This is a genomic window from Pseudomonas sp. S30, assembly GCF_016518545.1.
Classification (GTDB): domain Bacteria; phylum Pseudomonadota; class Gammaproteobacteria; order Pseudomonadales; family Pseudomonadaceae; genus Aquipseudomonas.
On sequence record NZ_JACVTO010000009.1, the window covers coordinates 112,195 to 169,865 of the forward strand.

The following is a 57,671-nucleotide window of genomic DNA, read 5'->3' on the forward strand; positions in this document are numbered from 1 at the left end:
AACAGCTCGCGCAGCTTCGCCAGGCAGGTGCTGACGCTGGTGGACGATGCCGATGCCACGCTCAATCCGGTGAAGGCCACCCTGCTGCGCCGTCATGTGGCCTATGTGAACTGCCTGGCGGCGCACCTGAAGGGCGAGCCTTGCCCTGCGGAATTGATGGCGTTCATTCCGCACCATGAATTCGAGCGGCGCAACGGCTCGAACAATTTCGCCAACGACATTCTCGCCGGCTCCGCCGCGCTGCTGGCGCGTGAATACAAGGCCGGGCGCCTGGACAGCATTCGTCTGGCGCGGCTGGAGTCGACCCTGGTGGACCTGTCCAATGCGCAAGGCGGCATGGAGCGGATCGCCAATACGCCGCTGCCCTACCCCTATGTGTACTTTCCACGGCTGTTCATCACCCTGTTCTGCGTGATCGTGCCGATCGGCCTGGTCGAGTCGCTGGAATGGTTCACCCCGCTGGCGTCCACCGTGGTGGGCTTCATGCTGCTGGCGATCGAGCGCATCGGCACCGACCTGCAGAGCCCGTTCCGCCGCAGCGAGCACCAGATTCAGATGGACACCATCTGCGAGACCATCGAGCGCAACCTGGAGTCGATGCAGCGCGAAGCGCAATGCGTGGACTGGACCGAGCAGGCCGATCAGGCGCGCACGTAACGCTGGCGCAGCAGGTCGCTGAACGCGTCCACCAGCAGCACCAGCGCCAGCATGGCGATGATCACGGTGCTGGCCTGCGCCTCCTGGAACAGGCTGAGGGTGGTGTAGAGCATCTGCCCCAGGCCGCCCGCGCCGACGAAACCGAGCACGCTGGCCATGCGGATGTTGTTCTCCCAGCGGTAGAGGCTGTAGGCCAGCAGTTGCGGCCAGAGGTTGGGCAAGGTGCCGAAGCAGAAGGCGGCGAGCTGACCACCGCCTTGCAGGCGAATCGCCGCGGCCGGCTCGGGCGGCGCATTTTCCAGCGCCTCGGCGAACAACCGGCCCAGCACCCCTGCGGTGTGCAACGCCAGGGCCAGGGTGCCGGCATTCGGCCCGAGGCCTGCGGCCAGCACCGTGAGGGCGGCCCAGACCAGTTCGGGAATCGCCCGCAGGGCATTGAGCAGCAGCCGCGACAGCGCGTGCAGCGGCCAACCGAAGCGCCCGGCCGCGGGCAGCGCCAGCAGCAGGCCGACGAGCATCGCCAGCAACGTGCCCAGCCCGGACATCGCCAGGGTTTCCAGCGCGCCGCGGCCGACGGCACGCAGGTGCTCGGCGGACAGGTCGGGGCTGAGGAAGCGTGCAGCGTACTCGCCCATCTGTCCCAGCCCGCCGTTGCCGAGCACCGAGGCGAGGTCCAGTTGCAGGTAACTGAAGGACGCCACCACGGCCGCGACCAGCCCCAGTAGCACCAGTGCATTGACCAGGCGGTTCATGCAAGCCTGCCGCGCAGCAGGCGGCTAAGGCCGTCGGCCAGCATCACCAGCAGCAGGAACGCCAGCAGCATGCTCGCCACCTCGGCGCCGGCGAACATGCGCATGGACAGGTCGATCTGCTGGCCCAGCCCGCCCGCGCCGACGAAGCCCATCACCACCGAGGCGCGTACGGCGCACTCCCAGCGGTAGACGGTGTAGGACACGCCCTCGGCCGCCGCCAGCGGCAGGATGCCGTAGGCGAAGGCACTCAGGCGACCGGCGCCGCCCTGCATCAGCGCGTGGGCCGGGCGCTGGTCGACCGACTCGAAGATCTCGGCGTAGACCTTGCCGAGCATGCCGCTGTAGGTGATGGCGATGGCCAGCACGCCTGCGGTCGGCCCGAGCCCGACCGCGCGCACGAACAGCAGCGCCCAGACGATTTCCGGCACGCTGCGCAGGAACACCAGCAGGCCGCGCAGCGGCAGGCGCGCCAGCCGCGACCACGGGCCGGGCCGGCCGCCGCGCGAAGCCGCGCGCAACGACAGCGCACGGCTGGCCAGCAGGCTGGCCGGGATCGCCACCAGCAGCGCCAGGGCCATGCCCGCCGTGGCCACGGCCAGGGTCTGCAAGGTGGCGTCGAGCAGCACGGCGAGGAAGTCGTGATCGTGCGCCGGTGGCCAGAAGCCGCCGAGGAAGCTGGCCATTTGCTGACGGTTCTCGGCCTGGAGCAGCACCGCCGGGTTCACCTCGCTCAGGTGCACACCCGGCCACAGCACCGCCAGGCACAGCAGCGTCAGCAGCAGGCGCGGCAGCGCAGCCGGGTCGCGGGCGACAGCGTTCAGCATCGTGGAATCTGCACCGTCAGGTTCGACTGTACGGGCACCGCCGCCGTCAGTTGCTCGTTGGCGTAGAGGGTATCGAGCAAGGCGTCGCTGACGGCAGCGGCTTCACGGTCGAACAGCACTGCACCGTCGCGGATACCGATGATCCGGGGAAAATTCGCCAGGGCCAGGTCCACCGCGTGCAGGCTGGCGACCAGGGTCACCCCGCGCTCGCGCGCATGGCGGTCGAGCAGGCCCAGGCTGTGGTTGGCCAGCACCGGGTCCATGGCCGAGACCGGCTCGTCGGCCAACAGCACTTCAGGCCGCTGGTACAGTGCACGGGCGATGCCGACGCGCTGCAACTGGCCACCGGACAACTGACCGCACTGCACGAACAGCTTGTCGGCCAGGCCTAGTTCGGCCAGGGCCTGACGCGCACCGGGAATATCGCTGGGATGCAGCAGGTTGAGCAGGCCGCGCAGGGTGCCCCACTGGCCCAGGCGCCCGGCCAGCACGGCGGTGACCACCCGCTGGCGCGGTGGCAGGGGCGGCGCCTGGTGCACCAGCGCCACCCGTGCGCGCAGGCGCTGGCGAGCGCCCGTGGACAGCGCCCAGGGCTGCTCGCCGAGCAACTGCAGGCGTCCGCTGCTGGGCGGCACGGCGCTGGCCAGCACCTGCAGCAGGCTGGACTTGCCGGCGCCGGAAGGACCGATCACCGCGACCCGTTCACCACGCTCGATGCGCAGGCTCACGGCGTCCAGCGCGCGCACCGGGCCATGGCGAAGCGAGATGCCTTCGAGTGCGATGCTCACTTGAGCAGGCCGGCCTCGCGGGCAGCCTGTTCGGTGCCGACGTAGTTCTGCGGCGTGGTCTCGATGAAGCGGCTGGCGGCCTGCAGGTCGAGGATCGCCTTCTGCTCGGGCTTGGCCGGGTCGAGGGCGAGGAAAGCCTGCTTGATCCTCTCCTTGAGCGCCGGGTCCATGTTGCCGCGCACGGTCCAGTTGTAGTCGTAGTAGGTAGGCGTGGTGGCGAAGACGCGCACCTTGCTGGTGTCGACCTTGCCGGCATCGACCAGCTTCTGCCACACGCTGGCGTTGAGCACGCCGGCATCGACCTTGCCCGACTGCACCCAGGCGGCGGTGGCGTCGTGGGCGCCGGAATAGGCGACGCGGCTGAAGTAGCTTTCCGGCTTGATGTTGTCCTGCTTGAGCATGAAGTAGCGTGGCATCAGGCTGCCCGAGGTGGACGAGATCGAGCCGAAGGCGAAGGTCTTGCCCTTGAGGTCGGCCAGGCTGTTGACCGCAGGGTTGGCGGTGATGAACTTGCTGGTGAACTGGGCGTCCTGTTCACGCTGCACCAGCGGCGTGGCGGTCGGGTCCTTCTGGCGCACCTGGACGAAGGTGAAGCCGCCCAGCCAGGCCAGGTCGAGGCGATCGCTGGCCAGGGACTCGACCACTGCGGGGTAATCGGCGACCGGCACGAACTGCACCTTCATGCCCAGTCGCTGTTCGAGGTACTCGCCCAGGGGCTTGAACTTGCGCAGCAGTTCGGTGGGCGCTTCATCGGGGATGGCGCTGACACGCAAGGTATCGGCCGCCTGCGCCACCACGGCGCAGCACGAAAGCACAAGACCGGCGGCGAGTGCCAGAGGACGTTTCAGCATGGGTGGCTCCTGGGGGCATCTGCAGGTGGCTGCACGTTAAAGCGGAAGGGTTGGACCGCTATTCTAGCGGCAAGCGCGCCGAGCGCCACGCATGCATCGCGCAAAGTCGCACGACGCCAGCAGGCCGCGCCTGCCCAGGCGCGCGCGGAGCGTGCCAGTGCCCCGGCGCCATCGGCCCGTTCAGCACCTGGCCGCGTCGTGCAGCTTGCAGCTGCCCACTGCCCAGTGCGGGCCGCCCCTTTGCTACACTCGCCCCTCTACACGATGCCGAGGTGCCCATGAGCGAGCCGATTCGCCTGACCCAGTACAGCCACGGCGCTGGCTGTGGCTGCAAGATTTCCCCCAAGGTGCTGGACGTGATCCTCGCCGAAAGCGGCACCCAGGCGCTGGACCCCAGGCTCTGGGTGGGCAATGCCTCGCGCGACGACGCCGCCGTGTATGCCCTGGATGACGAACGCGGCGTGGTCTCGACCACCGACTTCTTCATGCCCATCGTCGACGATCCCTACGATTTCGGCCGCATCGCTGCTACCAACGCCATCAGTGACATCTACGCCATGGGCGGCGACCCGCTGATGGCCATCGCCATTCTCGGCTGGCCGGTGAACGTGCTGCCGCCCGAGGTCGCCCGCGAGGTGATTCGCGGGGGCCGCGCGGTGTGCGCCGAAGCGGGTATTCCGCTGGCGGGCGGGCACTCCATCGACGCCCCCGAGCCGATCTTCGGCCTGGCCGTGACCGGTGTGGTCGGCAAGCGCCAGCTCAAGCGCAACGATACCGCTACCGTGGGCTGCACGCTGTACCTGACCAAGCCGCTGGGCATCGGCATTCTCACCACGGCCGAGAAGAAGGCCAGGCTGCGCCCCGAGGACCAGGGGCTGGCGCGGGACTGGATGTGCACGCTCAATACCCCTGGCAGCCGCTTCGGCAAGCTCGACGGCGTCCGGGCCATGACCGACGTGACCGGTTTCGGCCTGCTCGGGCACCTGCTCGAAATGGCCGAGGGCAGCGGCCTCACTGCCCGCCTGGACTTCGCCGCCGTGCCGCGCCTGCCGGGCGTGGAGCACTACCTGGCCGAGGGCTGCATTCCTGGCGGCACCCTGCGCAACTACGAGAGCTATGGTCACAAGGTCGGCGCCCTGAGCGATGAACAGAAGCACCTGTTGTGCGACCCGCAGACCAGCGGCGGCCTGCTGGTGGCGGTGAGCGCGCAGGGCCAGGGCGAGTTTCTCGCCGTCGCCGCCGAGCTGGGCCTGGCGCTGGCGCCGATCGGTACGCTGGTCGAGCGACAGACCTGCGCAGTCGAGGTGATCTGATGCGCCCCGACTGCACCGACTTCCACTCGCTGTTCCTCGACGATGTGCCGATGATGGACATGCGCGCGCCCGTCGAATTCGCCAAAGGCGCCTTTCCAGGCGTGGTCAACCTGCCGCTGATGAACGACCTGGAGCGGCAGAAGGTGGGCACCTGCTACAAGCAGAAGGGCCAGGGCGCGGCCATCGCGCTGGGTCATCAACTGGTCCACGGCGCGCTCAAGGCGCAGCGCCTGGAGGCCTGGGCGGCATTCGCCAAGGCCCATCCCCACGGCTACCTGTACTGCTTTCGCGGCGGCCTGCGCTCGCAGATCGTGCAGGGCTGGCTGAAAGAAGCAGGCATCGACTATCCGCGCATCCACGGCGGCTACAAGGCGTTGCGCAGCTACCTCCTGGACAACCTCGACCGCGCCGTGACCGAATGCGACTTCGTGCTGATCGGCGGCCTCACCGGCACCGGCAAGACCGACGTGTTGCAGCGCCTGGACAATGTGCTGGACCTCGAAGGCCATGCCAACCATCGTGGCTCCAGCTTCGGCAAGCGGGCCACCGCGCAGCCCTCGCCCATCGACTTCGAGAACCGCCTGGCCATCGATGTGCTGAAAAAGCGCGCACGCGGCGTAGAGCAGTTCGTGCTGGAAGACGAAGGACGGCTGATCGGCAGTTGCTCGGTGCCACTGCCTCTCTACCAGGGCATGCAGCAGTACCCGCTGGTATGGCTGGAAGACCGCTTCGACCAGCGCGTGGAGCGTATCCTGCGCGATTACGTGATCGACCTGTGCGCCGAATTCGTTGCCGTGCACGGCGAGGAACAGGGCCGCCAGCTGTTCGCCGAGCGCCTGCGTCAGAGCCTGGTCAACATCCACAAGCGCCTGGGTGGCGAGCGCTTCCAGCGCTTGCACGGGCTGCTGGAGCAGGCGCTGGACGAACAGTTGCGCAGTGGCGAGGTAGGGCTGCACCGGGGCTGGATCGAGGGCTTGCTCAAGGAGTACTACGACCCGATGTACGCCCACCAGCGCGAGGCCAAGGCCAGCCGGATCGGGTTCTGTGGTGACGCGCTGCAAGTGCGCGAGTACCTTCGGGCGCGGGTATCACGCGCGCGGTGACCGGGGCGGCCTGATCAGTCCAGGCGCAGGATGCCTGGGCTGCAGGTGCCTCATTGCTCGGCCTTGAGCATCCGCTCCAGCTCTGCCGCCCGTTCCTGGGTCATGTCCATCACGCAAATGCCCTGCTCGACAGGCGCCATACTGCCGCCGCTGATCTGCGCGTGGAAGCGGCAGTTCTTGTCGCGAAAGGCGATCCAGTCGCGCTGCACTTCGCGCAGGCGCTTGGCCTGCGCGGTTTCCAGCTTGGCGATGAGCTGCTTGTAGGCGGCGTTCAGGCGCAGGTCCTGCACCTGGGTTTCATCGCCTACGCAGACATTCATCGCCAGCGTGCTCGACGCCTTGTCCATGCACTGCACGTAGCGGGGTGAATCGTCGTCGGCGTGCGCCAGGGTGGCGAACGCCAGGCCGGTCAACAGGGCAGCGAAGCAGTGACGGGTCATCGAAGCGGGTCCTCAAGGCACGGAAAGCTACAGCCTAGCAGCAAGCGCCGAGTAGGCGCGCTGACGGTCAGAAACTCTGCTCAGGCTCGGGCGGCAGCATCACCTGGTCCACATCGAAGCGCAGCGACGGCAACTGCGTGGCGACGTAGAGCGTCAGCGCCAGGGCGGCGATGAGGCTCACGTCCAGCCAGTGCCAGCCTGGCATGTCGTCGCTGCGGCGCACCTTGAAGCACCACCAGGCCTGGCCTGCGCAGAACGTCAGGATCGCCGCCAGCCACAGGTAGAAACCCACGCCGAAGCCGGTGACGTCGTGGAAGGCATAGCTGCGGTTGTCCGGCAGCCGTTCGATGCCCAGGCTGCCCAGGGCCAGGTACAGTGCGGCGGCGCCTGCCAGCAGCGCGAGCCAGCGCAGGCGGCGGTGAGCGAGGATGGCCAGCGCCAGCAAAGGATTTGCGAACCAGGCGTACAGCCCGAACGCCACGCCCCAGGGGCCGTAGAGCAACATCTGCAGGGCAGGCATGTGACGCGAGGCGCCCATCAGCGCGCCGTCGAAGAACAATGCGAGCAGGTAGAGCAGCAGGCTCAGGGCAAGGTAGAAGGTCGGCAACCAGGCACTCCAGGGGATCATGGGTGAGAACGCCCAGACCTTAACGTATTTGCGGGTCGATCGAGCAAACCAGCTGCGTTTTGCCAGGTGGCGAGGCGCGGCGCGCGGCAAGCGGGCGAAGACGCCGCGGACGCGGGCTTCAGGCCACGGGCGGCTCCAGGAGCAGGCCGTAGAGGCCGGAATCGGACAGTTCGCCAGCCACGCACCAGCGGGCGCGCAGCGTGCCCTCCAGGACGAAGCCCTGACGTTCCAGCGTGCGCGCCGAGCCCTGGTTGCGCGGGTCGATTTCCGCTTCCAGGCGACGCATGTGCAGGGTGTGCGCGAGGTAGTCGATGAAGCAGGTCAGCGCCTCGTCCATGTAGCCGCGGCCTTGTACGGCACGGGCCAGGCAATAGCCGACCTCGCCGCGACGCGAGTCGTGGTCGATGTTGAACAGCTGCACCATGCCGATCAGCTCGCCATTGTCGCGCCGATACATGCCCAGCTTGAGCAGCGTGCCGGCGGCGTACGCTTGGCGGTCGGCGGCCAGGGCGCTTTCGGCCTCGGCGAGCTCGGTCCAGGGCGCGTGATACCAGTAACGCATCACCTCCGGATCGGCCATGATCGTCAGCCAGCGCGTGGCATCGGCATGGCGCATGGGGCGCAGTTGAAGGCGCGGGCTGTCCAGGCACAGGTCGCTGGGGAAACTGCGGAGGTGGATCACGCCGAACTCCTGTCCGAGGCTGGGGAAATGACAGTCTAGCGTCAGTGGCGTGATGAAAGTAAGTCGCATTGACGATCAGGCACCAAGGCGGGTCCGGTGCGGCGACTGGCGACGAGGGGCCGTCAGGTGCCCCTCGCTGCCGTTACGTGTGCGGGCGCGCAGCCACTCAGAAGCCCATGCTGAAGCTCACCACCACGCCGTGGTCGCGACTCTGCCTGGACACCTGGCCCGAATAACCCACCCCCAGCTTGCCGCTTTCACCCACCGCCACATCCAGCCCGGCCTCGAGCACTGCCGCGTTGCGCGCGATGGGCACGCCTTCGCTGCTGAACGCGGCGCCGCCATCGATGAAGCGCGACTTGGCTTCGGGCTGGGTGTCGCCGAAGGCATGCCGCCAGCCGACCGACAGCCGTGGGGTGATCTCGCTGCCGTTGTCCAGCTTGAGGCGCTTGCCGACCCGCACTCCGACGGTGGAGAAGGTCACGTCGTGATCGACCTTGGCCTTGAGCCGACCCACGCCGCCCTTCTCCCGCGCGCTGTCGCTGTCGTGGTTGACGTAGGCCAGGCCGGCGAACGGCTCCACGGCGATGCCAGCGGCGTCCATGGCGTAGCCTACTTCGCCGAACACTTGAGCCGTGCGCGCCTTGTACTTGGCCTTCAGGCGGTCGTCGTAGGCACCGACCTGGACATCACGCTTGCTGTCGATGTCGTGCCAGGTGTAGCTGGCGCCCAGGCGCGCGGCGAAGGCGTCCATCTGGTAACCCAGGTAGGTCGCCAGGTGGTAGCTGTCGACACTGGCATCCGAGCGACGGCGATGGGCATCGATGCTGCTGCGGGTGTAGCCGGCAGCGATGCCGACCTTCCACTGATCGTCCAGGGCACGGTCCACGCCGAGCATGAAGCCGGACAGCTCGCGATCGACGCTGGCATGGCTGGCGCTGCTCTCGTAGTCACCCCAGGCGCCGATGGCGCGGATCCAGCCTACCGGCTGACCTTGGCAACCTTCGCTGGTCAACTGCTGGTTGGCGGTGGGCGCCAGGGTCCGGCGTGGGTCGTCGGCGCGGCTGCAGTCGGCCTGACGCAGGCGATCGTTGAGCGCATCGCGCACATGGCGGGTGTCCTCGATCAGCACCGTGGCGGTGCTGGCGTGGATCTCGCCGGACAGGCTGTCGAACGCGGCCTGGGCGGCCTGGCGGTCCAGTGGCAGGATCTGGTCACGCAGGCTGCCGGGTACGCCGTCGCTCTCCAGCGCCGACGCCACGCCGCGCTGATTGCCGGTGACGGCGACCTCGGCCAGCGAGGTGTCGTTACGGCTGACCGAGAGGGTGACCTCGTTGCTGCCATAGTCGAGGGAGCTGTTCAGGAACGCCGAGTTGACCAGGTTGTTGCTGGCGAACACGCCATTGACGCCGCCATCGGCATACAGCAGCCGGTAGCGACCGTTGCCTCCGGAGAGGTTGGCCACGGTGAGGCTGCCGCCCAGATTGGCCGTGCCGCCGACATTGAGGTAGTTCACCGGCGCAGTGCCCAGGTCGATGACCAGGTTGCCGTCGCTGGCATTGGTGAAGTCGCCAGTGACGTTCAGGTTGCCTGCGGGACCGGGGAGTACCGTGCCGTGGTTGATCAGCCCGCCCACCGTGCCATTGCCGGTCAGGCCGGCGCCGTTGGCGACATTGACCTGGGCGGCGAGCAGGCTGCCGGGATTGGCGGCATTGCCCACCTGCAGGGTGCCCTGGTTGACGTTGAACAGCCCGCTGAACGGATGACTGCCGACGAACAGCAGCCGCCCCAGCCCGCGCTTGGTGGTGGTGCCGGTGCCGCTCAGGGTGCCGTTGAAGGTGCCGTCGGTGGGTTGCGCGAACACCAGGTCGGCGTTGTTGGCGATGGGCCCTTGCAGGCTGCTGGTGTTGCCGACCAAGGTGCCGCCACTGACGGTGGTGCCGCCGCTGTAGGTGTTGGCACCCGTGAGCACCAGGGTGCCGGCGTCGAGCTTCTCGATGCCGCCGTTGCCTATCAGCGCAACGCTGATTTCGGCACTGGCGCCGCTGTCGACCCGCACGGGAGCCAGGCTGCCGTCCGCGCCGTTCACCGGCGTCAGACTGCCGCCCTCGCCCGGCACCAACTGATAGCCATCGGTGAGGAATTGCAGGCCGGTGAAGCCGGGATTGCCGACCACGGTGACGGTGCCTGGCTGGCCGCCGAACACCGCGTAAGCGTCGCTCCAGGGTTGACCGGAGGTGCCGTTGCCGTTGGTCCAGTTGGTGTCCGGCCCCCAGGTGCCGCTGCCGCCGCCGATGCTGCCATCGGGGTTGGTCTGGTTGCCGTTCCAGAACTGCACCAGCTCCCCTGCCCGCTGCACCACCAGGTTGATCTGATGGGCGATGGCGGTTTGCAGGCTGAGGTCGCTCAGCGCCACGCTGCCCGGCACGGCCCCGAACGCCAGGCCGTTGTCGGTCAGCGTGCCGCCATAGTCGAACAGCTGATACACGCCGGTCGAGAAGCCGCCGGCATCGCTGAGGTCGAGGGTTCCGTCGAGCACCAGATCGCCGGTCACCCTCACCACCGTGCTGGCCGCATCGGCGGCGCCCAGGGCGAAGTCCAGCGCACTGCCGGAGGCTAGCGCCAGGCTGCCGAGGGTCAGGGGCGTGCTGCTCTGTCCGCCGACCAGGGTGGCGCCATCGGCCAGTTGCACCTGCCCGGCATAGACGCCGTTGCCGCCCAGGCGCGCGCCGCTGGCGACCTGCACAGTTGCGCTGTCCAGACGACCGTCGACGCGCAGGCTGCCGGCGTTCACCGAGGTGGCGCCGGTCAGGCCGTTGCTGCCGATGAGCAACAACTCGCCGGTGCCGTTCTTGGCCAGCGTACCGCTGCCGGTGAGGTTGCCCGTGTAGACCCCGTCGACGCCCTGCTCGAAGGTCAGCGCCGCGTTGTTGAGGATCGCGCCTTGCAGGCTCCCCGTGTTGCCGATCAGGCTGCCCGCATTGACTTGAGTGCCTCCGGTGTAGCTGTTGGTGCCAGCGAGGGTGAGCGCCGCAGTGCCGTTCTTGATCAGCCCGCCCTCCCCGCTCACCGCACCGCTCAAGGTCAGGGCATGGCTGCCAGCGAGGGTGAGGCTGCCGTTGAGCACGGTAGCATTGGCCAGGGTCACGGCGCTGTTGCTGTCCAGCGTGGTGCCGGCGGCTGCGGTGAGCAGGCCGGTGCCCAGTGCGGCGTCATTGCCGACCACCAGCGTGCCGCGGTTCAGTGCCGTGCCGCCGCTGTAGCCATTGGCGCTGTCGAGCACCAGGGTGCCGCCATCCTGCTTGGCCAGAAGACCGGTGCCGTTGATGGGCACCGCGAGGGTGGCGGTGACGCCATCGCCGACCCGCACATTGGTGGTGGCGCTGGTGAGCAGTTCGCCCGCTGCGCCGGCTTGCAACCGATAGCCATCGGTCATGAATTGCAGACCGGTGAGGCCAAGGCTGCCGTCGAGGCTGACCGTGCCGGGTTGGCCCTGGAAGACGGCGAAGGTGCCGTTCCAGGTCGTGTTGGCTGCGCCATTGGCATCGGTCCAGTTGCGCTGGGCGACATCCCAGGTGCCGCTGCCGCCGTCGATCAGACCATTGCCCAGGACATCGCCGCCATCCCAGAACAGCACGTTGCTCGGCCCACCCACCACCAGATTGACCTGATTGGGCAGCGTGGTCTGCAACGCGACCTGGGCCACGGGCACCGGCGTGTCGCCGACGCTGATGCCGTTGTCGGTCAGCGTGCCGCCGTACTGGAACAGACGGTGCACGCCCGCACCGAAGCCACCGATGTCGACGACGTTCACCGTGCCGTGCAGGGTCAGGTCATTATCCACCTGGATCAGTGGCTGACCGTCGGGGTCGGGGGTGCCCAACTGGGCCGTGACCACCGACTGCGGGCTCAGGGTCAGGCTGCCGACCTGCAGGGTCGAGCCGGTGACGGTGGCCAGGCTGGCGCCGTCGCTCAGGGTGACCGCGCCGCCCAGGCTGCCGCTGCCCGACAGGGTGGCGCCGCTGGCGACGGTCACGGTGCCGCTGTCCAGCGAGCCATCGACGCGCAGCTCGCCCGCCTGCACGTTGGTGTCGCCGACATGGCTGTTGCTGCGGGTGAGCGCCAGGCGGCGCACGCCGAGCTTGTTGAGGGTGCCAGTACCGCTGATCTGCCCGTCGAACACGCCACCCTGCACGTTGAGGCTGTTGCCCTGGGCGATCTGGATGGCGCCGGTACCGCCGATGTCGCCCAGGGTGGTGCTGCCGTCCAGGTTCAGGCGAGCATCGGTGCTGACGTTCAGCGCGCTCTGGGTGCCCAGGGCGGTGGTGCCCTGGGTGCTCAGGCTGCCCGAGAGGATGTTGAGCACGCCGCTGAAGGTGTTGTTGCCCGAGAGCATCAGGTCGGCCTCGCCGGCCTTGTTCAGCACGCCGTCGCCGCTGAGTACACCGGCCAATTGCAGGTCGTTGCTGCCCAGCACATCGAGGGTACCGGTGACGTTGACCGAGTTGGCCAGGTTCACCGTGCGGGTGCTGTCGAGGCCGGCCGCACCGGTGACATCCAGCGCACCGCTGCCCAGCGCCGCGTCGTCGCCGACCACCAGCACGCCACTGCTCAGCTCGGTGCCGCCGCTGAAGCGGTTGGCGCCCAGCAGGCTGAAGCGGGCGAAGCCGGCCTTGAACAGCCGCCCTGTTCCGCTGACCGTGCCGCTGAGCGCCAGGTCATCGCTGCCGCCGATGGTCAGGTTGCCTGCCACATCCACGGCGTTGGCCAGCGTGACCGCCTGGCTGCTGTCCAGGGCGGTGCCGTCGGCGGTGGCCAGGGGACCTGCGCCCAGTGCGGAGTCCGACCCCAGCACCAGGGTGCCGCCTTGCAGCGAGGTGCCGCCCAGGTAGCTGTTGTCGCCGGAGAGTGACAGCGTGGCATCGCCGGTCTTGATCAAGCGACCGGCGCCTGCGACGGCACCGTTGAAGGTCATGTCGTTGCTGCCGGCCAGGCTGAGCGGGCCGGCGAGGTTGAGGGCATTGCCCAGGCTCACCCCCTGGTTGGCGTCCAGCGTGGTGCCGGCAGCCGTGTCCAGCGCTCCACTGCCCAGCGCTGTATCGCTGCCCACTACCAAGGTGCCGCCTGCAAGTCGGGTACCGCCGCTGTAGCTGTTGTCGCCACCGAGCACCAGCGTGCCGGCATCGAGTTTGCTCAGCCGACCGCTGCCGCCGAGATCGACGTCGAGCGTCGCCGTCACGCCAGGGTCGACGCGTACGGGCGTAGTACCCAGTGCACCGTCGACCAGCTCGAGCTGTGCGCCTGCCTCGCCCAGCAGACGGTAGCCATCGCTGACGAACTGCATGCCGGTGACGCGCTGGCTGCCCTGCACGCCGACGTCGCCCGCCGCCCCCTGGAACACGGCGAAGGTGTCGCCCCAGGTAGTGTTGACGGTGCCATTGAGGTCGGTCCAGTTGCTGTTGCCGGCGGCCCAGGTACCGGCGCCGCCATCGATCTGGCCGTTGGCCACGGTCTGGCTGCCGTCCCAGAACAGGATGGTCAGGCCGCTGCCGCTGACCAGCAGGTTGACCTGGTTGGCCAGGGCGGTCTGCAGCGCGACGTTGCCCAGGGCAACGCCCTGGGGCAAGGTGCCGAAGGCCAGGCCATTGTCGGTGAGCGCGCCGGCGTAGTCGAACAGGCGATAGAGGCCATCGCCGAAGCCGCCGGTGTCGCTGACGTTGAGGGTACCGCCCAGGGTCAGGTCGCCGCCGACGTCGAACAGCGCGGTGGGCCGGGTGCTTGGCGGTGCCAGGCCGATGTCGACGCTCGCACCGCTGTCGAGTACCAACGCGCCCAGGCCCAGCGTGCTGCCACTGGTGCCCAGCAGATGACCACCGGCGGCCACTTGGACGGGCGCTGCGACCGTGCCGCTGCCACCCAGGCTGGCGCCATTGGCCACGCCGAGGGCGGCGCTGGCGAGGCTGCCATCGACCAGGAGAGTGCCACCTGCGACCTGGGTCGCACCGCCCAGGGCACTGGCGCCGCTGAGGGTCAACACGCCGCCACCCACCTTGGCCAGGCCTCCCTGGCCAGTGAGTGCGCCAGCGAACAGGCTGTCGAGGCCGCTGCCACCCAGGTTCAGGGTAGCGCCACTGCCGAGGCTGGCCACGCCACTGCCGGTCAGACCGCCCAGGTTGGTATCACCGTCGAGGTTGAGCTGGGCGGCCGGGCCGAGGTCGAGGTTGCCGACGTTGGCCAGCACGTTGGCGCCTTGCAGGGTGAGCGAGCCGGCCTGGACGGCGACGTTGCCGGTGAAGGTCTTGGCGCCGATGAGGGTCACATCGCTGGTACCGCTTTTGATCAGGTTGCCGGTGCCGCTCATGTCGCCATTGAGCACCAGCGCGTTACTGGCATCGAGGGTGAGGTTGGCGCCGTTGCCCAAGGTGACGAGGTTGTTCAGGGTCAGCGCTGCGGTCGTGCCCAGGACGGCATCGGCGGTCACCGTCAGCGCGCCGCTGCCCAGCGCGGCGCCATCGCCCAGGGTCAGGCGCCCGGCGTCGAGCTGGGTGCCGCCCTGGTAGGCATTGGCAGCGTTGAGCACGAGGTTGCCGTCGCCTTGCTTGATCAGCGCGCCAGTGCCGTTCACGGCGCCCTCGAGGACCAGGTCGTTGCCGCCGACGATGCTGAGGTCGGCATCGAGCGAGACCCCGTTGCCGAGCGTGGTGAGGGGGGTGCCGCTGCTCAGGCTGGAGGCCCCGGCCACCGTCAGTGCGCCCTGGCCAAGGGCAGCGTCGTTGCCGACCACCAGCTGTCCGGCGCCGAGCGTGGTGCCCCCTTGGTAGGTGTTGGCACCGTTCAGGGTGAGAGTGGTGGTGCCGAGCTTGTTCAGCCCGCCCGCCCCGTCCACCACGCCCGTCAGGGCCAGGTCGGAGGCGCCCGGCAGCGTCAGGGTGCCGGCCAGGGTCACTGCGTTGCCGAGGGTCACGGCACTGCTGGCATCCAGCGCGGTGTCGTCGGCCGCGATCAGGGCGCCGCTGCCCAGTGCGGCGTCGTTGCCCAAAATCAGCGTACCGGCGTTGAGTTGTGTGCCGCCGCCATAGGTATTGGCGCCGGCCAGGGTGAGGCTGGAACCGCCATTCTTGATCAGCGCGCCGCTGCCGGACACGGCACCGCCAAGCACCAGGTCCTGGGCGCCGGCGAGGGTCAGGGTGCCGCTGGCCAGGTCGAGCGCATTGCCCAGGGTCAGCGCCTGGGCGGTATCCAGTTGCGCGTTGCCGGTCACGGTCAGCGCACCGCTGCCCAGCGCAGCGGCATTGCCCAGCAGCAGGCTGCCGGCCTGCAGCTGGGTGCCACCAGTGAAGTCGTTGAGGCCGTCGAGCTGCAACTGCCCGCTGCCCAGTTTGTTCAGCCCCCCATCACCACCCACGACGCCGCTCAGGATCAGGCCCTGGGGGGTGTCGAGGGCGAGGACGGCGCCGCTGCCGAGGTCGACGGCGTTGGCCAGTTGCAGCGCCGTGGGGCTGCTCAAGGTGGCGTTGCCGATGACCGAAAGGGCGCCGCCGCCCAGTGCAGCGGCATTGCCCACGGTCAGCGTACCGGCTGCGAGGGTGACGCCGCCGGAGAAGGTGTTGCCGGTCCCCAGGGTCAGAGTGCCAGCGCCGTTCTTGGTCAGGCTGCCCAGGCCGTCGACCGGCCCTGACAGGGTCAGGTCGTTGCTGCCGACCAGCGCCAGGTTGCCCGCCAGGTTCACGCGGTTGCCGATGGTCACCGCGACGCCGCTGTCCAGCCGAGTGCCGTCGGCGGCATCGAGTGCGCCGAGACCGAGCGCGGCATCGGTGGTCAGGACCAGGGTGCCCGCGGTCAGTACGGTGTCACCTTGATAGGTGTTCACGCCGCCCAGCGTGAGCGTGCCCGTCCCGACCTTGTTCAGCCCCCCTGCCCCTCCCACGCTGCCAGTGAGCGCCAGATCGCGAGCGCCATCCAGGGTCAGGTCACCGAGCAGGTCGAGGGTATTGCCCAGCGTCACGTCGGCGCCGGCGGTCAGCGCGGTACCGCCCGCGGCGGTGAGCGCGCCCGTGCCCAGCGCGGTGTCGCTGCCTACGACCAGGGTGCCGGCGTTCAGGCGCGTACCGCCCTGATGACGGTTGTCGCCGGTCAATGTCAGCACGCCGCTGCCTGTCTTGATGAGACCACCGGTGCCGCTGATTGCCCCCTCCAGGCGGATGTCGCCGGTGCCTGGAAGGGACAGGTCGGCATTCAGTGCCACATCGTTGGCCAGGGCGACACCGCCCGGTGCGATGAGGCTCGAGACCCCTGCAACGGTCAGGCCACCGGTGCCCAAGGCCAGGTCGCTGCCCAGCGTCACGCTGCCGCCGTTCAGGAGAGTACCGCCGCTGTAGCTGTTGGCGTTGCCCAGGGTCAGCGTGCTCGCGCCATTCTTGATCAGGCTGCCGGCGCCGGAAACCACGCCCACAAGCCCCAGATCCGTGCTGCCTTCAAGGGTCAGCGCGCCGCCCAGGGCGAAGTCGTTGCCCAGCGTAACCGCCACGCGGCTGTCGAGCGACGTGCCGTCGGACGTGCTCACGGCACCGGTGCCCAGGGCGCTGTCACTGCCCAGCACCAGTCGGCCACCCTGCAACAGCGTGCCGCCGGTGTAGGTGTTCGCCCCTCCGAGCACCAGCGTGCCGCTGTCGAGCTTGGTCAGTCGGCCGTTGCCGGAAAGGCCGATATCGAGCGTCGCCGTCACCACAGGATCGACGCGCACGGCGAAGGCGCCATTGCTGGCGTTGTTCAGCACCAGCCCGCCGGTGCCGATCAGGCGATAGCCATCGGTGACGAACTGCAAACCCGTAGCCGCTTGAGCGCCGGTCACGGTTACATCGCCGGCCACGCCCTGGAATATCCCGAACTCACCGCCCCAGGCGCTGTTGAGGGTACCGGCCAGGTTGGTCCAGTTGGCCGCCGCGTTGTCCCAGGTGCCAGTGCCGCCCTCGATCACGCCATTGGCCAGGGCCTCGACGCCATCCCAGAACTGCACCCCACCCGCCGCACCGCCAACCAGCAGATTGACCTGGGTGCCGACGGAAGTCTGCACCTGCAAGTCGCTGGGCAGGACGTTGCCCGGCAAGACGCCCAGCGCCAGGCCGTTGTCCACCAGCGCGCCGGTGTAGTCGAACAGGCGGTAGAGGCCGGTGCCGAAACCACCGATGTCGCTGACATTGAGCGTGCCGTCCAGGGTCAGGTTGCCATTGACGCTGACCAGCGCGCCGCCAGCCACGGGCGCACCCAGGCCGAAGTCGAGGACCGAGCCGCCATGCAACGTCAGCGCGCCGGTGCTCAGGGTGGCGCCGCTGTTGGCCAGCAGATGGGCGCCATCGGCGATGTCCACGGCCCCCGGCAGGCTGCCGGCGCCGCCAAGGCTGGCACCGGCGTTGACCTGCACTTGGCTGCTGGCCAGCGAACCATCGACCTTGAGCAGCCCGGCGTCGACCGTGGTGGTGCCGGTCAAGCCGCTGTTGCCAGACAGTTGCAGGCTACCGGCGCCCTGTTTGATCAACCCGCCGCTGCCGCTCAAGACGCCGCTGAAGACGCTATCCAGGCCGCTGCCGCCCACGCTCAGGTCGCTGCCGGCGCCAAGGTTGACGGCGCCAGCGCCATTCAGGCCACCAATGCTGGCACTGGCGCCCAGGTTCAGGTTGGCACCGCCGCCGACGTTCACCGCCGAGGCGCTGCCCAGAGCCGTGGCCGTGGCGGCCGTGAGGGTGCCGCCGAGCAGGTCGACGCTGCCACTGAAGCTGTTGTTGCCGCTGAGGGTAAGGCTGCCCGGTCCGTTCTTGACCAGGCCGCCACTGCCGCTGATCGCGCCCGCCAGTTGCAGGTCGTTGCTGCCCAGCAGGGTCAGGTCGGCGCCCAGGGCGATGGCGTTGCCCAGGTCGAGCGCGGCGCTGTTGTCCAGGCTGGCGGCGCCTGCCACCGTGAGTGTACCGCTGCCCAGCGCGTTATCGTTGCCGGCCACCAGGCCGCCGCCGCCGAGGGTGATGCCGCCGGTGAAGGTGTTGGCCCCCTCCAGGGTGAGCGTGGTGGCGCCATTCTTGATCAGTTGCCCGGCGCCGCGCAGTACACCGGAGAGCGTCAACGGGTTGCTGCCGGTGAGGGTGAGACCTGCATCGAGCCCTATATTGTTGCCCAGGTTCAAGGCGGTACTGGTGTCCAGGCTGGCGGCGCCGGCTACGACAAGGTCGCCACTGCCCAGTGCGCTGGCAGTGTCGAGCAACAGGCTGCCGCCATTGACCAGGAGGCCGCCGGTGAAGGTGTTGAGCCCGCCGAGTGCGAGGGCTCCGGCGCCGTTCTTGATCAGTTGCCCGGCGCCGTCGATCGGGCCGTCCAGACGCAGGCCGTTGCTGCCGAGCAGGGTCAGGTCGGCGTCGAGCGTCACGGCGTTGCCGACGATCAGGGCGGCGGTGTTGTCCAGCGAGCCGGCACCGGAGACGATCAGGGAGCCTGCACCCAGCGCGCCGCTATCACCCAGCACCAGGCCACCGGCAGCCAGTGTGGTGCCGCCCAGGTAAGCGTTGGGACCGGCGAGGGTCAAGGTGGCCGCGCCTTGCTTGATCAGGCCACCGGCACCGCCAACCAGCCCGCCCAGCCCGATATTGGCGCTGCCCTCGACGGTCAGTGCGCCACCGAGATTGACCGCGTTGCCGAGGGTGACGGCGGCGTTGGCGTCCAGGCGAGTGCCCGCGGCAGTGTTCAACGCGCCGCTGCCCAGTGCGGCACTGCTGCCGACGACCAGGCGCCCGGCGTTGAGATTGGTGGCGCCGAGCTGGGTATTGCTGCCGTTGAGGGTCAAGGTGCCAGGGCCGTTCTGGGTCAGACCGCCTGCACCCGCCACCGGGCCGGCAAGGGTCAGGTCATTGCTGCCGGCAAGGTTGAGGTTACCGGTCAGATTCACCGCATTGCCTACGCTCAACCCGGGGACCGTGCTATCCAGTGTGGTGCCAGCGGCCGCCGTCAATGCGCCGTTGCCCAACGCCGAGGCGCTGCCGAGCACCAGCGTGCCAGCGTTGAGGGCGGTGGCGCCGTTCTGGCTGTTGGTGCCGTTCAGGGTAAGTACCCCCGCGCCGTTCTTGACCAGGCCTGCCGCGCCGCTCAGCGGTCCGGACAGGGTCAGGTCGTTGCTGCCGGCCAGGGTCAGATTGGCGCCCAGGCCCACTGCATTGTTCAGGACCAGCGGAGCGTCGTTGGCCAGAGTGGCGGCGCCACCGACGGTGAGTGCGCCCGTGCCCAGAGCTGCGGCGCCGGCCAGGGTCAAGCTGCCGGCGTTGAGCGTCAGCCCTCCGCTGAAGGTATTGGCGCCGCGCAGATTCAGATCGGCTGCGCCATTCTTGATCAGCGCCCCTGTGCCGCCGACCACCCCGCCCAGGGTGATGGCGTTGCTTCCCCCCACGGCCAGGGTGTTGCCTGCCAGGTCGATGCCGTTGGCCAGGCTGATCGCCGTGCCAGCGTCAAGCCCGGCATTGCCACCGAGGGTGAGCCCGCCCGTGCCGAGCGCGGTATTGGCGTTCAACGTCAACAGGCCGCCGTTGAGCGTCGTGCCGCCGCTGAAACCGTTGTTGCCACTGAGGGTCAGCCCGGCGGCGCCATTCTTGACCAAAGCGCCCGTGCCGCTGATCGCACCGCTCAGCGCCGTGGCGTTGGTGCCTGCCAGCGTGAGCGCATTGGCGCCCAGATTGACGGCGTTGGCTAGGGCGACAGCAGTGCTGGCATCCAGCCGCGTGCTGGCGCCCAGGGTCAGCGCACCGCTGCCCAGTGCACTGCCATTGCCCAGAATCAAGCCGCCACCGTTGACGGTGGTACCACCGCTGAAGGTGTTGACGCCGTTCAGGGTAAGGTCGGCCGTGCCATTGTTGACCAGCGCACCGGTGCCGCTGATCACGCCGCCCAGGGTCGCGGCGGCCGAGCCGGTCAAACTCAGGACACTGGCACCGAGGTCGATGGCGTTGCCCAGGCTGCTCACCGCGCCGAGGTCGAGGCCAGCATTGCCGCCCAGGCTCAGCGCCCCGCTGCCCAACGCTCCGGCATTGCCCAGCAGCAGCGTGCCGGCGGTCAGGCGCGTGCCGCCGCTGAAAGTGTTGGCGCCCGACAAGGTCAGGGTGCTGGCACCGCCCTTGGTCAAGCCGCCACTGCCAGTCACGGTTCCGGCCAGGTGCAAGGCGTTGCTGCCAGGCAGGCTGAGGGTGTTGCCGCCCAGGTCGATGGCCGTCCCCAGGGTGATGGCGGCGCCCGTATCGAGCGCGGCATTGCCCGTCAGGCCCAAGGCGCCGCTGCCCAGGGCGCTGGCATTGCCAAGCACCAGTGTGCCACCGGCCAGGCGAGTGCCGCCGCTGTAGCTGTTGCTGCCCTCGAGCGTCAGGCTGGCGGATCCGCTCTTGACCAGCGCGCCACTGCCGCTCACCGCGCCGGCCAGCGTCAGGGCACTGGCGCCATTCACATCGAGGGCAGCGCCGTTGAGTTGCACGGCATTGGCCAGTACCAGCGGCACGCTGCCCTGCAGGCTGGCCGCGCCGGTCACGGTCAGCGCGCCGCTGCCCAGGCTGGAGGCACTGCCCAGCAACAGGCCGCCACTGGCCAGGTTCACCCCGCCGGTGAAGCTGTTGTTACTTGACAACGCCAACTGGCCGGCGCCGCTCTTGAGCAAGGCACCGGTCCCGGACAGCACACCGCTCAAGCCCAGGCCGTTACCGCCGGTCACGGTCAGGCCCCCTGCCCCCAGGGTCACCGTATTGGCCAGGTTCACCCCAGCTGCGGCGCTTTGCAATGCGCCGCCCGTGGCGGTGATAGGCGCGCTACCGAACGCCGCCGAATCGTCGATGCTGAGCAGGCCGCCGCTGAGCGTGGCCGAGCCGGTGCCCGTCAGCAACGGGCCGCTCAGGCTCCAGGTGCCGCTCTCGACGATCAGCCGGTTGAAGTTGATGTACGTGCCTGCGCCAATGGTGCCGTTGCCGCTGGTACCGCTGCCGCCGTTCACGGCGTTGCGCAGCGCCAGGGTGTTGTCGCCACCCGCGCCGCCGTCCACGGTGCCGGTGGCCGCGAAGTTCAGCAGAGGGTTGCTCACCACCAGCAACTGCAGGCCCAGGCCGCCGCCCTTGTTGACACTCGACCCGGTCACGGCGTTGAAGCGGTTGGTGGAGGCCGCGCCCATGGACAGGCTGCCGTTAATCGTCCCGGCGTTGGTGAACGTGTTGCCGCTGGTCGAGGCCTGGAAGCCGGCCCGACCGTTGATGGTGCCCGTGTTGGTCATGGTCACCGCACTGCCGCCGCTGACCGCTACCACCGGCGTGTCTTCGCTGAGCACAGTGACGTTAAGCGAGGTGGAACCGATGGTCCCGGCGTTGTTGATGACCGTGGTTCCGCCTGCACCGTTGGTGATGTCCAGCGCCGCACCATTGAGGTTGGCCAGGTTCAGCCCGAGGATGCCACCGGTGCCCTTGAGCACGCCGGTGGTCAGGTTGTTGACCACCAGACTGCTCGGGTTGGCGTTGCCGATGCGAGTCCCGGTGCTCAGCAGACTGATCGCACCCAGCAAGGACGGATCCACGGTACCGGCGTTGTTCAGCGTCACGTTGCTGCCGGACAGATTCAACGCGGTGCCCAACAAGCCCAGCGCAACACCCAGGCTCGCGCCTTCCTGGATATTGACCTGGATACCGTCCGCCGAACTGGCATACGCCGGCGCCAAGGGACTGAGCGCGCCGGTGCAGGTGACCACGCCCGTGACATTGTTCAGGCTGCACGCGGCCTGTGCCACCTGGCTGCTCAGGCCGAACACCAGTCCCCCGACCGCCAGGCTGACGGCCAGCGACACACGGGAACGACGAGCGGGCGAAACGACGTTGAGGCTTCTGTCCACGGAGAGCTCCTTCGTGGATCAGCTGATTCAGTCCTTGAATGCGTGCTCAGCGGTTGCCGGTCGATTCAATACACGACGACGAAACACCTGACCCTGGCGACAAATTTCCTTGATGGGGAATGTGTAGTCGCTCAACGTCAGGTGCCGCGCGTTTGGCGGGGGGTCAAATCGGGTTAATACTTTTTCTAGGCAGCCCGGCTTACGCGGGCTGCAGCCGAGCCTGGAGCAGAACCAGGCGACGAACGGTCGGCTGCGAAGCCGCTCACGCGACCTCTGCCCCCTCATCTGGCCAGTGCGGCTCGTTGGCGCCCGGCGGCGTCAGCGGCGGCAGTCCGTAGGCCGCCCGCGCCGCATCGCAGCTCGGATTGTGCGCACCGTGCTCCCACGACGCCTCGAATTCACGGCACGGCGTAGAGCGGTTCTCGTAAAGGGTGCAGCCCACCTTTTCACCGATCTCCCCGGCCAGGCCGATGCACCGGCAAGGCTTGGCGTCGGTGCCGATCATCGCGACGCGGCTCGGGGTGATCTGCACCACCAGATCGTCAGGCACCAGGCCGCCCGAGGACTGGCATTCACCCCAGAAGAAGGACACACGGAAGTAGCCGCAGCAGGCGCCGCAGGTCAGGCAAGGATTCGGTTCGGACATGATGGCCAGGGAGGGAGGTTGTCGGGGAGCGAGCGGACGCTCGCGTCGCTCTTTGTAATCCAACCCTGGTCGGCTGAACAGAGGGGCTGGCGAAAAAAAGCTGCCGTTTGTCGCGGCAGCGCGCCTTGGTCCGCAGCACGCTGACGCGAGTGCTGCGGCCCTTTTCCGAGTGGGTGGCTGGACGCTAGACGCCCACCCCGGCGTCTCGGTCCTTGCGGAACATCTGGCGGATGCCGCGAATCGCCTGGCGGATGCGGTCCTGGTTCTCGATCAGGGCGAAACGCACGTGATCGTCGCCATAGTCGCCGAAACCGATGCCCGGCGAGACGCAGACCTTCGCCTCGGCCAGCAGCTTCTTGGCGAACTCCAGGGAGCCCAGGTGCGCATAGGCCTCGGGGATCTTGGCCCAGACGTACATCGACGCTTTCGGATTCTCGACCATCCAGCCCAGCTCGTGCAGCCCCTTGACCAGCAGGTTGCGGCGCTGGCGGTACTGCTCGGCGATGTCGCGCACGCATTGCTGGTCGCCCTCCAGCGCAGCGATCGCGGCGACTTGCAGCGGGGTGAAGGTGCCATAGTCGTGGTAGCTCTTGATCCGCGCCAGGGCATTGACCAGTTCGGGGTTGCCGACCATGAAGCCGATGCGCCAGCCGGCCATGTTGTAGCTCTTGGACAGGGTGAAGAATTCCACCGCGATGTCCTTGGCGCCCGGCACCTGCATGATCGACGGTGCTTTCCAGCCGTCGTAGACGATGTCGGCGTAGGCCAGGTCGTGGACCACCAGCACATCGTAGCGCTTGGCCAGGGCCACCACGCGCTCGAAGAAATCCAGCTCCACGCACTGCGCGGTCGGGTTCGAGGGGAAGCCCAGGATCATCATCTTCGGCTTGGGGATCGACTCGCGAATCGCCCGTTCCAGCTCGTTGAAGAAATCCACGCCCGGCACCAGCGGCACCGACCGCACCTGGGCGCCGGCGATCACCGCCCCGTAAATGTGGATGGGATAGCTGGGATTGGGCACCAGCACGGTGTCGCCCTGATCCAGGGTGGCCAGCATCAGATGCGCCAGGCCTTCCTTCGAACCGATGGTGACGATGGCCTCGCTGTCCGGGTCGATATCGACCTCGTAGCGCTCGCGGTACCAGTTGGAAATGGCTCGGCGCAGGCGCGGGATGCCGCGTGAGGTGGAATAGCCATGGGTGTCTTCGCGCTGGGCGACTTGCACCAGCTTCTGCACGATGTGCGGCGGCGTGGCCCCATCGGGGTTGCCCATGCTCAGGTCGATGATGTCTTCGCCACGGCGGCGGGCGGCCATCTTGAGCTCGGCGGTGATGTTGAACACGTAGGGAGGTAGACGATCGATGCGCGCGAAACGGCGCGGCGAACCCGGGTTGGCCATGATTTCCTCGAAGACGTAAGCGCCCGGAACCGTCCGAGCGACGCTGGCCACTGCGGTGGCCGAGGCTGACGATAAGCGCCCCGGCCCCGGTTTGTAAAGCGCGGTGATCATCTCGGCGACCGCGCCTTGCCCATCAGCGCAGCGATTGGTATGCGGCGCTGGTCAGCGGCGCGAGCCCGAGGCCTTCCTTGGGTTGCATCGACTCGCCGGCGACCTTGTCGAAGTCGGTCTGCTTCAGGCCATGGTGAACGCTGCGCGCCTCGACGCTGCCCTCGGTGATCGCGGTATAGGAATGCTTGCGCATCGCCTGGTACTGGTCATCGGCGTCCAGCATGGCGGCATGGCACTGCTCGAGCGTTGCGTCGTCCAGCGACTCGCGCTTGTCCAGCACCGTGCCCCAGCGCGTCAGGCACACCTCGGCAAAATAGCGCACGATCCTGCCCGGCTCGGCCAATACCTTGCCGCTACCGGCCCCGTCGGCCGAAGCATTGCCCACCAGGGTGGCATGGCGCCCCGGCATCGGGAACAGGTGCACGGGCGTATTGAAGGCGGTCATGGGAATCACGCAGGCAAAGCCCTTCGAGCGTTCGTCCCGTGCATAGAAACCGACATATTCCTTGATGTTCGGCCCCAACTGGACCTTTTCTTCCTGGATGTTACCGACCCCGGGCACAGGATCGATGGCGAAGATGTTCACCGCGACGCCGGCCAGTTCCGGGTCGGCGGCCATGGCGTTGGCCAGCATATGGCAACTGATGCCGCCCCGGCTCCACCCCACCAGATTGACCACGCTGGGGATCAGCGGCTTGCGCATCTGCTTGATCAGTTGCTCCTGCAGGGCCTGGGGGGTTACCGCGCGCTCACCGTAGTCGTAGGTACGCCAGAACCACGACCCGGTGGCCGAGGCATCGGGAATGGGCACGCCGGCCGACTTGAGGTTCTGGTACTGCTCTTCGCTCAGTTGCGTGCGCGACCAGGTGCTCTTGCCCTTGATCACCTGCACCGCGTGCTGCACGTTTTCTTTCCAGCCGGTGCCGAACAAGGTGCCAGTCACTTTCGAATGGTCGCCATCGTCGACGAACAGCGCATCGTCCTGCAGGTTTCCGCTGCCAGGCCCGTCGACGACGATCCAGTCGACGAACTCCCTGCCGCCGGTATTGGCGGCCAGCGTGGCGATCAGCTCGCCATTCCAGAAATTCGGGTTGCGGTCGTCGAAGCGGTGGGATCCGGTGCCGCAGAAGTAGACGGTGAACACGCTCATGTCGAGAGCCTCGTGGGGATTGGGCGCTCGAAACTAAAGCGCGCAGCGCAGGTGGAGGCATCCGGAAAACCTGCCAATCCGCGCATCGAGGCATTAAAAAACCCGGCGCGAGGGCCGGGTTCGGATGTTGCATACCGAGGTTTCAGCGTGCGTAGGTCATCAGCACATCGGCGGCGGTCTGGCTGTCCACCGACATCATCAGGCTCAGCGCCATGACGGTGAGGATGGAGAAGCCGAAGACCTTGCGCGCCCACTTGCTGTCGTCCTCGGCCTTGTAGCCGCCCCAGGCCATGTACAGCCAGTACAGGCCCATGGCGGCGGCGACGGCCAGATAGGCCAGGCCGGCGTAGCCACCCAGGGTGAGCATGGCAGTGGCCAGGACGAACGCCAGCACGTACAGCACGATCTGCTTCTTCGCCGCCAGGATACCGCGCGCCACCGGCAATACCGGAATGTTGGCCGCGCTGTAGTCCTTGAAGCGGAAGATGGCGATGGCGAAGCTGTGCGGCATCTGCCACAGGCTGAACATCACCAGCAGCGTGACCGCTGCCAAGTCGAAGCTGTTGCTCACCGCGCAATAGCCGATCACCGGAGGCATGGCACCGGACAGGCTGCCGACCAGGGTGCCGTGCACCGATTTGCGCTTGAGCCACAGGCTGTAGAAACCGACGTAGACCACGAAACCGATCAGCGCGCAGTACGCCGACAGCGGGTTGGCCTGGACGTACAGCAGGCTGAAACCGGCCACCCCGAGCAGGGTGGCGTAGATCAGCGCGAGGGGCAGCGACATGCCGCCCTGCACCATGACGCGGTTCTTGGTACGTTCCATCTTCTGGTCGATGTCGCGGTCGATGCAGTTGTTGAACACGCAACCGGACGCGACCACCAGCGAAGTACCCACCACCACCGCCAGGAACAGGGCGAAGTCGACATGCCCCTTCGCGGCAAGGAAGAAACCGCCTGCCACGGAAAGCACGTTACCGAAAATGATCCCCGGTTTGGTGATTTGGATAAAGTGCTTCACGGACATGCAGGGTTACCTCACTTGGCCAGCATTTCGAAGTGGATGCTGAAAATGATCCACAGCGACAGGCCGACCAGCAACGCGATGACCAGCGTGGTGAACAGGAACGTCGAGACGTTCGAGCGCTGCTCCTTGGAGCGGTCCATGTGCAGGAAGAACACCAGGTGGACCACCACCTGGATCACCGCCATGGCGACGATGACCAGCACCGTCATGCTCTTGGACAGCATCGGCGACATCGCCAGCGCGAACGGAATCGCGGTGAGGATGATCGAGAGCACGAAGCCGATCATGTACGACTTGACACTGCCGTGGCCGTGGTCGTCGTGGGCGTGGTGAGTGTCGTGCGCGTTAGCCATTACAGAACCCCCAGCAGGTAGACGACGGTGAAGACGCAGATCCAGACCACGTCAAGGAAGTGCCAGAACAGGCTCAGGCAGCTCATGCGGGTCTTGGCGGTCGGCGTGATGCCCTTGGTCTGGATCTGGTACATCAGGATCGCCATCCAGATCAGGCCCGAGGTCACGTGCAGACCGTGGGTGCCCACCAGGGCGAAGAAGCCCGACAGGAAACCACTGCGCTGCGGGCCGTAGCCCTCCATGATCAGGTGATGGAATTCGTAGATTTCCATCGCGATGAAGCCCGCACCGAACAGGAAGGTCACGGCCAACCAGCCCAGCACACCGGCCTTGTTGCCGGCGAACATCTTCAGCATGGCGAAGCCGAAGGTGATCGAGGACAGCAGCAGGAACGCGGTTTCCACCAGCACGAAGTCGAGCTGGAAGATGTCATGACCCGACGGGCCGCCGGCAAAACTGCCGGACAGCACCGCGTAGGTGGCGAAGAGCGACGCAAACAGGATGCAGTCGGTCATCAGGTAGAGCCAGAAACCGAAGACGGTCATCTGGCCCGAGTCGTGGTGGTGATCGTCGTGCCCATGGTCGTGGCCATGGGCGTCACCGTGAATTACTTGACTGGACATTGATTACACCCGTTCAAACGTTTTCGACACGTGCGCCACCGGTAGGCATACCGGCAAGCTGCAGGGCCCGCTGGCGTTCACCTTCGATGCGCGCCACTTCTTCGGCAGGAACCATGTAGCCCTGGTCGTCACGCGCTGCGTGGCGAACGAAGACGGCGATGGTCGCCACCAGGCTCAGGCCTACCAGCCACCAGATGTGCCAGATGAAGGCGAAGCCGAACACGGTCAGGAACATCCCCATGAACAGACCGGTGGAGGTGTTGTTCGGCATGTGGATCGCTTCGTACTTGCCCGGCACCTTGTAGGCGACGTTGGCTTCCTTGGCTTCTTGCCAGGCGTCCAGGCCGACCTTCTCGGGCATGTGGGCGAAGTTGTAGAACGGCGGTGGCGACGAGGTCGACCACTCCAGGGTACGGCCACCCCATGGGTCGCCGGTCACGTCCATGTTCTGCTTGCGGTCGCGAACCGACACGTACAGCTGGATCAGCTGGCAGGCGATACCGAACAGGATCAGCACCGCACCGACCACGGCCACGTACAGGTAGGGTTCCCACAGTGGGTTGTCGGAGTGGTTCAGACGACGGGTCATGCCCATGAAGCCCAGCGCGTACAGCGGCATGAAGGCCACGTAGAAACCGGACAGCCAGAACCAGAAGGCCGCCTTGCCCCACTTCTCGTTGAGGGTGAAGCCGAAGGCTTTCGGGAACCAGAAGGCGAAGCCGGCGATGTAGCCGAACACCGCACCACCGATGATCACGTTGTGGAAGTGGGCGATCACGAACAGGCTGTTGTGCAGCACGAAGTCGGCACCTGGAACGGCGAGCAGTACGCCGGTCATGCCACCGATGGAGAAGGTGACCATGAAGCCCAGGGTCCAGAGCATCGGTGGGGTGAAGCGCACGCGGCCCTGATACATGGTGAACAGCCAGTTGAACAGCTTCACACCGGTCGGAATGGAGATCAGCATCGTCGCCAGGCCGAAGAAGGTGTTGACGCTGGCGCCGGCACCCATGGTGAAGAAGTGGTGCAGCCAGACCGCGAAGCCCAGTACGGCGATGGCGCCGGAGGCGTAGATCATCGCATGGTGGCCGAACAGACGCTTGCTGGAGAAGGTCGAGGTGACTTCCGAGAACACGCCGAAGGCCGGCAGGATCAGGATGTAGACCTCAGGGTGACCCCATGCCCAGAACAGGTTGACGTACATCATCGGGTTCCCACCAAGCTCGTTGGTGAAGATGTGGAAGTCCAGATAACGGTCAACGGTCAGCAGTGCCAGGGCGGCGGTCAGGATCGGGAACGAAGCGACGATCAACACGTTGGCCCAGGTGCAGGTCCAGGTGAAGATCGGCATGTCCATCAGCTTCATGCCAGGGGCGCGCATCTTCAGGACGGTGACCAGGAAGTTCACGCCCGTCAATGTCGTGCCTAGGCCCGATAGCTGTAGCGCCCAGATGTAGTAGTCCACCCCCACGCCGGGGCTGTACTGGATACCCGCCAGCGGCGGATAGGCCACCCAGCCGGTCTTGGCGAATTCGCCGACGCCCAGGGAGATGTTGACCAGCAGCACGCCTGCCAGCAGCAGGTAGAAGCTCAGGGAGTTCAGGAACGGGAAGGCAACGTCACGGGCACCGATCTGCAGAGGCAGAGCCAGGTTCATCAGGCCGGTGAAGAACGGCATCGCCATGAAGATGATCATGATCACACCGTGGGCGGTGAAGATCTGGTCATAGTGTTCAGGCGGCAGGTAGCCTTCGGAACCGCCGGTGGCGACGGCCAGCTGGGTACGCATCATGATGGCGTCGGCGAAACCGCGCAGCAGCATGACCATCGCGACGATGATGTACATCACCCCGATCTTCTTGTGGTCGACCGTGGTCAACCACTCGGTCCACAAGTACGACCACTTGCGGAAATAGGTGACTGCACCAACGACGGCGATACCACCGAGCGCGATCATGGCAAGCGTCACCATGACTATCGGCTCGTGATAGGGTATCGCCTCCAGGCTTAATTTACCGAACATCTCTTACTCCTCTGCACCGGCAGCTGGTTGCATACTCGATTCCACACCCTTGGCAGTGGCCAGGTCTTTGCTGCCTGCTTCTTCGTGGCTCGGACGACCGCGGTTCATGCCTTCGTACTTGTCGACGATCAGCTGGAACGTGTCAGGCGAAGCCTCGCTGTACAGCACCACTGGGTTGTTTTCGCTTGGTTTGGCCAAGGCGGCGTATTCGGCCTTGTCCAGCTTCTTCGGCGAAGCCTTCACTTGCGCGACCCAGGCATCGAAGTCGGCTTGCGAGGTGGCGGTTGCCTTGAATTTCATACCGGTGAAGCCCGCACCGCTGTAGTTCGCGGAAATACCGTCGAACTCGCCGTTCTCGTTGGCGATCAGGTGCAGCTTGGTGGTCATGCCGGCCATCGCGTAGATCTGCCCGCCCAGGCCAGGGATGAAGAACGAGTTCATCACGGCGTCGGAGGTCACGCGGAAGTTGACCGGGGTGTTGGCCGGGAAGACGATCTTGTTGACCGTGGCGATGCCCTGCTCGGGATAGATGAACAGCCATTTCCAGTCCAGCGCGACCACGTCGATCTGCACCGGCTTGACGTCCGAGTCCAGCGGACGGTACGGGTCCAGGCGGTGGGTCGACTTGTAGGTGACGTAGCCCAGCACGATGATGATCAGGATCGGGATGATCCACACCGCCGCTTCGATCTTGGTCGAGTGCGACCAGTCGGGGGTGTAGGTGGCCGAGGTGTTGGACGCGCGATACTTCCAGGCGAAGACCAGGGTCATGATGATGACGGGGATCACCACCAGCAGCATCAGGCCGATCGCGATCAGGATCAGGTTCTTTTGCTCGATACCGACCTGACCCTTGGGGTCGAGCAGGGTCCAGTTGCACCCACTGAGCAAAAGCATGCCTAAGAAGGGCAATATGCCAAACAGTCTGGGGTAACGCTTTTTACTCATCTCACGACCTCTAGATCAGCTTGCTTCAATGCAAAGTGTTTTGTTCGCCAACACGTCGTCCTGCTCAGCGTCAGCATTTTTAAGCCCGAACCCCCTCCGGCCGGTGATCCGACTGCAGGATCTGGGCGTTGGAAGTATGGTCGAGCTTGGGGTTTTTCGTAGGCTAAAGGCCTGTACTTCAGACCAAGTCCATTTGGTGCGTGAAAACGCGGAGGGATATCCGCCCGGATCGCCGTCGGGCGAAACTTGGCGAAGTCAGCAAAAGGAGCGCTGGGGCTTCCTTCAATCCTGCGACTTGCAAGCAGTGCCGAACGGAAATTGGGGGCGATTGTAGATAGGTCAAACCCCCTTTACTATGACTTATTGAGCAACAATCCTTTACAGAAACAGTAACAATAAGCCACGAATCATCAACTTCGCGACAGTTTGTCGCACCCCTGACAGTAGACCTGGAGACCGCGTGGCGCAAGGCCTCCAGCCTGACCCAGGTCAGTCCTGCGAGGGATTTCGGGGTCGATCGACCACTGCAATGGGCCTACGTCAAACAGGGACTTTGGTCTAAGCGCGGCGACGATTTCGGTAGATTCCCAACGGCACCAGCAAGGTCGTGAGCACGAAGGCCACCAGGGCCCATTGCGCCAGCGACAAGCCCAGCACGGGCGGGTATGGGGTGGTGCAGAATCCGTCGACCTGAAACGCCAGGGGCCACACCCGCGCCAGCGGCAGGTCGTCGACGATCGGTTGCAGCACATCGATACCGCAGCTCACCGCCGGGTTGGCGAGTATATAGACATGGTTGCCCGCCGCAACGACGCCGCCCAGCGCACTGAGCACCACCAGCACCTCGAAGAAGGTCAGGCTGCGCCGTCCAGGCATGGCCGCGGCGATGAACGCGAACAGGGCGATGAGCAGCAGCGCATAGCGTTGCAGGATGCACAGCGGGCATGGCGCCTCGCCCAGCACCACTTGCATGTACAGCGCGCCGCCGATCAGCGCCAGGCAGATCACCCCAAGCAGCACCAGAAAGCGCCGTTCCCGATTCAGGCGCAGGTTCGATTCATTCATTGCCGGTTCCTTCGATGGAAAGTTGCAGGCCCGCTGCGCGATGGCTCATGGCCCAAAGTGCGCCAGTCTACACGTCGAACGGCTCTGCGCAGGACTGAAAAGGCGACAATCCCCAGGGCCGTGTGCTCGGTCCACGGGGAGCTGAGACCGACGATGCAGCACTCGGTTCAGCGTTACGCACGCAAATAGAGGGGCGAGCGTCGCACGGCAGTGAAAGATACGGCGATTAAGCAGGGGTTAACGCCAGCCAGGGCGAGCGAGCCGCCCTGGCGTCTTCATCAGTGCAGGTCCGCGGCGGGTCCGAAGAACTCGTAGTGGCTTTGCGCAGTGGGCACGCCCAGGGCTGCCAACGATCGTTTGATCGAGGCCATGAAACCCTTGGGTCCCAGGAAATACACCTCCACGTCCCGTTCGCGCGGCAGCCATCGGGCCAGCAGGTCATCGTCCAGCAGGCCAACGGCATCGGCCGCCGGATGACCGTCGGCCTCGGTATAGCAATAGAAGCGCTGCAACTGGGGATGTCGAGCCGCCAGGTCATCGACCCATTCACGAAACGCGTGCACGGCGCCATTGCGCGCGCAATGGATGAAGCGGATCGGGCGGCCGGTCTGCAGCGCGGAGTCGAGCATGGCCAGGGTCGGGGTAATGCCGACGCCGCCGCTGATCAACACCAGCGGCTTGTCGCCACCGGCCAAGGTGAAATCGCCCGACGGCGCGAACAGCGTCAGCTCATCGCCCACTTGCAACTGCTCGTGCAGATGGTTGGACACCACACCGCCCGCTTCGCGCTTGACGCTGATGCGGTACTGTCGGCCATCGCAGAGTGCCGAGAGCGAATAATTGCGGCGCTGCTCCTGGCCCTCGATGAACACTCGAAGGCCGATGTACTGCCCCGGCTCGGCCTTGAGCACCGGCAGGCCGTCTACCGGCTCCAGGTAGAACGAGACGACTTCCGCGCTTTCCTGCTGCCGACGCGCGAGGCGGAAAGCCCGACCGCCTCGCCACCCACCTGTCGCGTGTTCCTTGGCCTGGTAGAGCCCCTCTTCGGCTTCGATGAGGATGTCCGCCAGTTGGCCATAGGCCGCGGCCCAGGCCTCGAGTACCGCCGCAGTGGCGACCTCCTTGCCCAGCACCTCCTCGATGGCGCGCAGCAGGCAGCGGCCGACGATGGGGTAATGCTCCGGGAGGATCTGCAACGCCACGTGCTTGTTGATGATCTGCACGACCAGATCGCCCAGCGCCTCGAGTCGATCGATATGCCTGGCATACATCAGTACGCCGTTGGCCAGCGCACGCGGCTGATCACCGCTGGCCTGATGCGCCTGATTGAACAAGGGACGCACTTCGGGGTATTCGCTGAGCATCATCTTGTAGAAATGAGTGGTCAGCGCCTCGCCGCCACTTTCGAGCAGGGGAACGGTGGCTTTGATGATTTCACGGTGTTCGGCAGTGAGCATGTCTGCAACTCCTGAGCCTTGGGGCTATGAATGGTTGCAGGGCTCATATCAGCAATCGTGCCAATCTACAGACCCCATGAAATCAAGGGTTTCAGGGGGATCCGTGTCAAAAGGACTCGCAGCGGCGTATAGTCCTTTTGACCCACAGGAGTCAGAATGACCAACAACCTTTTGCTCACCGCCCTCTTGCCCCTGGTCAGCGATCTGTCACGCGATCTGCCTGATCACGAGCGCTACCGTCGCCTGCTCCAGGCCATGCGGACCCTGTTGCCCTGCGACGCCGCGGCACTGCTGCGCCTGGATGGGGAATGGCTGATTCCCCTGGCGATCGACGGACTGTCCACGGACACCCTGGGCCGCCGCTTCAAGGTCAGCGAACACCCTCGCTTCCAGATCCTGCTGGGTAGCGCGCATCCCACCCGCTTTGCCAGCGATTCCTCGCTACCCGACCCCTATGATGGCCTGGTCGATGCCACCGGCGCCGACCTGCACGTGCACGACTGCATGGGCTGCCCGCTGAGGGTCGAGGACCGCGCCTGGGGCTTGCTCACCCTGGATGCCCTGACCCCTGGCCAGTTCCAGAGCCAGCACCTCGAGGCGCTCGCAGCCTTCGCCAGCCTGGCGGCGGCGACCGTGACCGTGGCCGGGCGAATCGAGCGCTTGGCCCTGCGAGTGCAGGATGAGCAGCGGCGCGCCGACCTCTACCGCCAGGCCCAGGACCGCAACCAGGAATTGATCGGCCAGAGCCCGGCGCACCAGCGCCTGATGGACGAGTTGCACCTGGTGGCCGGCAGCGACCTGACCGTATTGATCACCGGTGAAACCGGCGTGGGCAAGGAACTGGTCGCCCAGGCGCTGCACCGCGCTAGCCATCGCGCCGACAAGCCGATGGTCAGCCTCAACTGCGCTGCCCTGCCCGACTCCCTGGTGGAAAGCGAACTGTTCGGCCACGTGCGCGGCGCGTTCACCGGGGCTCATGGCGAGCGCCGGGGCAAGTTCGAACTGGCTGATGGCGGCACGCTGTTGCTCGACGAAGTCGGCGAGCTGCCGCTGGCGGTACAGGCCAAGCTGCTGCGCGTGTTGCAGAGCGGGCAGCTACAACGCCTGGGATCGGACCGTGAGCACCGGGTCGACGTGAGGCTGATCGCCGCCACCAACCGCGACCTGGCGGCCTGCGTGCGCAGCGGGCAGTTTCGCGCCGATCTCTACCACCGGTTGAGCGTCTACCCTCTGCCCGTCCCGCCTCTGCGCGAGCGCGGGCAAGACGTGCTGCTGCTCGCGGGCCGCTTTCTCGAACAGAATCGCTCACGTCTGGGCGTGCACAACCTACGCCTGAGCAAGGCTGGCGAAGCTGCGCTACTGGCCTATTGCTGGCCGGGAAACGTCAGGGAGCTCGAACACCTGATCAGCCGTTCGGCACTCAAGGCGCTGGGCCGTGATCTGCCACAGCCGGGAATAGTGGAGCTCGGGGTGGAAGACTTGAGACTGGAGGGCGCGTCAGAGCGCATCGCGAGCGCCGATGATGCAGTGCCCGACCGCTCCACGACCGGGGTATCTCCACCCAGCTTGCGCGAAGCGATGGACGCGCACCAGCGGCAGTTGATCGAGCAATGCCTGGAGCGCAATGCGGGAAATTGGGCCGCCACCGCCAGAGAACTGGCCCTCGATCGCGCCAACCTGGGCAGGCTGGCGCGGCGCCTGGGGATGCGCTCGGCCTTCATCGAAAAACAGCGTTGAAACGCAATGCGCTGATGCACCGTCGCCTGACACGCGTTGCACGTGCCAGGCGACGGCATCCCAAGGTGATTCACGCGTGCGGATTTGGCACCGTCAGCATTACCGGGATGCCCACTAAGGCCGATAACGGCCCACCATTGACGCGATAGCCGAACCAGGCCTTTTCTCCATCCAGCTGTTCAAAATCGCCGCGTGAAAAGGCCACCGCCAACTCATTACCAGGCTGCTTGACTACGAACTTCGGCAATACCATCTTGCCGTCGTTCTCATCCTGGCTGGAGCCTACCCACAACTGCACGACATCATACTCTTCGCTACCTGCATAACTCGCGACCCTGGCTTCCAACTTACCATCTGCGGTCAGTACTTGAGTGGTGATCGCTTCACGCTGTTCATCCGTGAATTGGAGAATGCCATATTTCATAGATTTATTGATCATCTCGAATCCTGCCTGGAAAAAGGGAAAACGAATGCCTCGTCAGCATCATTGGAAATAGCGTATCAAGGCAGAATGCAAACATTAGTGCCCGGTTCATTCATTGCAACGTAAACATAGCCTTCGCCTGCATGCACTGGCACGCCCTGGTCATTCTTCAGTGAATAATTGACGAAGGCACCGTTGCGGCAGATCCGGATCAAGAGAGTTGGGTATTCCAGCCGCACATCGATCCAACCGTCATCCAGGTTCTTTTGGGTCAATGGAATATCGACACCCGGCAGGCGCGATGCCTCGATGAAGTTATGAGGGCCCGCAGGTGGCGTTTCTTGACCATCTGGCGTCACCACCCCGACGAAGTCGTAACTGACTTTTGGATTTTTGCTCAATTCGATATTGGTGACACCCGCCAACGGAATCCTGAAGAATGTGCCCGTCCGGCGCAGTCTGTACTGGAGCGTATTGATTGATTCCCTGCGTTCAGGGAACGTGGCGGGGGCAAGAGGCTCGCCGTCGTTGGGAAGGCGGTTGCCGGCGCTGACGGTGACGATTTGAGTGGGCGAAAGAGCGTGCGACGGCACTGTCCCGCCCGTACTGGTCGGCAGATAGCGCGTCACCTTGAACGATACGTTGAACTCACCTGCCCCCGTTGGCTCGATAACGGAGTCGAATGGGACGGGGTAGACGATGTCCGCACCCTCATTCTGGGGCGTGATGGTAATGGGCAGAAGCTGCGGGTCCTCGATGTTGTCCCACTTCAACTGAATGATGTCGCCGACCTCCCAGATAGGCTGGCCGTCTACGCCGAGACGGAAAATGGTCGCCGTCGCATCTTCCCCGAAGTCGCCTGACTCGATGGTATTGTCCGGGCTGGCTCCGCATTTGATGAGCGGCGCTTGGATGTTGCCATGCCATGGCAACTCCGGATTGGGATCGGGGTCCGGGCCACCGGGCGTGGTGAGGTTGACTTCGACTGGGGTGGGGGCCGCCTCGGCCGGAAGCTGACCAGGCCGGCGCATCTCGTAGGCGACATCGACAGTGCCGTTGCCGGCTTGCTTCACCACCGCGTAAGGCACTCCGATGATAGCGACCGGATCGCCCCCCACATCGGCGTCGGTCAGCGTGTAGGTCGCCACGGGTATACCACCCCAGGTAATGGCGATGACGTCACCTGCGGCAGCACCCGAATAAAGGGGAATGCGAACCTCGACGTCGGGATAGGCGTCCTCGTAGGTGATCAGGCCATCGTCCTCGAATTCGGGAACGATGGCTGGGAAAAGTGTCGGCAACTGCACCGCAATGGCGACCCCGATCGGGCTGGACATCACGCTGACATTGCCCGCCCAGTCCCTGAGCCTGTAAGCGAGATAACGCCACCCGTCACCGGCGGCCTCGAGTTGAGTCCGGGTAATGTAGGCGTCTGGCGCCTCGCCTGGAACGATCACTGTGAATTGATCACCGAGCCAGGTGCCTGAGGCTTCATCAGTGCGCGAGCCGATCCAGAATTCGATCGTGTCATCGACCTCCGCACCGAAGTAGCTGTTCACCTCAAGGAGCAGTTTGTCGTCCTGCAGATCCTTTTCTGTGATACCGGAGGCTTGCTCCGGAGTCAGCGAAATCTGTCCCGGCCGCTTGCCACCGGGTGCGATCTGGTCGAAGCGGGTACGGACCTCGAGGCCGGCGAAGTCTCCTTCACCTGTGTACAGATCTTCAATGAAGTAATCCAGAGCGAGAATCCGGTCGGTGCCTTTGGCGGGAAAAAAGGACGTGGGCATCTGGATTACGAATTCTGTAACAGCTGGATCATCGAAACCGAGTTCTCTTACAGGAAATTCTTCACCCACGCGCTGGCCATCGATGACCAACTGAATGAAATCGTTGCGATGTATTTCCGCTCTGGCAATACGAATCTCCAGATCCTGCTCGAGATAGGAAATCGGCACAATGGTTCTTTTCTCATCACGCCCAACAATGGTCATCGGTTGCAATTGGCGAATACCGATACCCGAACGCTGACGACTTGCCAAGATTTTGCTAGGCGCATTCATATAATCATCCTCTCACGCAGTGACTGAGCCGAATAGATAAAGATCCAATCTCGATCGCGGATAAAAGTGACAAGGGTAACGCCCCTCGCCGACTCATCTGCACGTCAATCTAGAGCAGCGGTCATGCCATGTAACCTAGCATTTTTATCAGGTGCGCAAGTGCGCGATCACTCTATAGTCAAGCCAGCACGCTTATAGCGAATAAAGCGCCTCTCCCATCTTCTGAGGAACAATCGTCATGACCCGGTGCAGACTTTTTCACTATGTCGCGAACTCGTCGTCCTCGCTGTTGCTATTGTATGCGTTGGTACCTGTAGGGATGGCTGCCACGCTGCCTCCAGGCACTAGTGCGACGATCGGCCCTGGCACCGCGCCCGAGCGTTGGAGCCTAAACGCGGCTGAACTCACGGCGACACCGGGCGCCGCTACGCTGGATATCATCGGCCAGGCCGGCTCGACAGTGACCCTGGACGGCACCTCGGTGCAAGGCGGCAATCTCACGGGGCTGCAGCTCATCGAATCCACGGCCACCGTAGCCAACTCCACAATCGCCTCCACGGGGGGCATCGGCATGTCGGTCGTGAAGCCCAACGCAGCGGCCACGACCAGCTCCACGGCCCTGGTGAGCGACAGCAGCATTTCCGGCATTGGCCGCGGCGTGAACGTCTCGGGCGGAAGTACCGCCACGTTGATCAACTCGACCGTCAATGGTTCCGGGACGCTCGGCAGTACCGTGGCGGGTAATGGTCTGGGCCTTTCGCTGGTCGGTGGCGAAGCGATCCTGCGTGGCAGTAGCGCCGTGGGTAGCAATCGCGGCGCTGGCCTGTTCGGCCTTGGGGGAAGCAACGCAGCGCCACGACTTGAACTGGACAATTCCAGCCTGACCTCCCAGCAAGGCAGCGCGATCGTTGTCAGCAACTTGAACAGCCAGGCAATGTCGGCGGACATCGTGATCGCCAATGGCTCACAGCTCACTTCGGCCAATCAGACGCTGATCGAAGTCGGCTTGCCGACCGACGCGCCCGGCAGCGTCAGCCAGGCGCAGATCCTGATCGATGCCAGCACCCTGACCGGCAATATCCAGGTCGCCGCCACGGCCTTGGCAGACGTCGCCATGCGCAATGCCGCCGCCTTGACCGGTGACCTGAACAACCTCGCCAGTCTGGCCATGGACGCCAGCACGGTCGACGGCAACCTCAATCAGCCGGTCGGTTCAACCGCAGCGGCTACGCTGACCAATGGATCGCGGTTCACTGGCAACATCAACAACGTGGGTACACTGAGCGTCGACGCCAGCCAAGTGAACGGCAACGTGGTGTCAGTAGCTGGCAGCGCGACCACGGTGAGCCTGAGTAATGCCTCGACCCTCACCGGCACCGTCAGCAACGCCGCCAGCCTGGCCCTGGACAACAGCGGCATGACCGGCGACATGACCCAGGATGCAGCCGGCACCGGCACCCTGAGCCTGGCCAATGGTTCGACGCTCGACGGCAATGTCACCAACGTCGGCAGCGCCACCCTGTCCACCGGCTCCAGCATGGTCGGCAACTTCAACGACGTCGGCACCCTGGCTCTGAGTGCGGGCACTCTGCAAGGCGATGTACTGTCGGCGCCCGGCAGCAGCACCGCCGTGACCTTGAGTGATGCCTCGACCCTCACCGGCACCGTCAGCAATGCCGCCAGCCTGGCGCTGGACAACAGCAGCATGGCCGGCGACATGACTCAGGCCACCCCTGGCACCGGCACGCTGAGCCTGGCCAATGGATCGACGCTCGAAGGCAATGTCACCAACGTCGGCAGCGCCACCCTGTCCACCGGCTCCAGCATGGTCGGCAACTTCAGCGACGTCGGCACCCTGGCCCTGAGCGCCAGCACCCTGCAAGGCGATGTACTCTCGGCGCCCGGCAGCAGCACCGCCGTGACCTTGAGTGACGCCTCGACCCTCACCGGCACCGTCAGCAATGCCGCCAGCTTGAACCTGGACAACAGCAGCCGCATGACCGGTGATTTCACCCAGGACGCCGCCGGCACCGGCACCTTGACCCTGAGCAACGGTTCGGTGTTCACGGGCAACGTCAACAATGTCGACACCATTGCGCTGAGCGGTCTTTCGACTCTGGAAGGCACTGTCAACAACGCCACCAGCCTGGCGCTGGAGAACAGCAGCGTGACCGGCAACATGACTCAGGCCACCCCTGGCACCGGCACGCTGAGCCTGGCCAATGGGTCGACGCTCGAAGGCAATGTCACCAATGTCGGCAGCGCCACCCTGTCCACCGGCTCCAGCATGGTCGGCAACTTCAACGAGGTCGGCACCCTGGCCCTGAGCGCCAGCACCCTGCAAGGCGATGTGCTGTCGGCGCCCGGTAGCAGCACCGCCGTGACCTTGAGCGACGCCTCGACCCTCACCGGCACCGTCAGCAATGCCGCCAGCCTGAACCTGGACAACAGCGGCATGACCGGCGACATGACCCAGGCCACCCCCGGCACCGGAACCCTGAGCCTGGCCAATGGCTCGGCGCTCGACGGCAATGTCACCAACGTCGGCAGCGCCACCCTGTCCACCGGCTCCAGCATGGTCGGCAACTTCAACGAGGTCGGCACCCTGGCCCTGAGCGCCAGCACTCTGCAAGGCGATGTGCTGTCGGCGCCCGGCAGCAGCACTGCCGTGACCTTGAGTGACGCCTCGACTCTCACCGGCATCGTCAGCAACGCCGCCAGCCTGAACCTGGACAACAGCAGCCGCATGACCGGTGATGTCACCCAGGACGCACCCGGCAGCGGCACCCTGAACCTGGCCAACAGCGCTGAACTCATCGGCAACGTGCGCAATGTCGACGCCGCGACCCTGTCCAGCGGCTCGCGGATGACCGGCGATTTCATTCAACCCGGCAGCTTGCGACTCGATGCCAGCAGCGTGACAGGCAATGTCTCCTCGGCGCCCGGCAGCACCAGCGCCGTCAGCCTGAACAATGCCTCGACCCTGGACGGCAACGTCAGTAACGTCGCCAGCCTGGCCCTGGCCAATAGCAGCATGACCGGCAATCTGCTCCAGGACGTCGCCAACAGCGGTACCTTGAGCCTCACCAATGGCTCGCTGCTGACCGGCACCGTGCGCAATGTCGGCACCACTACCATCAGCGGCAGTTCCCGCCTGGCCATGATCGACGATTCCAGCGTGGGCGCCCTTAGCCTGGATGGCGGCACGGTCGACCTGCGCGCAGGTCAGGCTGGCTTTCGCACACTCACGGCCACCAGCCTCCAGGGCACCGGCACCTTCGTGATGGGCACCGATCTGGCGGCGCATCAGGGCGACCTGCTCAACGTCGAGGGTCAGGCGCAGGGCGCACACGGCCTGGCGATCCAGAACACCGGCGCAGAGCCGCTGTCGGGCGACCAGCCGCAACGTGTGGTCCACACCGAAGGCGGCGCCGGGCAATTCCGTCTGCTCAGCGAGACCGGCACCGTGGATGCTGGCGCTTACTCCTACCTGTTGCAACAGCGCGATACCGACTGGTACCTGGTCCAGGCCCAGGATCCGATCATCTCACCCAGCGCGGCAGTGGCCATCGCGGTCTTCAGTGCAGCGCCGACGGTCTGGTACGGTGAAATGAGCACCTTGCGCAGTCGCATGGGCGAGCTGCGTGAAGGGGGCGCTGGCCAGGGCGGCGTGTGGGCGCGTACCTACGCCAACCGCTACCGGGTCTCCACCGCCGATCAGGTGGACTACCAGCAGACCCAGCAGGGTATTTCCTTCGGGGCCGACACCGCGCTGCCGGCGCAAAGTGGCCAGTGGCTGGTCGGCGTGATGGGCGGCTACAGCGATTCGGAACTGAACATGCGCCTGGGCAGCAATGGTCGGGTCGACAGCTACTACCTGGGTCTGTACAGCACCTGGCTGTCGGACAGCGGCTTCTACCTGGATGCGGTGCTCAAGGCCAACCGCTTCGACAACAAGGCCGACGTGCGCATGAGCGATGGCGTCAAGGCCAAGGGCGATTACTCCAACTACGGGGTGGGTGGACAGGTCGAGGCCGGCAAGCACATCAAGCTCGACGATGGCTGGTTCGTCGAGCCCTATGCGCAGGTGGCGGCCCTGTGGGTCGAAGGTGAGAACTATCGCCTGGACAACGACCTGCGTGCCGACAGCAACAAGGCGGACTCGCTGCTGGGCAAGGTCGGCACTCACATCGGCCGCACCGTACCGTTGCAGTCGGGAGGCTTCGTGCAGCCCTATGTCAAGGTCGCAGCGGCCCGTGAGTTCGCCCGCAACAACGAGGTCAAGATCAACGACAACACCTTCCACGATGACTTGTCCGGCGCGCGCCTGGAACTGGGCACGGGTCTGGCGGCCAAGATCAGCGACACCTTGCAGGCCCATGTCGACCTGGACTACAGCACGGGAAAACACATCGACCAACCCTGGGGCGTGAACGTGGGAGTGCGTTTCAACTGGTGAAGATGAAGGGGGATACAGCAGCAGGTGTAGGCTTTGTCCTGCTAGCTTTAGGAAACCTCCTACATTCTCCCAGAGATGATCACGGTTGAATTCCGCCGTCACTTTATAACGGTCGAGTTCACTCATGAAACTTACCCCTCTAGCCCAGCGCCTCACGGCGCTGGGCTTCGCTTTTACTCCATTCAGCGTTCTGGCCAGTACGGTCGTCGTGCCCGGGGGCTCCACACTCACGGTCGGTCCAGAGGCTCCCCGGTATGCCTACCAGGTCGAGCGTGACGCCACGTTGAACGTTACCGCCGGCGCCAGTACCGCCCAGATCAGAGCGACCGGCGGCGCCCAGGTGAATATCAGCAATGCCGATGTCAGCGCCACCGGCGACAACGGCCTCGCCCTCTACGACAGCCACGCGGTCATCGATGGCAGTCGCATCGTCGCTCGGCTCGATCCCGCCGCTGCGAACAAGCAGGCGTATGGCATTCGCCTTTCAGGATTCGATCAGGCCTCCAGCGCGCGCATTTCGAACAGCTCCGTTTCCGGCATGGGCCGGGGCATCAACGTCGCCAACAACGCGACCGTGGATCTGAGCAATACCCAGGTGCATGGCCACGCGGCAGGAAGCTCCGATGCCATTCCAGGCGGCATCGGCATGGTCATCGCGGGAGCGAGCGCCAAGGTGCGCGAGAACAGCCAGGTCACGGGTGACCGCAACGGTGTGGTGATGCTCGCCGGCATCACCAACGATACCGAGCACGAGGCCCATCTGCTCGTGGACAGTTCCACCATCGCGGGGAGCGAAGGCAGCGCGATCCGAGTCATCAGCTATCGCGACGTGGACCAGAAGGTCAATATCCACGTCGCCAATGGCTCGAGCCTGATCGGCGGCAACGGCAACATCCTTGAAGTCGAGGAGAAAGCCAGCGTCGATTTTTCGGTGAGCGACAGCCGCCTGACCGGCAACATCGTGGCCCACGAAACTGCCGAGCTCGACGTGACGCTGGCGGACAACGCCGCCCTCACCGGCACCATCCATGGCGCCAGCACGCTCGCCATCGATGGCACCTCGCAATGGAACCTCACCGGCGACTCCGACGTCGGCAGCCTCAACCTGGATCAAGGCACGGTGAACCTGCGCAACGCCTCGCCGGACAGCGGCTTCAACCGCCTGCAACTGGGCGAGTTGTCCGGCAGCGGTACCTTCATGCTCGGCGCCGACCTGAGCACCGGCCAGGGTGACTTGGTCGACGTCAGTGGCAAGGCCAGCGGCGACCACCGCCTGCTGGTGGAGAACACCGGCACCGACCCGAACGCCGCCATCAGCGACCATCAGGTGGTCCATACCGGTGAAGGCAGTGACGCGCGTTTCGACCTGGTGGGTGGCCAGGTGGATTTCGGCACCTATGCCTATGAGCTGGAGCAGCGCGACGACGACTGGTATCTGGTGCGCAAAGGCGACACCACCACCCCGGGTACGCGCTCGGTCACCGGCCTGTTCAGCGCCGCGCCGACCGTGTGGTACGGCGAATCCGCCACCCTGCGCAGCCGCATGGGCGAACTGCGCAACGGCCAGGACCAGGGCGGCGGCTGGCTGCGCAGCTACGGCAACAAGCACAAGGTCAGCGCCGGCGCTGGCGCGGCCTACGACCAGGTGCAGCAAGGTATCGCCTTCGGTGCCGACCTGCCGATCGGCACCGGCGACGGTCAGTGGCTGATCGGCCTGATGGGCGGTTACAGCCGCTCGGACCTGGACCTGTCCGGTGGCACTTCGGGCACGGTCGACAGCTTCCACGTCGGTGCCTACAGCACGTGGCTGGCCGAAGACGGCCTGTACATCGACGCGCTGATCAAGGCCAACCGCTTCCAGAACAAGTCCGACGTGCGCATGAGCGACGGGCGCAAGGCCAAGGGCGATTACAACAACAACGGTATCGGTGCCACGGTCGAGGTCGGCAAGCACATCAAACTGAACGACGGCTGGTTCGTCGAACCCTACAGCCAAGTGTCGACGCTGTGGATCGATGGCGCCGACTACAGCCTGGACAACGGCATGCGCGCCAGCGCCAAGAGCGCCAGTTCCGTGCTGGGCAAGGTCGGCAGCCATGTCGGGCGCAACTTCTCGCTCGAGCAGGGTGGCTTCATCCAGCCTTACGTGAAGGTGGCGGCCGCGCATGAGTTCGCCAAGGACAACAAGGTACGGGTCAACGACAACCGGTTCGCCAACGACCTTTCCGGTAGCCGCATCGAACTGGGCGCTGGCGTCGCGGCCCAGGTGACCGAGGTCTTGCAGGTCCAGGCGGGCTTCGACTACATGAAGGGCAAGCATATCGAACAGCCCTGGGGTGTGAACGTAGGCGTGCGCTACAACTGGTGATGCAGCGAACACGCGGTCACCTGCAATGGGTGCCAATGCGTGCCACGGGGCTGCCTCGCAGCCCGAGGGGTTCATCGCAGCGGCGGCGCCGATCGCCGCTGCGATGAACCGGCCTTACTTGCCCTCTTCGGCCTCAAGCACCGGCCTCCCAGGCCGATAACCGGATATCCTCTTCCCTTTCGACACTCCCGAAGGTTGCCCATGGCCACGCCCAATGCCCGCGCGGACGCCTTGTCCCTGCTGCTGTTCACCCTGCGCAGCGGCAAGCTGATGGCGATCAATCTGCTCAAGGTCAGCGAAATCATCCCCTGCCCGCCCTTGACCAAGCTTCCCGAATCCCACCCCCACGTCAAAGGCGTGGCGACCCTGCGCGGCCAGTCGCTTTCGGTGATCGACCTGTCCCGTGCCATCGGCGAGCAACCGCTGGCCGATCCGCGCGGTGGCTGCCTGATCGTCACCGACATCAGCCGCTCGCGCCAAGGCCTGCATGTGCAGGCGGTGAGCCGTATCGTGCACTGCCTGAGCACCGATATCCGGCCGCCACCCTACGGTTCCGGCAGCCGCTCGTTCATCACCGGCGTGACCCGCGTCGACAATGCGCTGGTCCAGGTGCTGGACATCGAGAAGGTCATCCATGGGATCGCCCCACCGCCGCCAGAGGCGCCAGCGGGGCAACTGCGCGAGGAAGACGCCAGTCTGCTCGCGGCTGCCAACATACTGGTGGTGGATGACAGCCAGGTGGCGCTCCAGCAGTCGGTGCACACCTTGCGCCACCTGGGTCTGGAGTGCCACACCGCCCGCAGCGCCAAAGAAGCGATCAATGTTCTGCTCGAGCTGCAAGGCACGGCGCAGGAGATCGATATCGTGGTCTCGGACATCGAGATGTCGGAAATGGATGGCTACGCCTTCACCCGCACCCTGCGCGAGACGCCGGACTTCCAGCACCTGTACGTGCTCTTGCACACTTCGCTGGACAGCGCCATGAGCGCCGAAAAAGCCAAGGTCGCCGGGGCCAATGCCATCCTTACCAAGTTTTCCTCGCCCGAGCTCACCGATTGCCTGGTGGTCGCGGCACGCGCGGTGAGTCTGGCCGAGCGCTGAGGCCGGCATGACCATAGGCCTTCACTTGATGGCAGATCCGACTCGGGCATAATTCCTACTCTCCAGAACCTCTTTGCCGGTATCGCTTATGACTTTTCTCCGTACCGCTCTGATCGCCCTGGTGGTGACCAGCACCGGCGTCCATGCTTCCACTTCCGAAGCGTGGAACGCCTATCGCCAGCAGATGGTCAAGAGTTGCCTGGCTGCCAGCCAGTTCAAGGATGCCCACGCCATGGGCAAGCCCGCCGAATTCGACGACCGTACCGCCTACAGCGCGTTGCTGATCGAGGGCGTGTACAAGTCCAGGCAGATGAACAACCAGACCGGCACCGAGCTGTGCCTGTACGACCGGGCCCACCAGCAGGCCTATGTCACCGAATGGCAGCCAGGCACCAAGTGAGCGACAGTCTGCGCTTCGCCTGTATCGGCTGCGGCAAGTGCTGCACCGGGCACCACGTGCCGCTGACCCTGGACGAAGCACGCCGCTGGGCCAGCGATGGCGGTCAGGTGGTGGTGCTGATCGAAGGGTTCGTCGCCGATGGACCGGGGATGCCGCCCGAACAGCGCGACCACGTAGTGCGACGTTCCCAGGCGGTGGCCTGTGGCAGCACGCAACTGAGGGTATCGGTGACCTTCGCGGCCTTCAATCCGGGTCGCTGCCGCCATCTGGACGACGACGACCTGTGCGCCATCTATGAAACGCGCCCGTTGGTCTGTCGCATCTATCCGGCGGAGATCAACCCGCACCTGCCGTTGCGCCCTGAAGCCAAGGACTGTCCGCCCGAAGCTTGGGAACAAGGCCCGCCCCTGATCGTCGGGCAGCGTCTGGTCGATCCGCGACTGAACGCTCTGATCGAGGCCTCGCGCCAGGCGGACCGTGAAGACATCGCTGCCAAGGTGGCCATCTGCGAACGGCTGGGCATCACCACCAGCGCGCTCAAGGGCAATGGTTTCACGGCCTGGCTTCCGGACATGCAGGCGTTCCTTGCGGCCCTGGACTCGAATCCGGCACCCGCCAGTGCTGCCTGGATCGTGCACCTGCAGGACCCCGAGCTGACCCGCACCCTGCAGCAACGAGGGTTGCAGACTACCGCCGAAGCGCCGGTGTACTACGCCTTCATCGGCTTCTGAGCTAAGCCGCACGGCCGACTTCTCTCGTCGACACCTGCACTGAACGCCCACCGTGCTTGACGACTGGGAGGAGTGACCCTGTCCGATCGTTACCTTTTGCACAAGAGTGATTAACCCATTGGGCGCTGTTTCGCCGCTGCCCGCAGCGCTAGATTGGCGCTGTCCACATCACACTTGCCACGCAAGAAGGTAGCTTCACATGTCCAACAGTATGGGTATTGCCAGCGTCTTCGTCCTGTCGTCCCTGTTGTTGTCGCCCCTGGCCCTGGCTGAGGAATCGCCGGCCTTCGTCGCCCGTAACGCCCAGGTCGCTGCCAGCCTGCAACACTCGCAGGAGGCCTACGCAGCGCAGCCTCAGGATGCCACGAAAGCGGTGCAGCAGACCGCTTCGAAGAACGTCACCGACGACCAGGCCGACAGCTGATCCTGCGCTCCACCCCCACTCCCGTATTTCGGGTCCGACCTTGAGCAGGGGTCGCCCCGGTATGTTAGCCTCCCTTGGCCGCTGCGCATCAGCGGCTTTTTTTGCGCCTGAATCTCTGCCAGGCGAACACGTCCCTCGGGCGAGCGCTGCTGTTCGAGCCGTCGGGGACCGCCTCACCGATCGACCGAAAAAGGAGCATTACCGGTGTCCTTCGTTTTCCGCTATACGCCACTGTTCATTGCGCTGGGCGCAATGATTTCCCCCACCCATGCCCAAGAGCGCGCAGAAGGCTTCGTAGAGGGATCGTCACTGAACCTGAACTTTCGAAATGCCTACTTCCATCGCAACCAGTTGCTGCCAGGCGTAAGGGACAGTCGCGAATGGGCGCAGGGCGCCGTCGCACGCTTCGAGTCGGGCTATACGCCCGGCGTGATCGGCGTGGGCGTGGACGCCTACGGCATGCTCGGGCTGAAGCTCGATGGCGGCGGCGGCCACGCCGGCAGCAGCCTGTTGCCTCTCAACGAGCACGACGATGGCACCCTGGGCGCGGCGCCACGCAGCTTCTCCAGCGCCGGCGCTGCGGTGAAGATCAGAGGCTTCGACACCGAACTCAAGGCCGGTGACCTGTTCCTCACCAACCCGGTCATCGCCGGCGGCGAAACCCGCCTGCTGCCCCAGACCTTTCGTGGCGTGGCGCTGACCAACAGCGCCATCGACGGACTGCTGCTCGAAGGCGGCCAGGTCAGCTTCACCAAGCCCTACAACCAGAGTGGCCACCGGCGCATCGACACCTTCTACAGCGCAGGACCGGATGACCGCGACAGCAAGCACCTGTCCTGGGCTGGCGCGTCGTGGAACGGCACGCCGAGCTTCACCGCCAACCTGTACGCCGCCGAATTGCAGGACATCTGGAACCAGTACTACGCCGACTTCGACTACACCTATGTGGTCCACGACAACCTCAGCCTCACCCCCGGCGTGCACTTCTACCACACGCAGGACACCGGCCAGGCCAAGCTGGGCAAGATCGACAACAACACCTACAGCCTGCACCTGACGGTGGCCGCCGGGCATCACAGCGTCACCACCGCCTACCAGCGCGTCAACGGCAATACGCCGTTCGACTACATCAACCAGGGCGACAGCATCTACCTCGACAACTCGCGCATGTATTCGGACTTCAACGGCCCGGGCGAACGGTCGTGGAAACTGCAATACGGCTACGACTTCGCCGGCCTGGGCATCGCGGGGCTGAGCACATCGCTGTCCTATTCGCGCGGCAAGCTCGACCTGACCAAGGCCGATCCGAACAGTGCCGGCTATGGCCAGTGGTACAGCGCCGATGGCAAGGATGCCCGGCACTGGGAACGCGACCTGGACGTGAAGTACGTGTTCCAGGAGGGCCAGTTCAAGGATCTGTCGTTGCTGCTGCGCTACGCCAGCCATCGCGGCAGCCGAGGCTATTCGGCGGTGGACAATGACAACGACGAGCTGCGCCTGATCGTCGACTACCCGCTCGCGATATTCTGACGCGACACTGAAACCGGTAGCGTGGCGTCGGCCCGGCAGGGCACCGACGCCATCGCGGCGCACCTGAAGCGCGCATTTACGACGCCGTGGCTTGTTCGACAATGGCCACTTGCCTACACTATCGCCGCCGCTTCCTAGCCCGACCCTCAAGGCAAGAGGGGCCAATGCAGTCGCGAGCCTGATGTCGTCCATTCGAATCCCGCGCCTTACGTTCTCCAGGCCTCACCCCGAGCTGATCCTCAATCTGGGCAGTGGCCTGGCCGTGCTCGCGATCCTTGCGATCGTCAGCTACCTGCTGGGGCGTGAACGAGACAGCGTCGAGCAGTCCTCCATCCGCGCCTCGAGCAACATCGTCCAACTGATCGAGAGCGACATTCTCAACAACGCCGAACTCTACGACCAGTCGCTCAAGGAACTGATCTGGGCGGTCGGCCGTCGCGACCTGGCCCAGGTGCCAGCGGCCATGCGTCATCGCTTGTTGTTCAACCCGGCGCTGGTGGACCAGAGCCGGGGCGATGTGCTCTGGCTCGACGCCAAGGGCGATGTGGTAGGCGACTCCACGAACATCGTGCCGCGCCAGGCCAATTTCGCCGATACCGGGGTCTTCCAGGTCCACCGTGACCAGCCGCAGGTCGGCCTGTTCATCGGCCCGCCCTTCAAGGCCAGGCTGGGAGACATGAACTGGTGCATCAGCTTCAGCCGGCGGATCTCCGGTGCCAATGGCGAATTCGTCGGGGTGGCCACTGGCGCGCTGCGGCTGTCGTACTTCACCGAACTGTTCCAGCGCCTGGACATCGGTGAGCGCAGCAGCGTCAACCTGCTCAACACCGGCGGACACCTGCTGGCGCGTGAACCGCTGGGTCCTGGCCAACCGGCCATCGGTGTCAACTTCAGCCAGCAGCCGAACTTCCAGCGTATCCTGGATGAACGTAGCGGTAGCTTCACAGCGTATTCGCCGCTGTTCGACGAACAACGCATGTACACCTTCGCGCGCGTCGGCAACCTGCCCCTGATCGTGCTGGTGGCGCATTCCACCGATGAGGTGTTCCAGGGCTGGCGGCGCACGGCGCTGATCGTCGGCATGGCCACCGGTGTGCTATGCCTGGGCATTCTCTGGCTGACCGTACTGCTGGGTCGCGAGCTGCACAGGCGGCACACCGCCGAGCAGGGGCTGGCCACTCTGGCCGCCACCGACAGCCTCACGGGCCTGGCCAACCGTCGTCATCTCGACCAGGTACTGCGTCAGGAGTGGGCCAGGGCATTGCGCAATCGCACCTCGTTGGCCGTGCTCATGGTGGATGTCGATCACTTCAAGGCGTTCAATCAGCGCCATGGGCACGCGGGAGGCGACCATGCATTGAGGGAGGTGGCGCGTACCATCGAGCTGAGCATTCGCCGGCCTGCGGATCTGGCGGCTCGCTACGGTGGCGAAGAGTTCCAGGTGGTGCTGCCAGAAACGGAATTGGCGGGAGCCAGAATGCTGGCTGAAAGGATTCGCCTGAGTGTAGAGGCATTGCCGATCTTCAGCGGCGATGAACGACCGATCACCGTAAGCATCGGCATCGGCCTGCATGAAGCAGGCACCCAGCACGACTTGACCAGCGTGCTGAGTGCCGCAGATGAAGCACTCTACCGAGCCAAGGCCAATGGCCGTAACCGGGTAGAGGGGCCTGGCGCTTAAGATCGGGCGCGAGCGGCGTTACGCAGTGCCTTGACCTGGTCGTGATTGCGCTGCACGCCTTGCAGCTGCTTGTCGACCAGAGTCAGGGCGTTGGCAGCAGCAGGGACGTTGAGCTTGACGAGCTTTTCGCGCGCATCCTTGTAGGCTTTTAGCGCGTGGTCCTCGCCTTCCTCTACGGTATTCAGAACAGCTTCTTCGTCTTTGCCGGTGAATACGGCCTTCAGGTTCAACCAGCCACGATGCAAGTCGCCCGAGAAGCTGGTCGAGGTTTCCGGATCGCCACCCAGATGGCGCACTTCAGCTTGCAGTTCGGCAGCCGCCTGGCCGCATTCGACCTCGCGCTGTACGAAGAATGCTTTGAGCTGGGGATTCTTGACGTCATCAGCCGATTCCTTGAAACCCTTCTGACCGTCTTTGCTGTACTCAATCAGGTTGTTCAGTACCTTGATCACGTCTTCGTTCGGGTTGCTCATGGCGTAACTCCTTGGCAGGTGATAGTCCCTGTAGTAAAGAGCACCCTTCGTGCCAATCATTACCCAAATAAAAAATCCTTACCTATCAGGTAGTTGAGAGATAAAACAAAAATGCCATCATCGGCGTTCTGCATGATCGACCATTGCAGCTCGTGCAGATTGCAGGGTCTGAAGATTGCTGTATCGTCAAGGTTCGCAACCGCTACAGGCCCACCGATGAATCCGCAATCTCTGCAACTGCTGGTCACCCGCACCATGCCTTTCGGCAAATACCAGGGACGCCTGCTGGCCGATCTGCCGGGTGACTACCTGGCCTGGTTCGCTCGCAAGGGATTCCCGCCCGGTGAGCTGGGCGGGCTGCTGGCGTTGATGCACGAGATCGACCACAACGGTCTGGGCGAGCTGCTGGCGCCGCTGCGCAAACAGCGGCGTCCCTGAAGAGGAGTCAGTTGGCCGCAGCCGGCGCCACGACCATCTCGACCTGCTCACGCTTCTTGATCAGCGCATACACCACTGCGGTGACCAGGCTGCCTGCCACGATCGCCAGCAGGTACAGCAGGGCGTGATTGATCGCGTTGGGGATCAGCAGCACGAACAGGCCACCATGCGGCGCCATCAGCTTGCAGCCGAAATACATCGACAACGCACCCGTCAGTGCGCCCCCGGCGATGCTCGCCGGAATGACGCGCAAGGGGTCCTTGGCCGCGAAGGGAATCGCTCCCTCGGAGATGAAACACAGCCCCAGCACCAGCGCAGCCTTGCCGGCCTCGCGCTCGCTCTGGGCGAACTTGCGTCGTGCCAGGAAGGTGGCCAGGCCCAGCCCGATCGGTGGCACCATGCCCGCAGCCATGGTCGCCGCCATCGGCGCGTAGCTCGAGGATGCCAGCAGGCCGACCGAGAAGGCGTAGGCGGCCTTGTTGATCGGCCCGCCGAGGTCCACGCACATCATGCCGCCGAGCAACAGGCCGAGCAGGATGGCATTGGTGGTGCCCATGCTGTCGAGAAAGCGCGTGAGGCCTTCGAGCATGGCGGCCACCGGGTGCCCGACCACGTAGATCATCACCAGGCCCGTGAACAGGCTGGCCAGCAGCGGAATGATCAGGATCGGCTTGAGCGCCTCCAGGCTGCTGGGCAGGCGTGCCCAGCGGCTGATGGCCTTGGCGCTGTAACCGGCCAGGAAACCGGCGACGATGCCGCCGATGAAGCCTGCGCCCAAGGTACTGGCCAGCAGGCCACCGATCATCCCCGGTGCCAGGCCCGGACGGTCGGCGATGGACCAGGCGATGTAGCCTGCCAGCATCGGCACCATCAGCTTGAAGGCCGCCTCGCCACCAATCTGCATCAATGCCGCTGGCAGGGTGCCGGCTTCCTTGTAGGCCTGGATGCCGAACACGAATGACAAGGCGATCAACAGGCCGCCGGCCACCACCATCGGCAGCATGAACGACACCCCGGTCAACAGGTGTTTGTAGATCCCGGCCTTTTCACTCTTGGCGGGTGCTTCGGCGCTGGCGCCGGTGTTTTCCACCCGGCCTTCGGCCAAGGCCTTGTCCAGCGTCGCGCGCGCCTGCTTCAAGGCGATGCCGGTGCCACAGCGATAGATGCGCTTGCCGGCGAAGCGCGCGGTGGGCACTTCGATGTCAGCCGCCAGCAAGACGACGTCCGCCTGGGCGATGGCCTCGGCCGACAACGGATTACGCGCGCCGACAGAACCCTGGGTTTCGACCTCGAAGGCGTATCCCAGGTCGCGCGCGGCCTGTTGCAGCGCCTCGGCGGCCATGAACGTGTGCGCCACGCCCGTAGGACACGCCGTGATGGCCACGATCCGCGGCATCGTCGACGGGCTCGGCACCTCGGCATTGGCGCTGTGTTCCAGCACCTGGGCCTTGGCCGCGGCTTCGTCGAGGAACCCTTCTCGATCGGCCAGGGCCTGGGCCGGCGTACTCTGGAACAGGCGTTTGCCGACGAAGCGCTGCAGGTCGATCGGGCCGGTGCTGATCACCAGCACCCAATCGGCCTCGGCGATCTGCGCTGCGCTCAGGCGCCGCTCGGGATGCTCGGCATCCCATACCTCGACGCTGGTGCTCCAGCCCCGGCGCTGCGCGGCCGCAGCCAGCAGTCGCGCACTCAATACACTCGACACCTGACCGTTCGGGCAGGCGGTGACGATCGCGATGTTCATCGGCGAGCCTCATTTTGTTGTTCTGTCAGTTGTACAGCCGCCTGCAGATGCGCCAGTTGCTCGCGATCCGCGATGCCGAAGCCGATCTGCGTCACCGCCTGTGCAGCGATGGCGGTGGCGCGGCGCAGCGTCTGCCCGGCGTCTTCGGCCAGCAGCAGGCCATGCACCAGGCCGGCTACCAGCGAGTCGCCGGCCCCCACGGTGCTGGCCACGCTCACCTTGGGCGGCTGGGCCGACAAGGTGCGTCCGGCACTGAACCAGGTCACGCCCTGGGCGCCCTGGGACACCACCACGTGGCTGACGCCGCCGTCGAGCAACTGTAGGGCCGCCTGCTGCTGGGCTTGCAGCCCCTCCACGCAGTGCCCGGTCAGCTCGCCCAGCTCATCGGTATTGGGCTTGACCAGCCAGGGGCCGGCGCGCAGCCCTTCGCGCAGCGCTTCGCCACTGGAGTCCAGCACCACCTTCAGGCCACGGGCCTGCAAGCGCTCCAACAGCTGCCTGAACCACTGCGGGCTGACACCGCGTGGCAGGCTGCCCGCGACCACCACCAGGGCATGCTCGGCGGCCACGGCCTCCAGCCGTTCGAGCAAAGCCGCCTGGGCCGCTGCATCGATCTGGGGTCCCAGGCCGTTGACGTCGGTGACCTGGCCATCGTCCTCGACCAGCTTGAGGTTGGTGCGGGTCTCGCCCGGCACCCGGATGAAGCAGTCGACGAAGCCTCGTTGGGCGATCAGCGCCTCGAACGGCGCCGGGTTGTCCAGGCCCAGAAAGCCGCCGACCGTGACCTGATGGCCCAGATCGGCCAGCACCTGGGCCACGTTCAGGCCTTTGCCGGCCGCATGGCAGCGCTGCGCCAGGGCGCGGTTGACGCCGCCGATGCGCAGCCGGTCGAGACTGACCGTAAGGTCCAGGGCCGGGTTGAGGGTCAGGGTAAGGATCTTGGCCATCAGTAGCGCTCCACCAGCGCCCGAACCGCTTCGGCGCTGTCCTGTTGCAGGGCTTCGCAGGCCAGGGCACGGGCCGTCGAGTAATCGGCCTGGCGCACCAGGGCCTTGACCTCGGCGATGCTGCGCGCCGAGACGCTGAGCTCGTCCACCGCCAGTCCCAGCAGCACCGGCACTGCCTGCGGGTCGGCCGCCAGCTCGCCGCACACGCCGACCCATTTGCCTTCGGCGTGGGCAGCGCGCACGGTCATGTCGATCAATTGCAGCACCGCGGGATGCAGGCCGTCGGCCTGGGCCGAAAGGCTGGAATGGCCACGGTCGATGGCCAGGGCGTACTGGGTCAGGTCGTTGGTGCCGATGCTGAAGAAGTCCACTTCACGGGCCAGGCGTGGCGCCAGCAATGCGGCCGAGGGCACCTCGACCATGATGCCGACCTGCAGGTCGGCCACCGGTATGGCCTGGCGCAGGCGATCGACCATGGCTTTGGCGGCTCGCCATTCGTGCATCTGGCCCACCATGGGGAACATGATCCGCAACGGCCGGTCATCGGCCGCCTGCAACAAGGCGCGCAGCTGATCCTCCATCACCTGCGGGCGCTGCAGGGTCAGGCGCACGCCGCGTACACCGAGGAAGGGGTTGTCTTCAGCCGCGATGGGCCAATAGGGCAACGGCTTGTCCCCGCCGACGTCGAGGGTACGCACCACCAGCGGTCGTCCCCGCAGGCCGTCGAGCACGCGGCGATATTCAGCCTCCTGGGTGGGCACGTCCGGCACCTGCGAGTGGGCCATGAAGATCAGCTCGGTGCGCAGCAGGCCGACGCCTTCGGCGCCCAGCTCCACCACCTTGTCGATGCCGCTGCTGTCACCGATGTTGGCGAACACCTCGATGGCGTGGCCATCACGGGTTACCGCAGGCTCGTGGCGCGTGGCCCAGGCCGCCTGCAGGCGCTGTTCGCGCTGTTCACGCTCGGCCAGCGCACGCTGCACCTCATCGGCCGGCGGCGCGATGCTGACCTTGCCGCGCTGGCCATCGAGCAGCAGCGGCGTGCCGCTTTCAAGCAATAGGATCGCCGCACCGGCGCCGACCACGGCCGGAATCCCCAGGGCGCGGGCGACGATGGCGCTGTGCGCGGTGGCGCCGCCGTGGGCGGTGACGATGCCAGCGACCCGCGCCGGGTCCAGGCGCGCCACATCGGAAGGGCCGACTTCGGCCATGACCAGCACGTAGGGCTCGATCGGCTCGGCCTGCTCGACCACCCCGCACAGCTGCGCCAGCACGCGTCGGCCGACGTCGCGCAGGTCGGCAGCGCGCTCGGCGAGCAAGGCATCGCCCAGGGCTTCCTGCTGGCGGGCAGCGGTTTCGATCACCGTCATCCAGGCGGCGGCGGCACTTTCACCCTGGGTCAGGCGCTGCTCCACCTCGTCGGTCAGGGCCGGGTCGGCGAGCATTTCCTGGTGAGTGACGAAGATTTCGGCAATGGCCTTGTCGCTGCGCTGCACCAGCGCATGCAGCTCGTCGTTGACCGCCGACAGAGCGCTGGCCAGGCGCGCGCGCTCCTGAGCGCAGGACTCGCCGCGCAGCGGGTAGTCGATCTCCCGCTCGACGCGAACATGGGCCGGACCGCTGGCGATACCGGGCGCGGCGCTGACGCCCTGGACCTGCGTCCCTGGCAACGGCGCCTGGAGCGCCTCGCGCGCCGGCTGGGCGAGTGGCTCGGGGCTGGCCGGCAACGGCTCGACCTCCTCCCCCAGCCCTGCCTCGATGGCCGCCAGCAGCACCGGCAAGGCATCGGCAGCGATGCTCGGCTCGGCGATCAGCTCCAGTTGCTGGCCACGCCGGGCGCCGAGCGACAGCAGCCGGCTCAGGCTCTTGGCCGACACGCCGGTCTGGCCGCTGTCGGTCACGCGGATACGGATCTCGCCCTCGAAACCCTTGGCCAACTGCGCCAGGACCTTGGCCGGACGGGCATGCAGGCCGTGCGGGTTGGCCAGCATCACGCGGGCACTGGGCCAATCGGCCGGTACCTCGGCGCCGAGCACCTGCAACACGTCGCGGCTGCTGGTGGCCTGGTACAGCGTCTGCCCGCGTCCCTCGATCAATACCTGGCACAGCCGTTCGAGCAGGGCCTGATGGGCAGCGCCCAGGCTGGCCAGGCAGAACAGACCGTTGAGGGGTTGATCGCGATGGCGCAAGGGTTGTTGCGGGGTGACGAACGCCAGCCCCGGTTGCAGCACTTCACGCTCACTGTGCAACCACCACAGGCCTTCGCCCAGCGGCAGCGGTTCGGCTTGCTGCAGCAGCGCGGCGAAGCCGCCGTCCACGCAACCACCGCGCTGCAACAGGCGGGCACCGCGCCAGGCGAGCTCGTCGAAGTCTTCGGCGGGCAGGCCCAGGCCTATCAGTTGGGCGTCGAGCTCCAGCTCACGGGGCGCGCCTTGCAGCAGCTTGAGCAGCGCCTCGGCGGAGCTGGCGCGGCGCAAGGCTTCGGCCAGGTCGGTTTCGCCCAGGGCACGGGTGAGCAGTTGCAGCAGGCGCAAGTGCTCGTCGGAGCGCGCCGCGATGCCGATGGCCAGGTAGACGATCTGACCGTCGCCCCAGTCGACTCCTTCGGGAAATTGCAGGAGGCGCACGCCGGTGGCGAACACCAGGTCGCGGGTCTGCGGGGTGCCATGGGGGATGGCGATACCTTGGCCCAGAAAGGTCGAGCCTTGGGCCTCGCGGGCCTGCAACCCTTCCAGATAACCCTCGGCGACCAGACCATCGACTATCAGGCGATCCGCCAACAGGCGCAGTGCGGCCGGTTTGTCGGCGGCCACCTGGCCCATGGCTATCTGCTCACTAGCGAGCTCGAGCATGACCCTCTCCTTTTGCAGTACCCGCAGTTGGGAACTGAGGTTATTGTTGTGGGAATCAACGTATTTTTCATCCTGGGGCTTTCAGGGCAGGCCCAGTTGTCGGATGCTGAAACGTTTAACCTGACGAGGCCGCCACGTTACTCGATAATCTTCCTAGGAAAAAGCCCCTGTTTGTCGGAACAATTGCGACAATGGTCGCCTGCACTTGGACACAATTCCACGTAAGACTAGCCGGCCATGGCCCTGCGACGCCGCCGGCAATAACAAGGAAAACGCAGTGAAACTCAGCGATATCGCACGTCTGGCCGGTGTCTCCGTGACCACTGCCAGTTATGTCATCAACGGCAAGGCCGAGCAGCAGCGCATCAGCAGTGCGACCGTCGAGCGGGTGCGTGCCGTGGTCCAGGCCCACGACTTCACGCCCAATCCCCAGGCCGCCGGCCTGCGCAGCCGGCATACTCGTACCCTGGGCTTCATCCTTCCCGACCTGGAAAACCCCAGCTACGCGCGCATCGCCAAGCAGTTGGAGCAGGGTGCGCGCGCGCGCGGCTACCAGTTGCTGATCGCCAGCAGCGACGACCAGCCCGAGAGCGAGCGGCAGTTGCAACAGCTGTTCCGTGCCCGCCGCTGCGACGCCCTGTTCGTCGCCAGCTGCCTGCCCGCCGAGGACCAGAGCTACCGCGAGCTGCAGGCCAAGGGCCTGCCGGTGATCGCCATCGACCGACGCCTGGACCCCGAGCACTTCTGTTCGGTCATCAGCGACGACCACGATGCCAGCCGTCAGCTCACCGAAAGCCTGCTGCGTACCCGTCCACGCAGCATCGCCCTGATCGGCGCCCGCCCGGAGCTGTCCGTGAGCCAGGCCCGGGCTGCGGGCTTCGACGCGGCCTTGCAGGGCTTTGCCGGCGAGGTACGCCGCCAGCAGGGCGAAGCGTTCAGCCGCGACTGCGGCCAGCGCCTGATGCAGGCCCTGCTGGAGGAGCTGGGAGGGTTGCCCGATGCCTTGGTGACCACCTCCTACGTCCTGCTGCAAGGCGTGTTCGACACCCTGCAAGCGCGTGGCAGCGAGGCGCGGCAGCTGCAACTGGGCACCTTCGGCGACAATCAGCTGCTCGATTTCCTGCCCTTGCCGGTCAACGCCATGGCCCAGCAGCACGGCCAGATCGCCGCCACCGCCCTGGACCTGGCGCTGGCCGCCATCGAGCGCAAGCACTACACGCCAGGCGTACAGGCCGTCGCGCGGACCTTCAAGCAGCGCATCATGGCCTGAACATGCGCCTGATCGATACCCACACGCACCTGGACTTCCCCGATTTCGACGAAGACCGCAAGGCTGTGCTGGACCACGCGACCGCCTGCGGTGTGGAGCGCATGGTGGTGCTCGGGGTGCATCGGCAGAACTGGCAACGGGTGTGGGACCTGGCCTGCGCGGACAACCGGCTACCGGCCGCGCTGGGCCTGCACCCGGTGTACCTTGACCAGCATCGGCCCGAGCACCTGACCCAGCTGCGTCAGTGGCTCGAGGCGCGACAGGGCGATGCTCGCCTGTGCGCGGTGGGTGAATTCGGTCT

Annotated in this window: 39 protein-coding genes (2 of these 39 only partly in view); 15 read left to right on the forward strand and 24 right to left on the reverse strand. The window is 65.7% G+C overall.

Annotation, left to right across the window (positions count from 1 at the left end):
• Positions 1-657 carry the 3' portion of a bestrophin family protein gene (locus IAE34_RS12465; RefSeq protein ID WP_200139259.1) on the forward strand. 255 nt of this gene lie to the left of the window's left edge, so 657 of the gene's 912 nt are visible here — the last part of the coding sequence; its start codon lies off the left edge, out of view; the stop codon is at positions 655-657.
• Here the strand turns inward: IAE34_RS12465 and phnE are convergent.
• From phnE to IAE34_RS12485, 4 genes are read right to left on the reverse strand one after another with little or no spacing between them, the layout of a single operon-like run.
• The gene (gene phnE / locus IAE34_RS12470) at positions 642-1,409 is read right to left on the reverse strand and encodes a phosphonate ABC transporter, permease protein PhnE (RefSeq protein ID WP_200139260.1); all 768 of its coding nucleotides are present in this window, start codon (positions 1,407-1,409) and stop codon (positions 642-644) included. The two genes, IAE34_RS12465 and phnE, sit on opposite strands and share 16 nt — an antisense overlap.
• Positions 1,406-2,233, reverse strand: a complete 828-nt coding sequence (locus IAE34_RS12475; protein ID WP_200139261.1) for a PhnE/PtxC family ABC transporter permease — start codon at positions 2,231-2,233, stop codon at positions 1,406-1,408. The genes phnE and IAE34_RS12475 overlap by 4 nt, the downstream gene beginning before the upstream one ends.
• Entirely contained in the window at positions 2,227-3,021 is a 795-nt protein-coding gene (locus IAE34_RS12480) for a phosphonate ABC transporter ATP-binding protein (RefSeq protein WP_200139262.1), read from the reverse strand. Before IAE34_RS12480 ends, IAE34_RS12475 begins: the two co-directional genes overlap by 7 nt.
• Positions 3,018-3,872, reverse strand: a complete 855-nt coding sequence (locus tag IAE34_RS12485; RefSeq protein ID WP_200139263.1) for a putative selenate ABC transporter substrate-binding protein — start codon at positions 3,870-3,872, stop codon at positions 3,018-3,020. Before IAE34_RS12485 ends, IAE34_RS12480 begins: the two co-directional genes overlap by 4 nt.
• 278 nt (positions 3,873-4,150) lie before the next feature.
• Here IAE34_RS12485 and selD point away from each other — a divergent pair, with 278 nt between their 5' ends.
• Both selD and mnmH read left to right on the forward strand, forming a co-directional pair.
• Positions 4,151-5,185, forward strand: a complete 1,035-nt coding sequence (gene selD, locus IAE34_RS12490; protein ID WP_200139264.1) for a selenide, water dikinase SelD — start codon at positions 4,151-4,153, stop codon at positions 5,183-5,185.
• Entirely contained in the window at positions 5,185-6,288 is a 1,104-nt protein-coding gene (gene mnmH, locus IAE34_RS12495) for a tRNA 2-selenouridine(34) synthase MnmH (RefSeq protein WP_200139265.1), read from the forward strand. The genes selD and mnmH overlap by 1 nt, the downstream gene beginning before the upstream one ends.
• Before the next feature lie 50 nt (positions 6,289-6,338).
• On the opposite strand, the gene IAE34_RS12500 is transcribed toward mnmH, so the two are convergent.
• The 14 genes from IAE34_RS12500 to hmpA form a co-directional block, all read right to left on the reverse strand.
• Entirely contained in the window at positions 6,339-6,728 is a 390-nt protein-coding gene (locus tag IAE34_RS12500; RefSeq protein ID WP_200139266.1) for a lysozyme inhibitor LprI family protein, read from the reverse strand.
• A gap of 67 nt (positions 6,729-6,795) precedes the next feature.
• Entirely contained in the window at positions 6,796-7,335 is a 540-nt protein-coding gene (locus IAE34_RS12505; protein ID WP_200139335.1) for a hypothetical protein, read from the reverse strand.
• A 139-nt stretch (positions 7,336-7,474) separates the two neighbouring features.
• Positions 7,475-8,038, reverse strand: a complete 564-nt coding sequence (locus IAE34_RS12510; protein ID WP_200139267.1) for a GNAT family N-acetyltransferase — start codon at positions 8,036-8,038, stop codon at positions 7,475-7,477.
• Between the two features lie 166 nt (positions 8,039-8,204).
• A complete protein-coding gene (locus tag IAE34_RS12515) occupies positions 8,205-21,926 on the reverse strand; it encodes an autotransporter-associated beta strand repeat-containing protein (RefSeq protein WP_325100993.1) in 13,722 nt (4,573 codons plus the stop codon).
• Between the two features lie 262 nt (positions 21,927-22,188).
• Positions 22,189-22,572 (reverse strand): YkgJ family cysteine cluster protein, encoded by a 384-nt coding sequence (locus IAE34_RS12520; RefSeq protein ID WP_200139268.1) that lies wholly within the window; start codon positions 22,570-22,572, stop codon positions 22,189-22,191.
• A 184-nt stretch (positions 22,573-22,756) separates the two neighbouring features.
• Positions 22,757-23,971, reverse strand: a complete 1,215-nt coding sequence (gene alaC / locus IAE34_RS12525) for an alanine transaminase (protein ID WP_200139337.1) — start codon at positions 23,969-23,971, stop codon at positions 22,757-22,759.
• 133 nt (positions 23,972-24,104) lie between these two features.
• Positions 24,105-25,232, reverse strand: a complete 1,128-nt coding sequence (locus tag IAE34_RS12530; protein ID WP_200139269.1) for a hypothetical protein — start codon at positions 25,230-25,232, stop codon at positions 24,105-24,107.
• Between the two features lie 142 nt (positions 25,233-25,374).
• The gene (gene cyoE / locus IAE34_RS12535; protein WP_200139270.1) at positions 25,375-26,262 is read right to left on the reverse strand and encodes a heme o synthase; all 888 of its coding nucleotides are present in this window, start codon (positions 26,260-26,262) and stop codon (positions 25,375-25,377) included.
• Between the two features lie 11 nt (positions 26,263-26,273).
• The gene (gene cyoD / locus IAE34_RS12540) at positions 26,274-26,615 is read right to left on the reverse strand and encodes a cytochrome o ubiquinol oxidase subunit IV (RefSeq protein WP_200139271.1); all 342 of its coding nucleotides are present in this window, start codon (positions 26,613-26,615) and stop codon (positions 26,274-26,276) included.
• On the reverse strand, positions 26,615-27,238 hold the full coding sequence (gene cyoC / locus IAE34_RS12545) for a cytochrome o ubiquinol oxidase subunit III (protein ID WP_029613087.1): 624 nt from the start codon (positions 27,236-27,238) through the stop codon (positions 26,615-26,617). The genes cyoD and cyoC overlap by 1 nt, the downstream gene beginning before the upstream one ends.
• Positions 27,239-27,251: 13 nt before the next feature.
• The gene (gene cyoB / locus IAE34_RS12550; protein WP_200139272.1) at positions 27,252-29,261 is read right to left on the reverse strand and encodes a cytochrome o ubiquinol oxidase subunit I; all 2,010 of its coding nucleotides are present in this window, start codon (positions 29,259-29,261) and stop codon (positions 27,252-27,254) included.
• Positions 29,262-29,264: 3 nt separating this feature from the next.
• On the reverse strand, positions 29,265-30,209 hold the full coding sequence (gene cyoA, locus IAE34_RS12555) for a ubiquinol oxidase subunit II (RefSeq protein ID WP_200139273.1): 945 nt from the start codon (positions 30,207-30,209) through the stop codon (positions 29,265-29,267).
• 558 nt (positions 30,210-30,767) lie between these two features.
• On the reverse strand, positions 30,768-31,274 hold the full coding sequence (locus IAE34_RS12560) for a disulfide bond formation protein B (RefSeq protein ID WP_200139274.1): 507 nt from the start codon (positions 31,272-31,274) through the stop codon (positions 30,768-30,770).
• Positions 31,275-31,552: 278 nt separating this feature from the next.
• Positions 31,553-32,731, reverse strand: a complete 1,179-nt coding sequence (gene hmpA, locus IAE34_RS12565; RefSeq protein WP_200139275.1) for an NO-inducible flavohemoprotein — start codon at positions 32,729-32,731, stop codon at positions 31,553-31,555.
• A gap of 156 nt (positions 32,732-32,887) precedes the next feature.
• On the opposite strand from hmpA, the gene norR reads away from it, so the two are divergent.
• A complete protein-coding gene (gene norR / locus IAE34_RS12570; RefSeq protein ID WP_200139276.1) occupies positions 32,888-34,468 on the forward strand; it encodes a nitric oxide reductase transcriptional regulator NorR in 1,581 nt (526 codons plus the stop codon).
• A gap of 70 nt (positions 34,469-34,538) precedes the next feature.
• Here the strand turns inward: norR and IAE34_RS12575 are convergent, their stop codons facing one another.
• Together IAE34_RS12575 and IAE34_RS12580 are read right to left on the reverse strand one after the other, a co-directional pair.
• Positions 34,539-34,907 (reverse strand): hypothetical protein, encoded by a 369-nt coding sequence (locus IAE34_RS12575; RefSeq protein ID WP_200139277.1) that lies wholly within the window; start codon positions 34,905-34,907, stop codon positions 34,539-34,541.
• A gap of 62 nt (positions 34,908-34,969) precedes the next feature.
• Positions 34,970-36,952, reverse strand: a complete 1,983-nt coding sequence (locus IAE34_RS12580; RefSeq protein ID WP_200139278.1) for a hypothetical protein — start codon at positions 36,950-36,952, stop codon at positions 34,970-34,972.
• Between the two features lie 319 nt (positions 36,953-37,271).
• On the opposite strand from IAE34_RS12580, the gene IAE34_RS12585 reads away from it, so the two are divergent.
• The 8 genes from IAE34_RS12585 (at position 37,272) to IAE34_RS12620 (ending at position 49,646) form a co-directional block, all read left to right on the forward strand.
• Positions 37,272-41,411 (forward strand): autotransporter outer membrane beta-barrel domain-containing protein, encoded by a 4,140-nt coding sequence (locus IAE34_RS12585; protein WP_200139279.1) that lies wholly within the window; start codon positions 37,272-37,274, stop codon positions 41,409-41,411.
• A 124-nt stretch (positions 41,412-41,535) separates the two neighbouring features.
• Complete coding sequence (locus tag IAE34_RS12590) at positions 41,536-43,779, forward strand: autotransporter outer membrane beta-barrel domain-containing protein (protein WP_200139280.1); 2,244 nt, start codon at positions 41,536-41,538, stop codon at positions 43,777-43,779.
• Between the two features lie 201 nt (positions 43,780-43,980).
• Entirely contained in the window at positions 43,981-44,880 is a 900-nt protein-coding gene (locus IAE34_RS12595; RefSeq protein ID WP_200139281.1) for a chemotaxis protein, read from the forward strand.
• A gap of 88 nt (positions 44,881-44,968) precedes the next feature.
• A complete protein-coding gene (locus tag IAE34_RS12600) occupies positions 44,969-45,280 on the forward strand; it encodes a hypothetical protein (RefSeq protein WP_200139282.1) in 312 nt (103 codons plus the stop codon).
• On the forward strand, positions 45,277-46,011 hold the full coding sequence (locus IAE34_RS12605; protein ID WP_200139283.1) for a YkgJ family cysteine cluster protein: 735 nt from the start codon (positions 45,277-45,279) through the stop codon (positions 46,009-46,011). Before IAE34_RS12600 ends, IAE34_RS12605 begins: the two co-directional genes overlap by 4 nt.
• A gap of 199 nt (positions 46,012-46,210) precedes the next feature.
• Positions 46,211-46,435, forward strand: a complete 225-nt coding sequence (locus IAE34_RS12610; RefSeq protein ID WP_200139284.1) for a hypothetical protein — start codon at positions 46,211-46,213, stop codon at positions 46,433-46,435.
• A 252-nt stretch (positions 46,436-46,687) separates the two neighbouring features.
• Positions 46,688-47,965: an OprD family porin gene (locus IAE34_RS12615; protein ID WP_233631128.1), complete on the forward strand. Its 1,278-nt coding sequence runs from the start codon at positions 46,688-46,690 to the stop codon at positions 47,963-47,965.
• A 181-nt stretch (positions 47,966-48,146) separates the two neighbouring features.
• Positions 48,147-49,646, forward strand: a complete 1,500-nt coding sequence (locus tag IAE34_RS12620) for a GGDEF domain-containing protein (RefSeq protein ID WP_200139286.1) — start codon at positions 48,147-48,149, stop codon at positions 49,644-49,646.
• Here IAE34_RS12620 and IAE34_RS12625 read toward each other — a convergent pair.
• A complete protein-coding gene (locus IAE34_RS12625) occupies positions 49,643-50,119 on the reverse strand; it encodes a ferritin-like domain-containing protein (protein WP_200139287.1) in 477 nt (158 codons plus the stop codon). The genes IAE34_RS12620 and IAE34_RS12625 overlap by 4 nt on opposite strands.
• Before the next feature lie 216 nt (positions 50,120-50,335).
• On the opposite strand from IAE34_RS12625, the gene IAE34_RS12630 reads away from it, so the two are divergent.
• Positions 50,336-50,557 (forward strand): DUF3820 family protein, encoded by a 222-nt coding sequence (locus IAE34_RS12630; RefSeq protein ID WP_200139288.1) that lies wholly within the window; start codon positions 50,336-50,338, stop codon positions 50,555-50,557.
• A gap of 7 nt (positions 50,558-50,564) precedes the next feature.
• Here IAE34_RS12630 and IAE34_RS12635 read toward each other — a convergent pair whose 3' ends face one another.
• From IAE34_RS12635 to ptsP, 3 genes are read right to left on the reverse strand one after another with little or no spacing between them, the layout of a single operon-like run.
• Complete coding sequence (locus tag IAE34_RS12635; protein WP_200139289.1) at positions 50,565-52,301, reverse strand: PTS fructose-like transporter subunit IIB; 1,737 nt, start codon at positions 52,299-52,301, stop codon at positions 50,565-50,567.
• The gene (gene pfkB / locus IAE34_RS12640) at positions 52,298-53,248 is read right to left on the reverse strand and encodes a 1-phosphofructokinase (protein ID WP_200139290.1); all 951 of its coding nucleotides are present in this window, start codon (positions 53,246-53,248) and stop codon (positions 52,298-52,300) included. Before pfkB ends, IAE34_RS12635 begins: the two co-directional genes overlap by 4 nt.
• Positions 53,248-56,100 carry a phosphoenolpyruvate--protein phosphotransferase gene (gene ptsP / locus IAE34_RS12645; RefSeq protein WP_200139291.1) on the reverse strand — a complete coding sequence of 951 codons (2,853 nt, stop codon included), beginning with the start codon at positions 56,098-56,100 and terminating at the stop codon, positions 53,248-53,250. The genes pfkB and ptsP overlap by 1 nt, the downstream gene beginning before the upstream one ends.
• 277 nt (positions 56,101-56,377) lie before the next feature.
• Between ptsP and cra the strand changes: the two genes are divergently transcribed.
• On the forward strand, positions 56,378-57,370 hold the full coding sequence (cra, locus tag IAE34_RS12650; protein WP_200139292.1) for a catabolite repressor/activator: 993 nt from the start codon (positions 56,378-56,380) through the stop codon (positions 57,368-57,370).
• Positions 57,371-57,372: 2 nt separating this feature from the next.
• A protein-coding gene (locus IAE34_RS12655) for a TatD family hydrolase (protein ID WP_200139293.1) crosses the window boundary here: on the forward strand, positions 57,373-57,671 show its 5' end (the start). It continues 478 nt past the right edge of the window; the window shows 299 of its 777 coding nt (coding positions 1-299); its start codon is at positions 57,373-57,375; the stop codon falls past the right edge of the window.

Coding starts and splice junctions, on each gene's coding strand:
- IAE34_RS12500 (WP_200139266.1), bottom strand. CDS start 6,728: ATGACCCGTCACTGCTTCGCTGCCCTGTTGACCGGCCTGGCGTTCGCC.
- IAE34_RS12475 (WP_200139261.1), bottom strand. CDS start 2,233: ATGCTGAACGCTGTCGCCCGCGACCCGGCTGCGCTGCCGCGCCTGCTG.
- IAE34_RS12575 (WP_200139277.1), bottom strand. CDS start 34,907: ATGATCAATAAATCTATGAAATATGGCATTCTCCAATTCACGGATGAA.
- IAE34_RS12485 (WP_200139263.1), bottom strand. CDS start 3,872: ATGCTGAAACGTCCTCTGGCACTCGCCGCCGGTCTTGTGCTTTCGTGC.
- pfkB (WP_200139290.1), bottom strand. CDS start 53,248: ATGGCCAAGATCCTTACCCTGACCCTCAACCCGGCCCTGGACCTTACG.
- IAE34_RS12600 (WP_200139282.1), top strand. CDS start 44,969: ATGACTTTTCTCCGTACCGCTCTGATCGCCCTGGTGGTGACCAGCACC.
- IAE34_RS12625 (WP_200139287.1), bottom strand. CDS start 50,119: ATGAGCAACCCGAACGAAGACGTGATCAAGGTACTGAACAACCTGATT.
- cyoE (WP_200139270.1), bottom strand. CDS start 26,262: ATGTCCGTGAAGCACTTTATCCAAATCACCAAACCGGGGATCATTTTC.
- selD (WP_200139264.1), top strand. CDS start 4,151: ATGAGCGAGCCGATTCGCCTGACCCAGTACAGCCACGGCGCTGGCTGT.
- cyoB (WP_200139272.1), bottom strand. CDS start 29,261: ATGTTCGGTAAATTAAGCCTGGAGGCGATACCCTATCACGAGCCGATA.
- phnE (WP_200139260.1), bottom strand. CDS start 1,409: ATGAACCGCCTGGTCAATGCACTGGTGCTACTGGGGCTGGTCGCGGCC.
- IAE34_RS12560 (WP_200139274.1), bottom strand. CDS start 31,274: ATGAATGAATCGAACCTGCGCCTGAATCGGGAACGGCGCTTTCTGGTG.
- IAE34_RS12630 (WP_200139288.1), top strand. CDS start 50,336: ATGAATCCGCAATCTCTGCAACTGCTGGTCACCCGCACCATGCCTTTC.
- IAE34_RS12585 (WP_200139279.1), top strand. CDS start 37,272: ATGGCTGCCACGCTGCCTCCAGGCACTAGTGCGACGATCGGCCCTGGC.
- cyoC (WP_029613087.1), bottom strand. CDS start 27,238: ATGTCCAGTCAAGTAATTCACGGTGACGCCCATGGCCACGACCATGGG.
- IAE34_RS12595 (WP_200139281.1), top strand. CDS start 43,981: ATGGCCACGCCCAATGCCCGCGCGGACGCCTTGTCCCTGCTGCTGTTC.
- cyoA (WP_200139273.1), bottom strand. CDS start 30,209: ATGAGTAAAAAGCGTTACCCCAGACTGTTTGGCATATTGCCCTTCTTA.
- alaC (WP_200139337.1), bottom strand. CDS start 23,971: ATGGCCAACCCGGGTTCGCCGCGCCGTTTCGCGCGCATCGATCGTCTA.
- norR (WP_200139276.1), top strand. CDS start 32,888: ATGACCAACAACCTTTTGCTCACCGCCCTCTTGCCCCTGGTCAGCGAT.
- mnmH (WP_200139265.1), top strand. CDS start 5,185: ATGCGCCCCGACTGCACCGACTTCCACTCGCTGTTCCTCGACGATGTG.
- hmpA (WP_200139275.1), bottom strand. CDS start 32,731: ATGCTCACTGCCGAACACCGTGAAATCATCAAAGCCACCGTTCCCCTG.
- IAE34_RS12530 (WP_200139269.1), bottom strand. CDS start 25,232: ATGAGCGTGTTCACCGTCTACTTCTGCGGCACCGGATCCCACCGCTTC.
- cyoD (WP_200139271.1), bottom strand. CDS start 26,615: ATGGCTAACGCGCACGACACTCACCACGCCCACGACGACCACGGCCAC.
- IAE34_RS12615 (WP_233631128.1), top strand. CDS start 46,688: ATGATTTCCCCCACCCATGCCCAAGAGCGCGCAGAAGGCTTCGTAGAG.
- IAE34_RS12580 (WP_200139278.1), bottom strand. CDS start 36,952: ATGAATGCGCCTAGCAAAATCTTGGCAAGTCGTCAGCGTTCGGGTATC.
- IAE34_RS12610 (WP_200139284.1), top strand. CDS start 46,211: ATGTCCAACAGTATGGGTATTGCCAGCGTCTTCGTCCTGTCGTCCCTG.
- IAE34_RS12590 (WP_200139280.1), top strand. CDS start 41,536: ATGAAACTTACCCCTCTAGCCCAGCGCCTCACGGCGCTGGGCTTCGCT.
- IAE34_RS12620 (WP_200139286.1), top strand. CDS start 48,147: ATGTCGTCCATTCGAATCCCGCGCCTTACGTTCTCCAGGCCTCACCCC.
- IAE34_RS12520 (WP_200139268.1), bottom strand. CDS start 22,572: ATGTCCGAACCGAATCCTTGCCTGACCTGCGGCGCCTGCTGCGGCTAC.
- ptsP (WP_200139291.1), bottom strand. CDS start 56,100: ATGCTCGAGCTCGCTAGTGAGCAGATAGCCATGGGCCAGGTGGCCGCC.
- IAE34_RS12635 (WP_200139289.1), bottom strand. CDS start 52,301: ATGAACATCGCGATCGTCACCGCCTGCCCGAACGGTCAGGTGTCGAGT.